Below are 57,671 nucleotides of genomic sequence, written 5' to 3'. Positions count from 1 at the left end.
CAGTTCACTAAAGTTGATACCAAACTGCGTGTCTTCGTATGTGATGACCGTTCCATCATGAATGAAACTTTCCTTTTCCATCCGATCGGACACACCCGCCTCGCGCATCAGGTCTACAAAGCCTGTTTCAAGAATACCTGCGCGAATGCGACCTAGGACATAGTCCTTGGTCTTCCGTTCAAGCACCACGGATTCGATCCCTTTGCGGTGCAGCAACTGGCTGAGCAAAAGGCCAGACGGACCCCCTCCGATGATGGCGACCTGAGTGCGCATGAGCTCCTCCTCTTTCCCTGCTGAAACACATATTGATTGCCAAAGATTGCAATGTAAAATGAAGATACGTTCGGTTTGGTTGTCGAAAGAGGAAAGTAAGTGATCGACAGGCGCATCAAGTTTCGCCACATTCAGTGTTTTGTTCAGATTTGTCGGGAACAAAGCCTCAAAGTTGCGGCCGAGAAACTGTTTCTGACCCAGCCAGCCATTTCAAAGACGCTGAAAGAGCTGGAAGAGATTATGGGTGCCACCCTGCTGGTGCGGAACCGATCAGGTGTGTCCCTAACAAGGCAGGGAGAGGTCTTTCTTCATTTCGCCGAAATGTCACTTGCAGCGATTCAGCAGGGTTTTACGGGCGTTGAACAGGTTGGGGCGCAGGGGAAAACACGATTGTCAGTCGGTGCGTTGCCTTCGGTCGCCGCGCGCCTGATGCCGGATGTAGCGACAGAATTTGCAGAACTGGCGCCGCAGACAAGTCTGCGAATTATGGACGGCCCACATGGATATCTGGTTGAAAGATTGCGGCTGGGAGATTTGGATCTTGTGATTGGCCGCTTGGGTCAGGCTGACACGATGCAGGGAATTTCGTTTACGCAGCTCTATGAAGAGAGGGTAGAATTTGTCGTCCGCGCCGGGCACCCGTTGTTGTCCAATCCCGATGTAAAACGTATTGGCGAGTGGCAAGTTATCTATCCCCCAGAAGGTTCTGCTATACGATCTCTGGTAGATCGGTTCCTTATTGCCCATGGTGTCGGCGAGATTGAGCAGCGTCTGGAGACCGTTTCGGGGGCCTTTGGGCGTGTTTACACACGCAGGACGGATGCGGTTTGGGTTATCTCGGCAGGGGTCGTAGCTAACGAAATCGCGGATGGCCACATGGTTGCTTTGCCTTTCGAAACATCCATTACGCGCGGCCCTGTGGGGTTGATGCATCGGCCGGATGACATTCTGTCTCCGCAGGCTCAGGTGTTCAGCCTTGCAGTAAACAACGTGCTGGATCGGTTAGGGTTGAAATCGAGTTAGCAGGGAACCTGGGCGCCCTCTGCAATGGTCGGAGGCGCATCATTCAATGCATCCCGCGCAAAACCAGCAGCGGCCTTGTATTTGGCCATGAATGTAGCACGTTCGTCCGCTGGGATAACATCGTCGATGTTATCGAAGTCTCCCCCACAGCGGTCATTGACTATGTTCAACAGCCCAAAAGGCCCGGCCCCACGATTGCGTAGGATCAATTGGGAAACGGGTTCGCACAGTGTTTTGTTATAGTCTGCAAGCGCGTCCAGGTTCAGGCCATGATCCAAGAATTTTGCGCCAAGCGTTCGCGCATCAATGATGGCTTGGCTGGCCCCGTTCGAGCCGGTCGGATACATCGCGTGTGCTGCATCACCCATCAAGGCAACCGGACCGTCCACCCAGCTTGGGATAGGATCGCGATCGATCATCGGGTTTTCGTATGTGGCATCTGCATTGCGTATCAGTTCGGGCACGTCGAGCCAGTCATATCTCCAACTTTCAAAGTGATGGGCGAAATCCTCGGTGCCTACCTGTCTGAACCATCCGGTGGTCTCGTGGGCGGTAGGATCATCATATGTGACTTCGGCAATCCAGTTGATCAGGGCCATCCCGGTTTTGGGATCAGGATGCGAGATCGGGTACATCACCATCCGGTGCTTATGCGTGCCAAGCCCAACAAAGGATGAGCCCGTTCGTATGGGTTGCGCCAAGGTCGTCCCGCGCCACATGATGGCCCCGCCCCAATGGATCGGAGGTTGTTCGGGGTGCATCTGCGCCCGAATTGCTGAATGGATACCGTCTGCACCGATCAAAACGGTTCCGGTTTCCCGGATTTCTCCGGCATCTGTCTTCAGTATGGCCGTGACGCTTCCATCCGGGTTGATCTCGTATCCTGTGGCCCGTGCTCCCAGACGAACATACGCGGCCCCAGCGCGTTCAACAAAACAGCGATACAGGGCCATGTGGAACTCGCCACGATGAACGGCGTATTGGGGCCAATGGTACCCCGCATAGGTTCCACGGGGTTCGGCGTAGATCTCTTGTCCTTTAAGGCCCAATAGCGCCCATTCTTGTGCGGGGACTCCAAACCGATCAAGATCTTCTGGTGTAATCCCAAGGTCAAAAAGCTCACGCACCGCGTTGGGTTGTAGATTGATTCCGACGCCCAACGGTTTCAATGTGCGTACGCTTTCAAACACCACACATTCCACCCCGATCTGATGCAGGGTCAGCGCAAGAGAGAGTCCTCCAATTCCGCCGCCAGAGATGAGTACGCGTCGATCAGTCATGCTGCGTTAGCCTTTTCTGAGGAGTCGTCTGGTGAAAGCGTTTAGTTCCGCTGTTTATCGGTGCCAAACGTCAACCGCAGATCCGCGCGATCCGTTCCGGTTCAGGATGGTGCTCTGCAGCGGTACACAAACGGGCACGCAGACAGGCCAGTAAGGTTTCGGTGGTCGCCTGCATGAATGAATGGGCAAGTCCGGATGGATCACTTCTAGACAGCTCTGCGCGGCCCTGTCGCCAGCTTTCATAAGTTAAAGTGATTTTGGAAGATTGCCATCTAGCGCTCTCTTTCTCAACAAATGCTTCAAAGGCATCACCTGCCGGTCCTTGGGCGAGTCGTGTCGCCAGCATGCGCGCATGTATTCCGTTGGCCCCCTCATAGATTGTCGTGACCCGTGCATCGCGATAGGTCTGTTCGATCCGATACTCGCGCAGATAGCCATAACCCCCTAAAACCTGCATTCCCAGTTCTGCAGCGCGCATACCTGCCTCGGTGCAATAGACCTTGGTAACGGGCGTCAAAAACTCGACCAGATCAGGATTGCTGCCATCTTCCAGCGTGACGAAGGCAAGATGCGCCATTGCCCGACCGCTGATTGTCAGCCAGTCAATTTCGTCCAGCATGCGGCGCACGTCTGCATGTTGTTCCAATGTGACCTGAGCTCCGTCTGAACCCCGCCCCTGAATGCGTTCGGCTGCATAGCTGCTGGCTATGTCATAGGCGCGCGCGGCATGGGCAACCCCTTGCAAGGCAACATCTGCGCGGGCGTGGTTCATCATCGTGAACATTGCCGTCAGGCCCTGACCTTCTTGCCCGATCAACTCAGCCTGCGCCTCGTCGAACGCCAACTGACAGGTGGGAGAGGCGTGAAGCCCCATTTTCTCTTCAATCCGGGTCACGCTGACCGCATTTCGGCTGCCATCGGGCAGGGTGCAGGGGCAAAGAAACAGCGACAAGCCTTTGACACCATCATTAGAGGTGCGTGCAAGAACCAGATGTAGAATCCGCTTGCTGATGTTCTGATCCCCGCCCGAAATAAAGATCTTCTCGCCCGTGATGGACCAGCCTTCGTTACTCTGTTCCGCTTTGCATCTTACGCGTGAAAGATCAGATCCCGCACCAGGTTCGGTCAGACACATCGTCGCCAGCGTTTCCCCGGAGGCAAGCGGCGGCAGGTGGCGGTTTTTCTGATCTTCGGTGCCAAAGCGCAGCAGCGTTCGCGCCGCGCCGGGGACAAGACCCGTCACCATCTGCATGCTGTGATTGGCGCCGGAAAAGATCTCGGACGTGATCGCGAGCATCAGCGCGTCCATGCCCTGACCGCCATAGGATTCGGGCACAGTCAACGACGGCCAACCCTGTTCTGCATAAGCGGCGTAGGCGGCACCAAATCCATCGGGCATCGAGACGCGACCGTTGCGCAGCGCGCATCCCTGCATGTCACCGGGTTCGTCCAAGGGCGCAATTTCGCCTTCGGCGAAAGCTGCGAAATGCCCCCCGATCTCGGAGGCAAATTCGCTATCCCAGTTAGCCAAGGCGCCTGCCTCGGCAATGTGGTTGAGCGAAAACATAATGTCTTCTAGAGGGGCCTGGAACGGTTTCATTCTGTGTCTCCAATAGGGAAGAACGTCAGGTATCATTCGTTCTAGAATGGGACCGGTGCCGCTGTTCCCATCTTTTTGATTTCGGTAGTGTAGGGCGGGCTAGCAAACCCGGTGATAGGCGATTTCCACGGCACCAGACCGGCGGATACCAGCGCAGATGAACAGGGTATTGTTCACCCAGCGGTATCGTTCGTCGCCGGTTTCCAGACGAGCAGCGGTACGCATGTAATACAGCGCAGGGTCCACATCTTCACCTTTGGCAAGGCAGTCCATGACTTCGGCTGGTCCGTGCCGCGTGCCGATGTTGACGATTTCGATTACAGCGCCGTCTCTGGTGCGCAGGGCATATCGCGTGTCCAAATGAGTTGCGCCGTCTTCGAATATCGTTTGCCAGTCAGCGCCGAGGTTTAGAACGTCACCTGTAATGTCAGGTCCTAGCGCCGCACCCCCAACAATTGGAATGATGCGGCGTTGACCAGCCCGTCCTTGCCCAAGCGAGAGGGGAGAGGACAGCTCGACCCGAAGGGTAAAGCTATGTTCGAGAGTAGGGACGGGGATCTGCATTAGTCCATCAGCCCCAGCAGGCGTGCGGCATTGTTCTTGATTATGTCCTCGCGCAGGTGGTTCTTGATATCGATTGCTTCGAAATCAGCCAACCAGCGTTCCGGTGTGATCATTGGCCAGTCAGAGCCGAACAGCACCTTTTTCCTAAGGATCGAATTGCAATACCGCACTAGGATAGGGGGGAAGTATTTTGGCGACCAGCCCGACAGGTCGATATAAACGTTGGGCTTGTGCTGCGCGACTGAAAGCGCCTCTTCCTGCCAAGGGAAGGACGGGTGCGCCATAATGATCTTCATGTCCGGGAAGTCGACGGCAACATCGTCAAGAAACATGGGGTGCGAGAATTTCAGGCGCATCCCATTGCCTCCAGGCATGCCGCTGCCTACACCGGTCTGCCCAGTGTGGAACAGGCCAATGCACCCATGCTCTGCCAACAAATCATAAAACGGATATGCCATACGGTCATTGGGATAAAAGCCCTGCATCGTCGGGTGAAATTTGAACCCCTTGACGCCGTGGTCTTCGATCAAACGGCGGGCTTCGCGCACTGCCATTTTGCCTTTCCAGGGATCAATTGATGCAAAGGGGATCAGGATATCGCTGTTGCGGCTTACCTGCTCAAGCACTTCGTCATTCGAAAAGCGGCGATAGCCGGTTTCGCGTTCGGCATCGACCGGAAAAATCACCGCTGCAACGTTCTGCGCGCGAAAATGAGCTGCCGTTTCATCAATGGTCGGTTGCACGATCTTGGCGTTGAAGTATTTCGCCATGGCCGCTTGCAGGTCATCATAGCCATCGTCGCTGTGGCACCCGCAAGGTTCTTCGGCATGCGTATGAATATCGATTGCGCGGACTTTGGAGATATCAACCATATCCGTGTTCCTTTCTTAAATCGAAACAGTTACTGGATCGGCATTGTTGTACAGCCGTTCCAACAGGTCTTTGCGTCTTGTAAGCACCTTTCGGAAATTAAGGTTTCCCTTGGCCGTCATCTCACCTTCCGGCATCGAAGCGGGCTCACTAAGAACGATCGCGCGCGAGATCAGCGTCGAACTGCCCGAGATTTCCCGTGCCCGCTCAGCAAGACGGCGATGGATTTCTCCTTGCAGCAATTTGCAGACATAGGCGCCATCCTGGTCGTTCACATCAAACCCTTCGCGTTTCAGCTCAGCCATGTCTGGGAAAATCATCACGCCGATTTGATCCCGGTCGGCTCCAGTTATCACCAGATCAGTCGCCAGCGGCGCAAGGCAGGTCAGCATATCCATACGCAACTGGGCTGCACGGACCCATGTACCGGTCAACAGCTTGAAGTCTTCTGAAATGCGGCCGTCAAACTTCATGCCCTTGTTGACGTCATTCATGTCGATGAACTGCATTGCGTCGCCAGTGATAAAGAAACCTTCTTCGTCAAAAGCGTCTTTGGTCTTGTCAGGTGCTTTAAAATACCCCGGCATCAGGTTCGGGCCTTTGACCCGCATTTCACAACGCATGTCTTCATCGGGGATAAGTTTGAGCGTCACACCGTTCATAGGCACGCCAACAATGCCCGACCGATCGATCGGTTCGCTTTGCATCATAGTGGCGGGGGCCGTTTCGGTTAGCCCCCAGGACGATGTCATCAGGGGAATTTCACCCTTGACCTCCATGGCCATGTTCTCGAAGCCCGTCCAGATTTCCTGTGGAAGAGACGCGCCAGCGTAGAATACAAGATCGAGGTCCTGGAAAAAGCGTTTGCGCAGATCGGTATCGTTCTGCAGCGCGCCAAGCAACATGGAATACCCGGCAGGGACGTTAAAGCTGAGTGTACCTGTTACCATCGACAGGTTTTCAAGCGTGCGGTCGAACAGGCCTTTGACCGGTTTGCCATCGTCGATATAAAAGCTGCCCCCATTGGCGAGCATCATGTTGAAGTTGTGTGATCCGCCAAACACATGGTTCCATGGCAGCCAATCGACAACGCGCGGCGGCCGGGTGCGCAAAAAGGGTAGGGCGTCTGCCAACATAGTCTGGTTGACGCACATCATGCGTTGGGTGGTCATGACGCCTTTGGGTGCCGAGGTTGATCCACTGGTCATCAGAATCTTGGCTACACTTTCAGGGCCAACTTTGGCGTAGGCGGCTGCCAGATCAACGCTTGCATCACCCTTCAGCAGCTCCTCGAACGGAGTCACATTGGGTTTTTGTCCCGTGCGCGAGGCGATAATCTCGATACCGTCGAGCGCATCCAGAGCCAATGCTTCGCCATATTGATCCGCATCGATGACATACGCCATCTTTGGGCCCACCAGTTCGATCGCGTGTCGCAGTCGACCATGTGCTCCGTGGATCAGTGAATATTGTTCGGCCACCGGCGCTGTAGGTATGCCCACATATTGCGCTGCCAATGACAGCAGCCCGTGGTCAACACCGTTGCCCGACATGATGATAATCGGGGTGTCAGGACCCATGCCGCGCGCCAGCAATGCGCTGGCGATTGCGCGAACTTTTTGCAAGGTGCTCGCATAGCTTTCCTCGCGCCAGCCTGCGCCGCTGCGTTCTGCGATGAAGGTGCGGTCCGGAACCTTCTTTGCCCAGTCCTGCAGCCAGACGCCGGTCTTCTCAACAACCGGGCCCAATGCATAGTTGGAACGCAGCAGGATGGTGCCGTCGGGCCGGTCTTCGCGAGCAACCGAGTGGGCCAGAAACTCTGAGGTGCGTTTCAATTTCCTGTCTCCTATCTGGATTTCTCGATCGCTTTCATCGCGGTCAAAACAGTGTCGAGTGTGTCTTGATCGATACCGCGCAGCAGCTGCTTTTCATGTGCAGAAACTGCGGCAACTGCCTTGTTGTAAAGCTGCCGACCGGCCAGCGTCGCCTTGAGAGCGTAGGCGCGGCGGTCGGTCGGCACGCGGTCGCGCACGATCAACTCGCGGCGTTCCAGCTCGTCGATGATGACCACAAGGTTTGGGCGTTCGATGTCCATCGCATCAGCCAGCTGAGACTGGCGCAGGCCAGGGTTGTCGACGATCATAACCAGCGCGGTGTAGGTCAACATACGCAGATCAAAGGGCTTTAGCGTTCGGGTTAGATCGTTTTGGACAACGTTGAAGGCGCGTTTCATGTGGTAGCCGATAAAGCCACGCAACGTGCTATCGTCGACGTCTATGACTTCGGCGGCTTCAGTTGTGGAAGATACAGTTTTTTTCATCGTCCTACCTGAAGTTTGGGGCGCGCTTTTCAAGGAAAGCGTTTAAGCCCTCCTGTGCGTCGGGAGTGGTTTGTGAGAGGGCAGCGGCAAGAGATTCTGTGTACAGCCCATCGGCCTGAGACATGTCGTTGATCCGGGAGATCGATTGAACCATCAGATAGTTTGACAAGGGGGCGTTGCGGGAAACCTTACCGGCCAGTGTTCGCGCCAACTCCATCGCCGTTCCATCTGCGACTGAGTAATGCGCAAGGCCCAATGAAAGCCCTTCGTCCGCACCGTATTTGCGACCGGTGAGCATCATCTCGGTCATGCGATCCGGCCCTAACAGGCGACCAACGCGCGCCGTGGCGCCACCGCCAACAAAGATACCACGCCGACCCTCGGGAAGCTGAAAAATGGTGGATGCTTCTGCAATTCTAACATGCGTAGACGCGGCCATCTCCAAGCCGCCACCGATTACAGCGCCGAACATTGCCGAGACTGTGATCAGCCCCCCAAACTGGATCTTCTCCATGACGGTATGCCAGTGGCGCGAATGATGCAGGTTGTCTTCGGCGGAGCGGTGGACATGCTCGGACAAATCCAGACCCGAACAATAGTGGCCCTCCACGCCAGTCAGGATAACAACGCGAACATCTGCTGGTGGATCGAAGTAGAAGGCTTGTAGCGCCTCCAAAAGCTCTTCGCACATTGCATTGCGTTTGCCCGGACGATTCATGGTCAAAGTCGCGATCGGGCCTTCGACCTGGATATCGAGAATGGGTTCAGACATAGGGGGCTCCTTAACGAGGCGGCAGACGCACTGCACCATCCAGACGTATTGTGGTTCCGTTCAAGAAAGGATTTTCAACGATTTGTTCGGCCAGCAACGCGAATTCATCGGGTTCACCAAGACGGGCTGGAAAGGGAATGTTCGCAGTGATTTTTGCTGCAATATCTTCGGGCAGACCCTCCATCATCGGCGTGTGGAATAATCCTGGTGCTATCGCCATGACGCGAATGCCGTTTTGGGCAAACTCGCGTGCAGCGGGCAGACACATCGAGGCAATCGCGCCTTTCGACGCTGCATAGGCTGCTTGGCCCAATTGACCATCTTGCCATGCAACCGAGGCCGTATTGATGATCACGCCACGTTCGCCGTCGGATAGCGGTTCCAAATCGAGCATGCGTTTGGCCGCATAGCTCATGACGTTATAGGTGCCGAACAGGTTCACGCGCAGGGTTTTCTCAAAGACATCGAATGAGAGTTTCCCTTCACGCCCAACTATGCGTGCGGCCATGCCAACACCGGCACAACTGACTGCGATGCGAGGCGCGGAACCTAGGGTCCCGGTGACTGTGTCAAATGAAGCGGCAACTGCAGCTTCATCGGCAACATCCGTTTGCACGGCAACACCATCAATCTCCTGCGCGACCTGGCTAGCCGCTTCGATGTTGAAATCCAGGATGGCAACCTTTGCGCCCTGGGCAGCAAAGCGACGCGCGGTGGCTGCTCCCAGACCGCTACCACCCCCGGTGACCAGAGCAACATTTCCGCTTAAGTACATGAGGGAACCTCCATTTTTGTATGATCTATCATTGTTTTGTCTCATATCTATTTTTTTGGATAGACGGCGCACCGTTTACTAAGTTGTTTCGTTTATGGAATTAGAAAGAGCGTGACGGCGGGGAAAAGCACCAAAATGATGACCCGGACAATGTCAGAAGTGACGAACCACATTACAGCCTTGTAGGTTTCTACCATTGGGGTGCTGCGATCCATTGCGTTGATGATAAAGAGGTTCATCCCGACTGGAGGCGTGATTAGTCCGACCTCCACAACAATTAGAACCAATATCCCAAACCAAATGGCGACATGTTCGGGACTCATTCCAAAATCTAGAACGCTGATGACCGGAAAGAAGATCGGGATCGTCAGCAGAATCATTGAAAGGCTATCCATTAGGCAGCCAAAGACCAGGTAGAACGCCAGGATCAGGGTTAGTACCATCCACGGGCTCAGACCCAGGCCAACAACCCAATTGGAAAGCTCCTGAGGCACCTGAGTCAACGCAAGGAAGCTGTTGTAAAGGCCCGCGCCCAACACAATGAAAAAGATCATTGCGGTGCTGGTTGCCGTAGCAATGATGCTTTCCACAAAGACTTTCCAGTTTAAATTTCCCGAGACCAGAGCGATCAACCCTGTACCCGCGGCCCCTACTGCAGCGCCTTCTGTGGGTGTAAACCAACCCAGATAGATTCCTCCCACCACAAGGCCGAACACCAAAAGTACAGGCCATACATCCAAAAGCGCGCGCATGCGCTCTGCATATGGGATGGCCTCACGCGTTCCAGCAGAGTCAGGGTAAAGCCGGACGTAAATTGAGATTGTGATTATATAACCGATCGCGGCCAGAATGCCTGGTACAAAGGCTGCAAGGAACAGCTTTGCGATGTTTTGTTCGGTCAGTATTGCGTAGATTACAAGGATCACTGATGGCGGGATGAGAATCCCCAGGGTACCACCGGCCGCCAGCGTCGCAGTCGAGAAACCACCAGAATAACCATACCGACGAAGCTCTGGTAAGGCGACCCGGCTCATGGTCGCTGCTGTCGCCAGCGATGATCCGCAAATTGCACCAAATCCGGCGCATGCACCGACTGCGGCCATCGCAACGCCACCCTTGCGATGCCCAAGCCAGCTTTCGGCCGCTTTGAATAGGGCCGACGACATGCCGGAAAGGGTGGCAAATTGGCCCATCAACAAAAACATCGGGATGATGGTCAGCGAGTAACTGGAGAACGTCGAATAGGTTTCGGTCTTTAGCTTGGCCATGAACATATTGGTTCCGCCCATGGCAAAAAAAAGTCCGCCGATACCGCATAGAAACATCGCAAGGCCAATCGGCGCGCGCAGAAAAATCATAGTCAGAAGGATTGGAAAGGACAGGTAGCCCAACTCAAGCATGCTCAATGGACTGCCTCCCCGGCATAAGGAAGTATGTGACGTCCGGTAACCAATTCAACGACTCGCGCGATGGCGCAGTAGATGGCAACCACTGAGGCGACGACAGCAGCGAGGAAGCTCAGCCCATAGGCCCACCACACCGGGAATTGCAAAAGGAAGGTGGTTTCACCGTAGGCCATCTTGCTTTCCATTCCGACGTACAAACGCCATGTTATAAGAACGATCACGGCTGTGAGGACCAATTCCCAGAAGGTAATGAGGGCCTTGTTTGCTTTGATTGGAAGTGCGTTTGTGAATACATCGACCGTCGCGTGGCTGCTGTAGAGCTGGCATATCGGCAAAAAAGCAAAGATCGAAAAGGCGACACCGGCCTCCACTAGCTCAAAGTCCCCGTTTAGTGGACCAACGCCTGTAGCAATTAATGCACTGGCAGCAGAGTCAGAGATGGATTTCAAAAACTCTGAATGACCAAACGTATTCAGCCCGCGTCCGATGACGCTGACGCATGTCAACACGACCAACAGGGTTAGGACCAGTCCACCTGTGATGGCCATGAAGCGCGCAAAGCGTTCCACCAATCTCTGCATGATGATCTCCGGATAAGTGTCCCCAGAGCTTTAGATCGCTCTGGGGAGGAAGTCGCTTAGTTCGAGTGTTGCTCGATCAGTTCAAGCGCTCGGGAACGGAGGCCAGTACCGTCCATTCCTTTTTCGTCCATTTCGGCAATCCAGGCATCAGTGGTGGGCTGCGCGGCAGCTTTCCACTCCGCAACCTGTTCTGGCGACAACGTTATTATATTATTGCCGCGATCCACGGCCTGCTGTCGTGGGCCTTCGTCGTCCATTTGCATCTGTTTGCCAGCAAATGCCGAGAACTCAAGGCCTGAGTTTGCATCAATGATTGCTTTCAGGTCGTCAGGCAGAGCATCCCAGCGGTCCTTGTTCATCGCGAAGATGAAGGTCGTGGTGTAAAGCGAGTCATCACCAAAGGTGGTGTGGTTGTCGACCAGCTCATTCACTTTTAGGGCGCCGGTGACCTCCCAAGGGATGACTGTGGCGTCGATTACCCCTTTGGACAGTGCTTCAGGAACCGCGGGGACGGGCATGCCTACCGGCGTCGCTCCCAACGAGCCAAACATACCATTGGTCACGCGCGTCGGTGCGCGAAGTTTGACACCGTTTAAGTCTCCTACACTTTCAATTGGCTTCTTTGAGTGGATCAAACCTGGTCCATGTACCCAGAGACCAAGAACCTTCAATTGCTTGAAGTCTTCATCCATCATCGTCTCTTCCGCTAATTCCCAATACGCACGGGACATGGCTTCGGCATTTGTCATGGTAAAAGGCAGCTCAAATACCTCGGTGCGCGGGAATCGACCCGGCGTGTATCCCGCAACAGTCCACACGATGTCCGCCACTCCGTCGATGGCCTGATCAATCAGTTCAGGGGGTTTCCCGCCGAGCTGCATGGCTGGGAAGCGCTGGATTTCGATGCGCCCGTCGGATTCGGCTTCGATCTTATCCGCCCAGACATCGAGAATGTTTTTGGGAACATTTGCCTTTGCGGGCAGGAATTGATGCATGCGCAAAGTAACGTCTGCCGCGAATGCACTCGTGGTCACGGCGCTAAAGGCAATTGCTGCTACCGCAGTCTTGAGAATGGTTCTGCGAGTCTTATTCATGGTCTCCTCCCTTGATGACCTCAAAGCCGTTGTGTCATCGACAACAATTGGCCTCTACAATGATTATATCGCATAACAATATGCATCTAGCTTTTTTCGTTCTTTCGGTTCTTGTAGTTGGCATAGGCCGGGGTGTAGTGGGTCTGACTCTTGCGCGTTTCAATAACAGTTCATTGCTTTTTGTATGACTTTTAGGCGCCGGGTTAGCCGGTACTAAAACTGCTTAGATCTCCACCCAATCCCGCGCAGACAGCAAGCTATGCCCGCAACTAGAACTCCTCCAGAAAGTAGTTTGCCTATACAAACCCAAAAGGTAAATTGATGATTTATAGGTTATAGTTTCCAATTTTAGAAACTATAACGTTGCCTTCTATGGGTTGGTCGGGATGTGAAATTGGTTCACTAAGTGCAGAATCAGCTTCAATTTGGCGTTCTAGGCCTTGTCTTCTCGCAGGGCGGTTTCAATCAACTTTAAAAATACATCACGGCTTACGTCATCCAGCCCGTCCAAAATGTCATTTTGAAGATTGAATACGACTGGAAGAGCCTTTTGAAAAAGCTCGTTGCCTGCTTCTGTCAGTCGCACTTCGCGTGCACGTCGATCTTTGGTGCTTACTGTGCGTACTACCAATCCTTTCTTCTCAAGCCGATCGATTACGCCTCCGATGGTGGCGCGATCATAAGCAATGAGAGTCGCGATCTGAGCCTGATCCAATCCGGGTACTGAGCGAATGGCGTCCATTGCCGAAAACTGGACAGGCGTTAGATCCAATCCTTCTTGTTGAAGTTTGGACGCAAAAACCTGTGTGGACTTCTGGTGCAAACGCCGGATCAGGTGTCCGGCCATGCGAGTCGCTTTCATAGAGGCCTCAAAGGTTGGGTCTTCTGGTTTCGGTAGTCTCCAGCAGATACAATTAGGATGCAATAAGATATGTGTACATATTATTCTTGCGCCTTTTGATTAATAAGTATACATACTAATTTGAACTTTCGTTCGATGTGCACAATAAGGGGGATGACGATGCAATTTTACCTGGACGGCTTTCGTGGTGGTGACCCAGACATAAAAAATGCGTCGCCCAGGCGGCGAGACATGTCAGAGCACGCTCCGCTACCCGAAAAAGTTGATGTTCTTATCGCTGGAACCGGACCTGCAGGATTGTGCCTAGCGGCGCAGCTGTCGCAGTTTCCCGAAATCGAAACCATGATCGTGGAGCGTGATCCGCGAAATATCAACAAAGGTAAAGCCGACGGCATCAATATCCGCACCATGGAAATGTTTCAGGCCTTTGGAATTGCCGAGACAATCAAGCGCGAAAGTTACTGGGTCAACCAAACCAGCTTCTGGATGCCTGATCCTAAGAAGCCAGAAAACATCAAGCGCATTGGGCGTGTCCAGGACGTGGCGGATGACTCATCGGAAATGCCTCATATTTTGATAAATCAAGCGCGCCTGCATCAGTTGTTTTTGAATGTGATGGCAAATTCACCTGCCCGATTGGCACCAGACTACAGCTGGTCTGTAAAAGACGTGCAAATCGATACGAGCATCGATGACTACCCGGTTACCGTCACGCTTGAAGATACGGGTGTAGATTGGGGACAAACCCGCAAGGTGCGCGCAAAATACGTTGTCGGCTGCGATGGAGCGCGATCCAACGTGCGCCGTGCCATAGGTGGGAAACTGAACGGTGACACGGCGCATCAAGCCTGGGGTGTTATGGATATACTGGCGAATACGGACTTTCCGGATGTGCGTCAGAAATGTTTGATCACTTCAGCGCGTGAGGGAAACATACTCATCCTACCGCGCGAAGGTGGTTATCTTTTCCGCATGTATGTCGAGTTGGAAAAGTTGCGAGAAGATGAGCGGGTGGCCGAACGAGGATTTGATGAAGCAGACATGATCGCGGCGGCCAATCGGATAATGAACCCTTACACAGTCGATGTGAAAGAAGTCGTCTGGTGGTCCATATATGAGATTGGCCATCGTATAACCGACCGGTTTGATGATGTCCCCGAGAGCGAAGCTGTAACGCGAACCCCACGTGTCTTTACCGCTGGGGACGCGTGCCACACTCATAGCCCCAAAGCAGGTCAGGGGATGAATGTGTCAATGCAAGATGCTTTCAACCTTGGCTGGAAGCTGGCGCATGTTTTGCAGGGGCGTTGTTCTCCCAGCTTGCTGCATTCCTATTCCGCCGAACGTTGGGTCGAAGCAAAGCGATTGGTTGAAACCGACCACGCATGGGCCCGCATCATGTCAGCACCACCAGGTCAAAGTGAGCTCGACGACGGTGATGAGCCTCGTTTTGTTCGGGCCTTCAAAGAGAACCTTGAGTTCACGGGTGGTCTGGCTGTGAAATATGACCAATCCAAGCTTATCGGAGCACCAACCCATCAAGCTCTTGCAGCGGGTCAGGTGATTGGAAAAAGGTTCCATTCTGCTCCAGTGGTGCGGGTGTCGGATGCCAAACAAATGCAACTGGGTCACGTTGCATTGGCGGATGGCCGGTGGCGGATCTTTGCGTTCGCTGGCCGCGATCACGAGCCCATCTACCAACTTGCCGAATGGATGGAGCAGAACGAGAATTCGCCTGTCATGAAAAACATCCGACCGGAAGAATGCGCCGATGCCCTAATCGACCTACGCGTGGTATTTCAGGAAACCTTTGACCAACTTACCTACGAGGAAATGCCATCGCAGCTTAAGCCTAAAAAAGGCAAACTTGGGTTGCAGGATCACGAGAAAGTTTTTTGTGTCGATCACAAAGGGCAGGGTGACATCTACGAAATGCGTGCGATCAATCGCGTTGATGGGTGCACTATAATCGTGCGTCCCGACCAATATGTCGCCAATGTCCTACCTCTAGCAGATTGGGACTCTCTAGCTCGTTTCTTTGAAGAGATTTACGGTTAGACACCACTCAATAGGGGACTGTCGATACGGCGACAAGCAGTTGTCTCCACGCTCGCCCTGACGCCCAGAGGGCTAAGTGTTTTCACCTCGGATTGCATCACAGACCGCGTCTGTCACTTGTGGGGTCGTTGCGTTCCCTCCTACATCTGGTGTCAAAATGCCATCTGCACAGACTTTTTCGACGGCGCGCATCAGGCGGCATGCTGCGCAGGGCTCACCCAGATGGTCGAGCATTTGCGATGCGGTCCAGAATGTGGCTACTGGGTTCGCGATTCCTTTACCGGTGATGTCAAACGCAGACCCATGGATCGGTTCGAACATGGAGGGATAGCGACGCTCTGGGTCAATGTTAGCTTTGAGCTCTAACCGAGCGGCCACGAAACTCTTGAACAAGAAATTCGATAAAGGCGCGCGTTTTTGGCGCCAAGTTTCTTCTGTCTGCAAACATTACGACAATCTCTGTGCTTGGAGGAGCGTAGTCCTCAAGGATATGCACCAATTCACCGGACTTGAACTTCTCCTCCGTCAAATACAAGGGGAGCCTTGCAATCCCAATTCCGGCCAACGTCGCGAATAAAATGACGTCTGTACTGTTCCCCTAAAAACGACCTTGCACCTCAAAGTACTTCGTGTCGCTCGGATTCTGATTCCTCCAATAATTGCGCCCATCACCTTCGGAAACCCTAAGACAGTTATGGCTCGAAAGATCAGAGAAGCTTTCAGGTGCTCCGTAGCGAGCCAAATATGATGGGGCCGCGCATAAGACCCGATGGCTGCTCATTATCCGGCGGGAAATGGTGTCCGGATCTTTAGCTTGTTCGGCAAAACAAACGACTGCGTCATAACCCTCGGCCTGCAAATCAATATTCCGGTCCGTAATATCTAACGCTACTTGCACATCAGGAAACTGGTTCAAGAACTTTGGCAACGCTGGGATCAGTTGTGATTTTCCAAACGCCACGGTAGATGCAACTTTCAAATTTCCTCTAGGATTGCCGTCCAATTGTGAAATCAGGTCATGGGCCTCTTTGCACTTGTCAGCCATCGCTTTGCAGCGGTCATAAAACTCTTGTCCTTCTTGCGTTGGAATAACACCGGTTCTCACGCGGTTGAGTAAACGATGCTTTACGTGGTTCTCGAGAACGCTGATCTGTTTGCTCACCGCCGATGGCGTCTGCCCTAACGACCGCGCGGCAGCCGAAATGCTTCCATGGTCAACCACGGTCGCAAATATCAACATTTGTGAAGCGATATCCATCTACACTTACCAACTATGCCGCTTTGGCAAGGGGGCTGTTCCAAAAACCGTGATTGTGAGCGCTATCAAAGTCAACTATTTCTGCATTGCAGCAGGTACGCTGCGATGCAGCAATAGCTGAGGTGTAACAATGGTCTTGTCAGAAGAAGTTGTCTTGAGGCAGGAAGGACGGTTGCGTAGCTTTTGCACATGACCAAACCTGCCTCATTTAAATACTTTAAAACCAGTCCCGAGATCATCCGCTTGGCGGTTATGCTGTACATCCGTTTCCCGCTCTCGCTTCGGAACGTCGAAGATCTGCTGCACGAGCGAGGCATCGACGTGAGCCACGAAACTGTCCGATACTGGTGGAACAGGTTTGGCCCCATGTTTGCTTCTGAAATCAGGCGGAAGCGTGTTCAGCAATTGAGGGCATACTCCAAATGGAAGTGGCATGTGGACGAGGTTTTCGTAAAGGTGAGTGGCAAGCGGCATTATCTTTGGCGGGCTGTTGATCACGAAGGTGAGGTGTTAGAAGCCGTTGTCACCAAACGCCGAAACAAAGCTGCGGCACTGAAATTCCTCAAGAAATTGATGAAGCGACACGGTTGCGCCGAAGAGATCGTCACAGATCGCTTCGCTTCCTACACGCCAGCGCTCAGAGAAATGGGCGCACTCGATAAACAACAGACGGGCAGGTGGCTCAACAACCGCGTGGAGAATTCGCACCTGCCGTTTCGACGACGCGAACGCGCGATGCAGCGTTTCAGGCGCATGCGAAGTCTACAGAAATTCGCCTTAGTCCATACCTCTGTCTACAACCACTTCAACCAAGAAAGATCGCTAGCCAGTCGAGACACCTTCAAGCTGACCCGCGCCGCCGCTCTTAGCGAGTGGCGTCAACTTTGTTCCGGATAGGTTCGCGGTTTTCGCAGCAAACTGAGACTGGTTCGAATTCGTCTGACAGCACCCATCCGGTGTGGGTAAAGCCATCATGGCCTTTATGGACAAGGCTGAGTTAGAGAGTCTTTTGACGCCGCTAACACTGGTAAGTCAGACGCCAAATTCAATTACTGACATAAAGGAGTTACAGGAAGAACTCCGTAAATCCAGGCGTCGGGGCTGGACGTTGGACGATGAGGAACGCTTCCCAGGCATGCGTTGTATTGCAGCACCTGTATTCGACTCTTTGGGAAAGGTTGTGGCTGGCGTTTCGATCTCGGGACCAATTACAAGATTTCCAGACAGTAAGCTCGAAACTCTGGCGGTATCGGTCGTCAAGGCAGCGACGGATATCTCAGAAAGACTGCAAAGCTAGTCTTTGGGAGGTTAATTTCCCGCCAATGAGAATCCCTTTTTTGGGTATCTGCATAGAGCCCAAATTGCCCGATTCCGCGCGGCGCATGAATTTCCGTTGCCGAGTATCTACTCCATGGTCATTCGACAAGGCCAAGCTCTTTGTCGGAGGCAGTAACTGCATACTTTTCCTTGGGGGGCATGGGCCTTGACTGCCAGGGCGGTTCGAAAGTGAAGCTTGAAACGCTGCGACCGTCAGGTAGGGCACCGTTTCCGGCCCCGAGCGCGTAGTCGTAGTAAAGCTTGACGATCTCCTCTTCGGTCACCTGCGCAGTTGAGGGATGCGCCATACTTGCATCACGCCACATCCGCACCCGGTCGTACTCTTTGCCGTCGGGAAGATTAAACCCTTCGTAGTAGTCAAGGAACCAAAACCGCTTGAACATCGGGGTAAAAACAGCCTCTGCCAAACCGAAGTCCTCGAACAAGAATGGGCCAGTCGGATTGTAATGACCTAGGAAATCATCAAGGTCTCGATAAAGCGCGAGAAGTTTACTCAAATGCTCATCTCGGCGCGCTTGATCCTGATTCATGACAAAGAGATAGCCTGCCATTGTGAAGGGTCCTTCGCGGGCAATCAGCATCGACTCAATGGCGTGCTCGGCAGGATCACTGCGGCGCAATGGTGGCCCTGGTAGAGCCTCGTCAAGATAGCGCAGTATCACGAGGCTTTCTTTCAAAATACGGCCGTCGCTGGTTTCAAGCACAGGCAAGGCTGTCGTCCCTCGGGTCTTGGCTAGCAATTCGGGATCGCGCGGTTTGGTGATGTCCACGATACGAAATTCTACCGCATCCGTCAGTCCGCGCAGCGCCAGCAGGATTTCCAGTCGCTGCGAGAAGGGACAGACGGGGATATGATAGACAATGTGTTTCTCAGTCATGGCTTCAATCCAACGGCGGGCCGGTAAAGGCCATGTTGTGCCGCTTGGCGCTCTCTTCGATGGCAGGCATGTCTTCTGGGATACGGCACTGACCGGCTGCCATGTCGGAAAAGAAACCTTCGAATCCGCCCGGTGTCAGGATCACGAGATGGCGGCAAGGTTCGTCGTCTGTCACCTTGAAGGTATGCTCCTTGCCTCGTGGGATGAATACGCTTTCGCCGGCCCCTGCGGTAAACTCTTTGCCTTCCAACCAGAACTTGCATGCGCCGGTGAGGATCACGAAGGTTTCGTCTTCGTTGTGATGCACATGGCGCGGAGGCCCGCTACCCGCAGGGGACCAGCTGTCGACGATGGACATATCGCCGCCTGTCTGTTCTGGGCCGAGGATGGTTTTGTATTTTACGCCGAGCCATTCGATAGCTCCGTCGATTTGGGCCATGTCCTTCATCGTTTCTCTCCATTAGCATCGGATTGAAACGAAAGCGCTTCCGTTGACAGAAGCCTATCCGAAAGCCAACCTATCAGGCAAACCGCAATATCAAATATAGGATATCGGCCAGGTGAATTTCGCTACATTGGACCTCAATCTTTTGCGCGTGTTGGACGCCCTCTTTAGCGAAGGCTCAACTGTCAAGGCGGCCGACAAGCTCGGCATGTCGCAATCCGCAGTCTCCGGAGCATTGTCGCGTCTTCGTCATGCCTTGGACGACCCCGTTTTTGTCCGTCAGGGAAACCATTTGGTTGCTACCGATTATGCGTCCAGGATTGAAACCGGTTTGCGCGAAGAACTCGAACGTCTTGCGGCTCTGCTAGCTCCGCCAGCTACCTTTGATCCGCGAACCGCTGAAGGCACTTTCCGGATCGCCGCCAGCGATTTTTTCGCGGAACTACTGATGCCACCCTTAGGAGATCTCCTGCAAAAGTCAGCGCCCAATCTACGAGCTCAGCTGGTTGATCTGGTTCCGAATGACTATGTGGCCAGTCTTGAACGACGCAACGCTGACATAGCACTGATCCCAGATTTGCTCCTGCCGGACTGGGTCAATCGGGAGCCACTCTTCCATTCGCCGTTCCACGTGATAGCTCGCAAGGGAAATCCAAAGCTTGAGGAGCTTCAGGAAGGAACGCAGATGCACATGGATACGTTCTGCGCACTCCACCACGTCTTGTTTTCTCCAGAAGGGAATCTGGCTGCAATGGGTGATGCTGCACTTAGTCGCGTCGGAAAACAGCGACAGGTTGCGATGACCGTGCCCGTCTTCAGTGGCGTGTGCCGCGCGGTAAGTGAAAGCGACCTCATTGCGCTTGTACCCGCGCAACTTGCAAAGAAAGTGGCCAAGACATTCGGACTTAACGTGTTCGAACCTCCGATGCATATTGAACCGGCGTTGATCATCGGCATCTGGCACAAGCGTTCCGACAACGCCCCGATGGCGGCTTGGATGCGTAGCCAAGTCTTCGAATTGGTGAAGGCGTTGGACTTAGACAGTTAGTCAAACTGTTCTTTGCAGAACCCTTGGAGCAGATTCAAATTGATGTTTCGAAAAACAGAATCGGATAACACAAACCAGCCAATGCAGAAATTTGCTCAGCCGCAACAAACGACAGCTTAGTCCGCTTGGCAGACGTTCAGCAGATTTCAGCGAACGTCCGCTGCCGTTCAATGCAGACCTTCGGGCGAAATTTCTCGGAATGACCACCATCAATGACCGCTTTCCGTTCCTAAGCCGTCATCTGACTGAAAGACTCATATGACTGCCTTGAGCCCAGAGTGACTGATGCTGCAGCTCGAACGAACGTCTGCTTTGCGAAAACTTGAAAGAGTAATTTCGGTCGGCTGACACAGTATGCAGCACGCTAAACGCTATGTCGCAGACGTTACTTCTGAAATCGCTCCGATCAGCTTCGTGATGTCTTCCACCCCGAGCCGAGCGACGTTCACGCGTCCGCCTTTCACAACATGGATGCCGTGATCACGCGTAAGAGCGGTTTCTTGCGCCTCGGTCAGTGGGAGAAGGGAGAACATGCCGGCTTGCCGGGCAATACAGGCTAATTTGTCAGTGCCAAACTCGGCGCGTTCGGTATACGCAATCTGTTTGCGCACCTGGGCGACCCGCGTGCGCATTTGCTCAAGCTCGTCAAGCCAAAGCCCCTTGACGATATCGTCTTGCAAGATCGTGCGCACCACTGATGGGCCATGATCCGGCGCATGGGATGCGCCAGAGCGGACGATTGCGGACACGGCTCGGTGCATTCGGTCTCTGTCGCCCGAGCGCGTTTTCACAAACAACGCCCCCGCACGGTCGCGGTAAATGCCGAAAGATTTGGAAAGGGTGATGCAGACAATGCATTCGGGGAACCGCCCGGCGATCTTGCGCGCCATGGCGCAATCGGCGTCCCAGCTTTGGGCGAAGCCCAGATACGCAAGGTCGATCCAAGGGACGATGCCGCGCGCCTCAAGTAGATCGAGCAACGCGTCGAACTGCTCTGGGGTCATGTCCGCGCCGGTTGGGTTGTGGCAGACGCCCTGCATGAGGAAGACATCGCCCGCACGGGCGGCCTTCAGCCCCTCTAGCATTTGGTCAAAGGTGATCTGAGCCGCAAGCCGGTCGTAGTATGGCACCTGCGCGAAAATCGCTTTGGCCGCACTAAGAATTGGAACGTAGTTGCCATAAGTCGGTGTCTGCAGCCAAACGACGGGCGGTTTCGGCACCTGCGCCAAGAGATCCGCCATAACTCGCAAGGCGACGGCTCCGCCAGAGGTCTGTGCTGAAACCCAACCGTCATCATAGGCATCACCCATGATCTCACGCCCCAGCACACGGCAGTATTCAGCGTCACCGGTCAGCGCGAGGTAGGATTTGCTGGTCTGCGTTTCGACCAGCTTTCTTTCGGCCAACTTGACGGCTTTCAGGACAGGCGTTTGGCCGTGTTCATCCTGATAGATGCCCACGGTCAGGTTGAGTTTGTCCTTGCGGGGATCTGCCGCGAAGTAGTCGGCCCCGATCATGATGGGGTCAACGGGATAGTCCTCAACCTGTTTAAACACCCTGAGTCAGCCCTTCTCCAAGATACCCGTGGTGACCAGCGTCTCGAAGTACTCAACCTTCAAGTCAAAGGACTTCAGGAGCTTCTGAGTGCTCGGTTTGACCACGGCATCGTCAAACGCACCCTTCTCAAAATGCCCCGCTGAAGCGAGGTCGGACCAGAGGCTGGTCACCACCAGTTCATAATTGGTCCCATCCACCTTGACAGCCAAAGACGCGCCAAGATGACCGGGCAATTCAGCCATCTCCCGGAATGTCGTCCGTTCCAGATGGTCCGCGTATTGGTCAAGAACGGCCTGAGACCCGGCCACGGCGCGCCACCATCGAATGATCATTGCTCTGCCTTCCCCAGTTCGACGGCCCGGTCGCGGCAGGCGATCATTGCCTTTGCGATCACGTCCCCAAAGCCGTTCTCCTGCATCGAGACAATGGCCGCATGGGTTGTCCCGTTGGGCGATGTGACACGGGCTCGGAGAACCTCTGGCGCATCTCCCTTGGTGGCCATGGTGGCAGCGCCAAGCGCCGTTTGCAGGGTCAGCGCCTTGGCATCCTCCGGGCGCAGACCCAAAGCGGTGCCGGCCCGGATCATTTCTTCGAGCATCAGAAAATAATAGGCGGGACCACTGCCTGATACAGCCGTGACAACATCCAGAAGGTCTTCACGTTCGACGGTGACGCAAATGCCGAAGGCCTCGATGATGGCTTTAGACGCTGCGCATTGTGCTTCGGTCGTGTGTTCGTTCACGTAAAGCCCCGTCGCCCCCAGACCAAGCAGGGCTGGTGTGTTGGGCATGGTGCGGGCGATGGCGACCGGTCCAAAGAAGCTTTCAAGCGATGCAATCGTAACCCCGGCGGCAATGCTGAGGATCAGCTTGCCAGACAGGTCTGCATCCATCTGTTTGGCCACAGCAGCAATGACCTGAGGTTTGACAGCTAGCACGATGATGTCAGCGGCAGCGGCGCTGGTCACATCGTCTGTTGTGTGGACGCCGTGCTCACTCGCCAGTCGATCCCTCTGGTCGGCATTCGACTCGACAACCGTGATCCACGAGGGTGCCCACCCACTGGCGATCATTCCGCCAATGATGGCCGACGCCATATTGCCGCCGCCGATGAAAGCTATGTTGTCCATGGCTCAGAAGCTCGTGATGACGGTTGCGCCGACCGACTGGAACTTGTCCATGTTCATCAGCGCCTCGGGGGCCGCGTCGATGCTGATCTTGTCACCGACAAGACGGGCAGGGTTCAGCTTGCCGCTTTCGACCATATCGAGCATTGCGCCATAGCGATGGGCTTGCGTCCCGTGGGAGCCGAGCAATTCGATCTCTTGACCGACGATCTTGGGCATTGGCACGGCTGGGGTAGCGTGATCACCCAGCATCAGGCCCACCTGGATGTGCTTGCCCCGTGGCCGCAGGCAGAGGATCGAGTTGGTCATTGTGGCAGGATGGCCAAGCGCGTCCAGCGAGACATGGGCGCCGCCCTTGGTGATCTCCTTAATCGCCCCGACCACGTCGCTCTTGCCGTCAATGGCTGCGACAGCGCCAAGCTCCTTGGCCAGAGCCAGTTTCGCCGGGTCGAGATCGACCCCGATCACATTCGCCCCCGCCGCGCTGGCGATCATCACAGCGGACAGACCAACGCCGCCGCAGCCATGCACGGCGACCCATTGGCCCGCGCTGACTTTGCCTTGGTCGATTACGGCCCGAAACGAGGTGGCGAACCGGCAGCCAAGGCTGGCGGCCGTGGCAAAATCCATCGTCTCAGGTAAGGCAACCACGTTCAGATCGGCCTGATGGATCGGCACATATTCCGCGAAACTGCCCCAATGGGTGAAGCCTGGTTGTTCCTGATGCAGGCACACCTGTTGATGCCCGGCATGACATTCGCTGCACGACCCGCAGCCGCAGATGAAGGGCACGGTAACCCGGTCGCCCACCTTCCAGTTCTTCACGTCCTTGCCGACCGCCTCGACCACACCAGCCAGTTCGTGGCCGGGGATGTGAGGAACCTCGATATCGCTATCGTGACCCATCCAACCGTGCCAGTCGCTGCGACAGACACCAGTGGCTTCCACCTTGAGGACGACCCCATGAGCTTCGGGCGCAGGATCCGCCACGTTCACGACCTTGGGGGCTTCTTGAAATTTTTCGAACAGGACAGCTTTCATAGCAGGGTCTTTCGGCTTTATCGACTGGTTGAGCGGAAGCTATCATGTGATGAAGAAATTACCTTGCTATTCTGCCCTTGATTATGATTATTTTGAGCAGAACCCCCTCAACCTGAGCACCTAATGAGGAAACTCTTCCCTTGTCCAGCATCGACCCAGTCAACGCACAGATTCTCGAACTGCTTCAAAGCGATGGGCGCATGACCAACGCCAAACTGGCTGAGCACCTGAACATGAGCGAAACCCCCTGCTGGCGCAGGCTCAAGAAACTGGAAGAGACGGGCATCATCGAGGGCTACCAAGCTCACCTCAATCGCCGAAAACTGGGCCTCGGCGTCATGGCCTTCGTTCAGTTGAGCTGTTCAGAGCACGATCAGGCCGCGACCGCCGAGTTCCAACGTATTATCGAGGTCACGCCCAATATCCTCGCCTGCCATAACACCACCGGCGAGGACGATTTCCTGCTGATCGTGGTCGCGCGCGATCTGGACGACTACAGCGCTTTTGTTGACAGCACTTTGCGGCGTCTGCCCAGTGTGACCAGCATTCGCTCGAACCTGTCACTCAAAGAGATGAAGGCGTCGAGCAAGCTGCCTGTGCGTAGTTCGGAGCGATGAACAGAACGCCGTCCCAACAGCGGACATTCGTGCGAACGCATCGAAAGGAAGCTTCGTCCGCAAAGCGGATGCTCATGCCGAGTGCAGCGAATGACCGCCACGAGCCCAAAGCAGACCTTCAATTCCAAGCAAGGTGACTTCCGAGATGCGGACAAACCGGACTTATGCAGTTGCGGCTATTGCTGACGCAGCATCAATGCGCAGTTGCAGCATCTTTTGTGTAGCGGCTAGCGTGCGTCAGCAGAGCGCTCATTGGTCTTGTCAGAAGAACTTTGCTTGAGCGGGGCAGGGCGGTTGCATAGCATTTAGGAATGACCAAACCTGCCTCTTTCAAGTACTTCAAAACCAGTCCAGAGATCATCTGCCTTGCGGTGATGCTGTATATCCGTTTCCCGCTCTCGCTTCGGAATGTCGAAGATCTGTTGCACGAGCGAGGCATCGACGTGAGCCACGAAACAGTCCGATATTGGTGGAACAGGTTTGGTCCAATGTTTGCAGCTGAGATCCGACGAAAGCGTTGTCAGCAACTGCGTGCGTTCTCCAGATGGAAGTGGCACGTGGACGAGGTTTTCGTAAAGGTGAATGGCAAGCGACATTATCTGTGGCGGGCTGTTGATCACGAAGGTGAAGTGCTGGAAGCAGTTGTCACCAAGCGCCGAAACAAGGCTGCAGCACTGAAATTTCTCAAGAAATTGATGAAGCAGCACGGTAAAGCGGAAAACTTCGTGACGGATCGCTTCGCCTCCTACATAGCCGCGCTCAGAGAGCTCGGCGCTACCGAAAAACAGCAGACGGGCAGGTGGCTCAATAACCGGGTTGAGAACTCGCACCTGCCGTTTCGACGACGCGAACGCGCCATGCAACGTTTCAGGCGCATGCGAAGTTTGCAGAAGTTCGCCGCCGTCCACTCTTCCGTTTACAACCACTTCAACCAGGAAAGATCGCTAGCCAGCCGAGACATCTTCAAGCTGACCCGCGCCGCCGCTCTTAGCGAGTGGCGTCAACTTTGTTCCGGATAGGTTCGCGGTTTCTGCAGCAAACTGAGACTGGTTCGAATTCGTCTGACAGCACCGCCACTCATACCTGTCTCACTTCAGTTGTGTTTTCTGACCCGGAATTGTGCCGCAATTCCCGCGCGTTGGCGCGTGCGCTTTCAATCGGAGACAGAGCAGACCGTACATTCAAGGCGCAATTCCAGCCCTAGTCTCAGTGGCGCATTTTGTAGAGTTCGCTTTGGGCGGGATTTCCCTAATAGCCGGCAATTTACCGGGAAATTCTGCAAAACAGGTCCGGAACTCAATTTTTCTAAGGTCTTATCAGAAGAACTTTGCTTGAGCGGGTTCGGGGTGTTGCGTAGCTTTTGCCCATGACCAATCCTGCCTCTTTCAAGTATTTCAAAACCAGCCCCGAGATCATCTGCCTTGCGGTGATGCTGAACATCCGTTTCCCGCTCTCGCTTCGGAATGTCGAAGATCTGCTGCATGAGCGAGGCATCGACGTGAGCCACGAAACAGTCCGATACTGGAGGAACAGGTTTGGTCCTATGTTTGCAGCTGAGAACCGACGGAAGCGTGTTCAGCAACTGCGTGCCTTCTCCAAATGGAAGTGGCACATTGACGAGGTTTTTGTGAAGGTGAGTGGCAAGCGGCATTATCTTTGGCGGGCTGTTGATCACGAAGGTGAGGTGCTGGAAGCGGTTGTTACCAAACGTCGAAACAAAGCTGCAGCACTGAAATTCCTCAAGAAATTGATGAAGCGGTACGGATGCGCCGAAGAGATCGTCACAGATCGCTTCGCTTCCTACAAGGCAGCGTTCAGAGAAATGGGCGCGCTCGATAAACAACAGACGGGCAGGTGGCTCAACAACCGCGTCGAGAATTCACACCTTCCTTTCAGACGATGCGAACGAGCGATGCAGCGTTTCAGGCGCATGCGAAGTCTACAGAAATTCGCCTCCATCCATTCCTCTGTCTACGACCACTTCAACCACGAAAGATCGCTAGCCAGTCGAGACACCTTCAAGCTGACCCGCGCCGCCGCTCTTGGCGAGTGGCGTCAGCTTTGTTCCGGATAGGTTTGCGGTTTCCGCGGCAAACTGAGACTGGTTCGAATTCGTCTGACAGCTCCGCTGGTCGTGCTCTCTCCGCTTCATTCAACTTCGTATCTTCAGGAAATTTAAGGGTTAGTTTGATCAAGCAAAGAGAAGCTTAAGTTCACTACCTGCGACACCATAGCAAAATCCGGGTATTTGGGTATGGTATTGAATACACCCGCCTATGAATAACGCGACAGATGTTCTCGCAACTCGTGTCATACGGATGTTGTGAATAGCCAGAACAAGACGCGTTGACCAACCCACTTAAGAGGTGCCCCATGTCGTTCTCTAACCGTTCGCTATTTTCGCGTCGCCAGTTTCTGTACACGACAGCTGCGAGTGCTGCTGCAGTTACGCTTCATCCTTTCTCTGCTGCCGCGGCCAACAACCAAGCGCATCTTCGGATCATGGAAACTACAGACATTCATGTTCACGTCTTCCCCTATGATTACTATGCCGACAAGCCCCGCGACACGGTAGGACTGTCCCGTACGGCCTCGATCATCAATGAAATCCGCGCGGAAGCGACCAACTCGATTTTGGTTGATAACGGAGACTTTCTTCAAGGCAATCCGATGGGTGATTACATCGCCTATGAACGCGGTATGAAAGAAGGTGACAGCCACCCAATAATCACCGCATTCAACACAGTTGGTTATGATGCGGCCACACTGGGCAATCACGAGTTTAATTATGGGTTGAACTTTCTTGAGACCTCTTTGGCAGGTGCGGATTTCCCAGTGGTTCTGGCTAACGTAGCAAAGGAGAAAGGCGCAAGCCCGCGCGAGGACAAGACGTTCGTTCAACCCTACGCCATTCTCGACCGAGAGATTGAAGTGGGTGACGGCACAAAGCATCCGATCAAGATTGGTGTGATCGGGTTCACCCCGCCGCAGATTATGAACTGGGATCGCAAGCATCTCGAGGGCAATGTCGAAGCGCGGGATATTGTTGAGACGGCCAAAGCCTATGTGCCTGAGATGCAGGAACAGGGCTGCGACCTGATCATTGCGTTGTCGCATTCGGGAATTGGCGACGCCAACCATGAAGACGGTATGGAAAACGCTTCGGTCGTGCTGGCTGGCGTTGAAGGGATCGACGCGCTTGCCACGGGTCACAACCATTTGGTCTTTCCGTCGCCAACATTTGCGGACCGTCCCGGCATCGATGTTGAAAAAGGCACACTGATGGGCAAGCCCGCCGTCATGGGCGGCTTCTGGGGCTCGCATCTTGGTGTACTGGATCTGCTGCTGGAACGGGATGGAAATAAATGGCGTGTGGTGACAACCACATCCGAGGCGCGACCTATTTCCCAAAGGAACGAAGACCGATCCATCACCGCCTTGGTCGAAGATGATCAGCGAGTCCTCGACTCGGTTGCGACAGTTCACGACGAAACGCTGGCCTATGTGCGTCGCGCTGTTGGTAAGACCTCGGCCCCGCTGCACAGCTATTTCGCGCTGGTCGCGGATGACCCGTCTGTCCAAATCGTATCAATTGCACAGAAGTGGTATGTCGAAGAGATGTTGAAAGGCACCGAACATGAAGGCCTGCCGATCCTGTCTGCGGCAGCACCTTTCAAAGCTGGTGGCCGCGGCGGTCCGGAATACTACACCGATGTTCCCGTTGGTGACGTTGCCATCAAAAACGTTGCCGATCTGTATCTCTATCCGAATACGGTCCGCGCGGTCCGCGTGAATGGTGCGCAAGTCAGAGGCTGGCTTGAACGGTCGGCCGGAATGTTCAATCAGGTTGAAACGGGTTCAAAAGATGCAATCCTGCTGAACCCGGAATTCCCATCTTACAACTTCGACGTCATGGATGGCGTGACCTATGAAATTGACCTGTCCCAACCCTCGCGCTTCGGACCCAAAGGCGAAGAGATTAACCCGGATGCAGCGCGGGTTGTGAATCTTTCGTACAACGGCGAACCGGTTACCGAAGACATGGAGTTCATTATCGCCACCAACAATTATCGTGCGTCAGGCGGTGGATCCTTCCCCGGAGCGTTGGGTGACACAATTGTATTCGAAGCCCCAGATACGAACCGCGATGTCATCGTGCGCTACATTGTCGAGCAAGGAACGATTGATCCAAAGGCAGATGCCAACTGGTCTTTTGCTCCGCTTGCGGACACGACTGTATTGTTCGAGACCGGCCCAAAAGCACGAGACTATATGGGCGACGTCAAGGGAGTCACAATCGAGGACGCCGGAGAAGGTGCTGACGGCTTTGCAGCCTTCCGGATCAAGCTCTGACTCAATTTGGGCGCGAATATCACCCGCCATCAAATAAGGAAGGTGGCGGGCTTGCTTCAGTTGACTCGAGGCCCGTAGTGGCGATGCGAATTTCGGCGCTGTAGCTACAGTGCGGCTCGTCAGAGGAGACATTTACTTCAGACGCGAAACTCGGACACGGGTGGAGTTCTGGAATAGAAGGCAAAGCCGTCGTCGTCCCCAAGTAAGGCTAAATTGGATATGTGGTATAGAATGAACAGAACCCATGCTTAATTAGAACGCCAACTAAAGCAAACCGCAGTTCTGCTCGAAGATCCCGCGCCAATCTTTATTGTTCTTGAAGGCAATTCTTCGGGTTTTTGCGTTTCAACTTCGAATGCTCGGTGACCAAGTCAGCCAACTCTGGTCGGCATGAACCGCAGTTCGTTCCAGCTTGAAGGGCATTTCCGATATCGTCCACATTGATCAACCGTTTTTCTTGAATGGCGTCGATGATGGTTTTTAGCCCGACGCCGAAACACGAACAGACGATCGGTCCGCAATCTTCAGACGCAGAAGATGACCGGCCAGATAGAATCTGATGGAATGAGACCTCAGGCAAAGTTGCCAAATATTCTCGCATTAGCGTGATAGGTTGGCAGGAAATGAAAAGCGCTGCCAAAAGGCGCTGTCCATCTGACAGCGCGATCCTGTGCGAGCCGCGTTTGGAATCTTCGATTGAAGTCGCCACGGCATCGGGTAGTCCAAACCAATCTCGGGCTTTCTGTTCCCAATCGTCAATGTCTTGCTTCCCTGCTAACTCGATCCTGTAACCCTTGGCCGTTTTGCTCATTGCCCAGTATTCTGCCGTAGGTGAGGCCGCATCGACCGACACGGCGAAACCGTACCACGAAGCATTCATACGTCGCACCGAAACAGCCGCCGCCTTGCTCTCAGGCTGTCCAGAGACTGGATCAACTACACTTGGAACAAGCGCATCCACACGGGCTGTTGGTGCCGTTTCACCTGTCCAGTGAATGGGAGCAAACACTTGACCTGGAGCGACCGTGTCGGTGATGCGAAGTCGAAAGATGCCGTTTCCGACTGCGCTGTTGAGCTCGACCAAATCTGCGGCACCAATACCCAACCGATCAACGTCTTTCGGATTAACCTCGACATATGGTTCAGCCAAATGGGCCGAAAGACGCGGAGACAACCCAGACCGGGTCATAGTGTGCCACTGATCCCGGTTTCGTCCTGTATTCAACAGAAACGGGTATTGTTCAGAAGTCGCAGCTTTGGGTGAACGATGGGTGACGGGAACAAAACGTGCTTTGCCATCAGGATGAAAAAACTGCGCATCACCAAAAAAACGACCATTCGATTTGCTGGATGTCGTCGGCCACCTTGTCGGGCTCAGCGCTTCGTAGCCCGCGTCATCAATGTCCGAAAATTCTGTAATGTCCAAGTCTTTGCCAAATGCTGCGGCAAGCGAGGTCATCTTAGCGTATTCTCGAAAAATCTGCGCCGGTGTCTTATAGCTAAATGCCTCGGTCCACCCCATGCGGCGGCCCACCTCGGCCAAAATATCCCAATCCGCGCGTGCTTTTCCCGGCGCTGACAGAACGGCGCGTTGTCGGCTGATCGTGCGGTCTGAATTGGTTACTGTGCCGCTTTTTTCGCCCCATCCTGCCGCTGGAAGCAATACGTCTGCGAGACGCGCCGTGTCTGTCCGGGCAGTCAGGTCGCTGACAACTGTGAATGGACAGCTTTCGATCGCTGTCTTCACCCGGTCGGCATCCGGCATGGTGGCCGCCGGATTGGTGTGGATGATCCAAAGTGCTTTTATCCGACCGCGTTCGACAGCGCGAAACAAGTCGACCGCTTTAAGCCCTTGCTCCTCCGGCATCTTTGGTGCTTTCCAGAAGTCCCGGACGGCTGATCTGTGGGCCTCGTTTTCAATATCCATGTGACACGCAAGCGTGTTGGCCAGACCGCCTACCTCTCGACCACCCATGGCGTTTGGCTGACCGGTGACCGAGAACGGACCCATCCCTGCGCGCCCGATCCGCCCGGTGGCCAGATGGCAGTTCAGGATCGCGTTGACCTTGTCTGTTCCGCTGGAGGATTGGTTTACGCCCTGACTGAAAATCGTAACGACCCGCTCGGTTCCAATCCACAGATCGCAAAACGCTTCGATTTCATCTGGGGTAAGCCCGGTCTCATCCGGATCATCAAGCTGGGCGAGTTCGAGGGCTTCAATGTACCCATGGCTGCGATCCAGAAAATCCACTGCCACATGCCCCGTCTGGTGAATTCTGGTTAGCAGTCGATTAAACAACGCCACGTCGCTGCCAGGTTGCAACGCCAGATGAAGATCTGCTTGATCGCAGCTTGCTGTTCGACGTGGATCGACAACCACAATCCTTGTACCGCGCGCCTGACGTGCGTCTATCACGCGCTGATAGAGAACGGGGTGGCACCAAGCAAGGTTTGAGCCAACCAAGACAACCAAATCAGCCTCGTCCAGATCCTCATAAGTCCCGGGCACCGTATCTGTGCCAAAGGCGCGTTTGTGTCCGGCCACTGTTGATGCCATACACAGTCGAGAATTGGTGTCGATGTTGGCCGACCCCATGAAACCCTTCATCAGCTTGTTGGCGACGTAGTAATCCTCTGTCAGCAACTGCCCCGAGACATAAAATGCCACGCTGTTCGGTCCATGGTTCTTGATTGCAGCGGAAAACCGATCTGCGACCAGCTGCAGCGCCTTGTCCCAGTTTGTGTCCTGGCCGAAGGCGCGAGGAGCCAGCAACCGATGTTCCAGCCCGACTGTTTCGCCCAAAGCCAAGCCTTTCGAGCACAAACGCCCGAAATTCGCCGGATGATCCGGATCACCGCGAACAGTCAAGCCTCCGGCCCCATCGGGTCGCAGAAGCACACCGCAACCGACCCCGCAATAGGCGCAAGTCGAGCGAACTTCGGGTAGACCACTTCCGTCCATCAGGCGGCGCTCCGCCGGGTAACTGCGCTGTCGTCCAACAGGATACGGTCCTCTTCAAGGCGCACGGGATAGATGGTGATGCGGCCAGCATCAGCGCCCTGCGCTTCGCCCGTGTTCAGGTCAAATACCCAATTGTGCAAAGGACAGGTCACCGACTGCCCGTGCACGATACCCTCAGACAACGGACCGCCCTTGTGCGGGCAGCTGTTGGTCGCGGCAAAGACCTCTGCCTCGGCAGTACGGAAGACAGCGATGCAGCCAATATGCGTCTTGACCAGACGTGCCCCGCGCAAGGGAACCTCGTCGATATGTCCGATGTCGATCCAGCTCATTCCGCGGCCTCCAGTGTGAAATCTGCAATTGGCGCGTAGGTCCGCGCTTTTTCTTTGACGTGTTCCGCCCACGGGTCTTTGCGGTAGATGCTCTGCGACAGTTCGAACCGGGCGACCAGGGCGGCACGGTTTTCAAGGTCTTCAACAACCTGAGCTTGGACCCAGTCCATTCCGACCTTACCCAACCATTTATACAGGCGATCCAGATATTTACCGCCTTCGCGGTAGGCCTGCGTGACGGCCATCACGACCTCGATCGCTTCGTCTTCGGTGGAAACCTGGCAGAGCAATTCGGTCTCTTTGACGTCCATGCCTGCGGCCCCGCCGATGCTGATCTGATAGCCTGAGTCGACGCAGACCACGCCGATGTCCTTGCACGTCGCCTCGGCACAGTTTCGAGGACAGCCGGATACGGCCAGCTTCAGCTTGTGCGGCGTCCACGACCCCCACAGGATTTTCTCAAGCTTGATGCCAAGCCCAGTGCTGTCCTGCGTGCCAAACCGGCAATGATCGGTGCCGACGCAGGTTTTGACCGTGCGCAGACCTTTGGAATAGGCGTGGCCAGAGACCAGCCCGGCCTTGTTCAGGTCTGACCATATGGCGGGCAGGTCCTCGCCCTTTACGCCCAGCAGATCGATCCGCTGACCGCCAGTAACCTTGACGGTGGGCACATCGTACTTGTCCGCCGCATTTGCAATGGCGCGCAGTTCGTCAGGCGTGGTGATCCCGCCCCACATACGCGGTACAACGCTAAATGTGCCGTCCTTCTGGATGTTGGCGTGTTTGCGCTCGTTGACAAAGCGGCTTTGCGGGTCGTCCTGATACTCCAGCGGCCAATCCGCCAGCAGGTAATAGTTGATCGCCGGACGGCAGACATGGCAGCCATTGGGCGTCGTCCAGCCAAGTTCCTGCCAGACGGCAGCCTGACTTTTCAGTTCCTGGCCCTTGATCAGACGACGTACATCCTCATGCGTCAGATCGGTGCAGCCGCAGATTGGTTGCGCCGTTGGCATCTGGAAGTCGTCACCCAATGTGACCTGCAACACCTGTTCCACCAGCCCTGTGCAGGTCCCGCAAGACGCACTGGCCTTGGTGCCTGCACGAACCGCGCCCAGATCGTCGGCGCCTGCGTTGATCGCCTCGACAATCTCGCCTTTGCATACGCCGTTGCAGCCGCAAATCTCCGCCTCAGGCGGCAATGCTGCAACGGCTGAGAGAGGGTCCGCGGTATCGCCCCCCTGATAGGCTGGACCAAAGATCAGTGTCTCTCGCATCTCTTCGATGCTGGTGCCATCCTTGATCAGGCCAAAGAACCAGCTGCCATCGGCCGTGTCGCCATACATAACGGCGCCGACCAGACGATCCTCTTCGATCACAAGGCGTTTGTAGACCCCGCGCGAGGGGTCTCGGAACACGATATCCTCACGTCCTGGCCCTTCGGCGAAGTCGCCCGCGCTGAATAGGTCACAGCCGGTGACTTTCAGCTTGGTCGAGAGGGTTTTTTGCGCGAATGCAGCGTCTTCCTCCAGCAATGCCTGCGCTGCGACTTTCGCTTGATCGTAGAGCGGAGCGACAAGTCCAAAGACCTCTCCGTCATGTTCGACACACTCACCAATCGCAAAGACATCCGGGTCCGAGGTCAGCATCTGGTCATCCACATGAATGCCACGCCCGGTGGCCAGACCAGCCTCTTGCGCCAGCGCCGTATTGGGGCGGATGCCCACCGCCATGACCAGCAGATCACAGGGCAGTTCGGTCCCGTCATCCAGCAACAAAGCGCGGACCTTGCCGTCTTCCCCGAGGATTTCTTTGGAATTCGCTTGCAGGCAGATCTTGATGCCTTTGTCTTCCAGCGACTTCTTCAGCAAATACCCTGCGGCTTCATCCAGCTGCCGCTCCATCAGATGGCCCATGATATGCACCACCGTGACGTCCACACCATGCGCAGCCATGCCCGCTGCTGCCTCTAGGCCCAACAAACCACCGCCGATGACAACGACCTTGTTATCCGGGCCCATGCCCATCATCTGTTGGGTGTCTTCCAGATCACGATAGGCAATCACGCCCTCCAGATCATGCCCCGGCAGAGGGATGATGAACGGGTTAGATCCGGTGGCGATCACCAACTTGTCATAGGGAACGTGGCCGTTCGCACCCTCGACCACCTTCATCTCGCGGTCGATCTTTTCCACCTTTTCGCCAAAGCGACAGGCCACGCCCCGCTCGGCATACCAAGCGTCATCATGTGTGACGATCTCTTCGTACGTCTTTTCACCCGACAGAACCGGGCTGAGCATGATGCGGTTGTAGTTCCCGCGCGGCTCGGCGTTGAACAGGGTGATGTCGAACGCATCCGGCGCGGCGTCGGTCAGGTGCTCCAGCACCCGACCCGAGGCCATACCTGCGCCAATGACTACAAGTCTTTGCTTCATGATTTCACTCCGCTGCAATCGCCTTGGGGGCGGGTGTTTTGGGTTTGGCGCCATGTTCGTATTCTTCCAGAAAATCGAGGACTTCCTGCCTGTAGGCGTAGTAATCTGGGTGCTCTAACAGGGCTTTGCGTGTGCGTGGGCGTGGCAGGTCGACCTTGGTGATCTTGCCGATGGTCGCTTGCGGGCCGTTGGTCATCATCACCACGCGGTCGGCCAGCAGGATCGCTTCGTCCACATCATGGGTCACACAGATCGCGGTGACCTTGGTGCGGGACCAGACCTCCATCAGCACTTCCTGCAATTCCCAGCGTGTGAGGCTGTCGAGCATTCCAAAAGGTTCATCCAGCAACAGGAGTTTGGGAGACAGGGCAAAAGCGCGGGCAATACCGACGCGTTGCTTCATGCCGTTCGACAGATCACTTGCGGATTTGTCCATGGCATCGGCCAGACCAACGCGTTCCAGATAGTATTCGACCACATCCTGCCGCTCGGCCATGCTGGCTTTTGGGTAGACCTTATCCACACCGATCGCGACATTCTCTTTGGCGCTGAGCCAGGGGAACAGGTTAGGCGATTGGAACACCACGGCGCGTTCTGGATCAGCCCCTTCGACGTGACGACCGTCCAGTTTGATCGCGCCTTTCGAGATGCCGTTCAACCCGGCCGCCATGGTCAAAACGGTGGACTTGCCGCAGCCCGAATGGCCGATCAACGAGATGAACTCGCCCTTGTCGATTTTCAGGTCAAAGTCCTCGACCACGGTCAGAGGGCCCTTGGGCGTAGGGTAGACCTTGTGCAATTGTGAAAAGTCGAGGAACCGGTCCTGGATCATCCCCTTCTGCGCCTCTGCTACCGCCGTGGGCACGCCATGAATTGGCGTCACGTCGGGCAGGATGCGCGAGCCTTCAACTTTGGCCTCGATCCCCACATCCATCAGGTATTTGGTGACGTCGGCACGCAGGCGCTTGAACGTCTCATCGTTGTTCATGGCGCCACGGTCACGCGGGCGCGGGATCGACACGCGGAACTCTTGCCCCAGCGTACCATCTGGGTTCAGGGCAATGATCCGGTCGGCCAGAATGATCGCTTCGTCCACATCGTTGGTGATCAGAACGCAGGTCTTCTTGTCAGCTTCCCAGATGTGTTCGATCTCATCCGCCAGATTGGCGCGGGTGAGCGCGTCGAGCGCCGACAAAGGTTCATCCAGCAGCAGCACTTCGGGGTTCATCGACAAGGCGCGCGCCACGTTGACCCGCTGGCGCATCCCGCCGGACAGTTCTGCCGGGCGGCGCGTAGCAGCATGGCTAAGGCCCACCATCTGCACATAATGCGCTACCTTCTCGGCCTTTTCGGTCTTACTAAGTCCGGGGAAGACCGTGTCAACCGCCAGCCCCACGTTGCCGCTGACCGTTAGCCACGGCATCAGCGAGTAGTTCTGAAAGATCACGCCCCGTTCCGGGCCTGGCCCTTTGACCGGAGCGCCTTTGAACGTGACCTCCCCGCTGGTCGGGCTATCAAGCCCCGCCATCAGGTTGATCAGGGTGGTCTTGCCGGTGCCCGAGAAGCCGAGGATCACAAGAAACTCGCCCTCTTGCACGTCCAGATCGATGCCTTTCAGCACATCCGTGCGCGCAGTGCCCTCACCAAACGATTTCGAGGCGTTTTTGAAGCTTAGGATGCTCATCTCGATCACCGGTTATTCGTGAAGGTAAACAGGGATTGCAGCGCGTACATCACCCGATCCAGCAGGAAACCGATGATGCCGATGGTGAAGACCGCAACCATAATCTTGGCGAGCGAGCTGGACGAGCCGTTCTGGAATTCATCCCAGACGAATTTGCCCAGTCCGGGGTTCTGAGCCAGCATCTCGGCTGCGATCAAAACCATCCAGCCGACACCCAGGCTAAGGCGCAAACCGGTGAAGATCAGCGGCAGCGCCGAGGGCAGCACCAGTTTGGTGATCTTGGTATAGGTGTTCATTTTCAGAACTTTGGAGACGTTCACCAGGTCCTTGTCGATGGAGGCCACACCCAGCGACGTATTGATCAGAGTCGGCCAAAGCGAACAAAGCGTCACGGTGATGGCCGAGATCAGGAAGGATTTCGCGAACCAGCCGTCATTGGTGACGTAAACCGCCGAGACGATCATGGTCACAATCGGCAGCCATGCCAGCGGCGAGACCGGCTTGAAGATCTGGATCAGTGGGTTCAGAGCCGCATTCGCAGTTGGGGACAGACCAGCGGCGATCCCCAAAGGCACGGCTACTACGGTCGCGATCAGGAACCCGAAGAACACGGTTTTGATCGAGGTCCATATCTGCTGATAGTAGGACGGCGCACCGGTATAGGCGACTTGCTTGACCTCATCCGCCCGGCCCGCATCGATCAGCTTCTGGTTTCGTTTCTCTACCATAGCCTCGAACTTGGCGCGTTTGGCAGCCTTCGCTTGTGCGTCCTCGTTGAGGTTGATCATTTCTTCCCAGACCTGAGCCGGTCCGGGGACTGCACCCAAAGAGGTCTGCACTTTCGGTGCCAGTGTCGCCCACAGAAGCAGGAAGGCACAGATCGACAACAAAGGCACGATCAGCAAACGCCAGATCTCGGTCACCTGGGCGCGAGGATTGTCTCCGGCGGCAGCCTTCAGAACAGGGGTGGCCCAGCTGAGGCCAAGCACCTGAAACCACTTGTCTGCGGCGTTGATGCGGGTGAACAGGCGGGCGCGGCGCGCCTCTCGGGCGGCGTCTGCGTTGAATTCTGGATCGACCGTTGTCATCTGATCTTGTCCTTGCGATGGCGGGGCAATATTTGGGCCACGCCCGGCAGATGCCGGGCGCGGATTTTCGGGATTAGCCTTGCACGTCCGAGCCGACGATCTTCTGATCGCCCTTCAGACCGATGGACAGGCTTTCGAGATAGGCGTTGGGGGTACGACCGTCATAGGCGATGCCGTCGATGATATCCTCGGCTGGGGTCGGCGCTTTGTAACCATCGCTCTCCCAAGGAAAGTCGGCCTCATTCGCAAGGCCTTCGTCGACAAGCAGGCGTGCGGCTTCCAGATAGATTTCGGGCTTGTAGACAGACTTTGCGACTTCGTCATACCAGCTGTCTGGTTTCGCTTCGGCGATCTGACCCCAACGGCGCATCTGAGTCAGGTACCAAACAGCGTCCGAGTAAAACGGGTAGGTCGCGTTGTAGCGGAAGAACACGTTGAAATCGGGAACCTCGCGCTTGTCGCCTTTCTCATACTCAAACGTTCCGGTCATCGAGTTGGCGATGACCTCATAGTCTGCGCCCACATATTCCGGGCGGCTGAGCATTTCGACCGCTTCGGGGCGGTTGGCGTTTTCGTTCTCGTCCAGCCACATCGCGGCCCGGATCAGGGCCTTGGTCACGGCCAGAGTGGTATTGGGGTACTGTTCAGCGAACTCGGCATTGAGGCCAAAGACCTTTTCGGGGTTGTTCTTCCACAGCTCATAGTCAGTGATCACCGGTACGCCGATACCCTTGAACACAGCCTGCTGGTTCCACGGCTCACCCACGCAGTAGCCATAGATCGTACCGGCTTCCAACGTGGCAGGCATCTGCGGCGGAGGCGTCACCGACAGGAATACATCCGCGCCGATCTGACCGGTCACATTTTCGGGGCTATAGAATCCTGGATGCAGTCCACCTGCCGCCAGCCAATAACGCAGTTCGTAGTTGTGTGTCGAAACCGGGAAGACCATGCCCATGTTAAAGGGTTTTCCCTCGGATTTGTACTTCTCGACTACCGGAGCCAGAGCCTCGGCGCTGATCGGGTGCTGCGGGCGACCATCCTCCATCTTGGGGATGTTCGGCTTCATCTCTTCCCAAACTTCGTTGGATACGGTGATGCCGTTGCCGTTCAGGTCCATCGAAAATGGCGTGATGATATGGGCTTCGGTCCCGTACCCGATAGTTGCGGCCAAAGGCTGCCCTGCCAGCATATGCGCGCCATCCAACTGCCCGTCGATCACACCGTCCAGCAGGACTTTCCAGTTAGCCTGTGCCTCAAGCGTCACGAACAGACCCTCGTCCAGAAAATATCCGTTCTCATAGGCGACGGCCAGCGGTGCCATGTCGGTCAGCTTGATAAAGCCAAAGGTCAGCTCGTCTTTTTCCAGTTCCAGTTCGGCCAGTGCCGGAGAAACAAGCGCCGTTGTCGCAGCGAGGCCTAGTAAAAGCTTTTTCATTTCGATCCCTTTCGGTTCAGCCCAACCCGCTGGGCAAACAAAAAAGCCGCCGACACACACCGCCGGGAGGAGTTGGCGGTTGGTCGAGCGGCTTTGCTCTTGTGAGGTGCCCAAACAGTTGGGCGAATTCCGACGGTGGGCTTCGTTGCCTACCGATGACCCGATTAAGACATCCTTGATCTAGGCGGTCATCCAGTTTTTGGCGTCAAAACGCGATTTTTCTGCATTGCAGCGTGAATTGATGCTGCAATGCAAAAAAAATAGGCGCTCTTACCCTGTTGGCTCGAAAATACGACGGTCGAAGAAGACATTCGGCGGCAGAATCAGGCTTCCGTTTGTCGACGCTACAGCAGTCGACACTGGAAGCGCCCCCTCCAGCTTTTCCGACGCTCCGGGGGTTTCGGCACCTAACCCGAACAGTTCGCGCCGGTAGAGATCGCTGCGAAACACTCGGGCTGCCTGACGTTCGGCCGTGCTAACATCGATCCCGTTCCGTAGTGCCAGCTGATGCGCGATCCACTTGGCCTGACTGCGCCAAGGGAAGGTGGCAGCACCGTCGTAGAACTCGACAAACCCTTTTACATGGCGTTGCTCGCCACGTGCCGAGATAGTGAACTCGCCCATCAGCGCTCGATCAATCAGCTCGGGTGAAACGTTAAGGTAGGTTTTGCGTGACAGCATCTCGGATGCGGTTGTTCGGCTGTCCACATTAGACAACCAACGACTCGCTCGCCAAGTAGCCCGCATGAGTGCGCCCAGCAAATGTGGTTCGGTTTCTGCCCAGTCATTTCTGACCGCCAACACTTTTTCAGGTGCGCAGGTCCAGATCGCCTTACCGGGCAAAAGCAAGGCTCCAACATTGTCATCCACAGCGAATGAGCCCCAAGGCTCGCCCACGCAGAAGGCGTCAATCTCGCCACCCGCAAGCGCCTGCGCCATGAGAGGGGGCGGAACGGTGCGGATTTCGACCTGCTTCGAGGCGAGTCCGGTTCCCGCAACCCAATAGCGCAGCAACTCAACATGCATTGAAAACGGAAAGGGCACGCCAAACACCAATACGTCTCCAGCGGCCTTTGCCAACGCGGCCCCAGCCCCAGCGGCATCGGAGAAATCGAAACCGTAGCCTTCTTCGGTCAGCCGTCCAGCAAGTTGAGTTCCAACGCCTATGACGTTGCCATTCAGGGATAGAACTGACACGGCAGACAATGGTGTTGCAATGCCACCAAGACCCAATGCCATGGCAACGGGGACGGGAGACAACAAATGCGCCGCGTCCACATGCCCAAATGCCAGCATGTCGCGCAAAGAGGACCATGATGGGGCCGGACGCAGGTCTAGCGAGATACCTTCGGCATGGTCAAAACCCATCTCGCGCGCAACGATCAGCGGAGCCGCGTCGACCAGAGGCATGTAGGCGACGGGTAGGGCAACGGTTCTCATGACAACAACCCCGAAGCAGTGACCAGGGCTTCCGCCACATCCGCGACCCGGCGGTTCTGGTTCATCGCGGTTTTGCGCAGCAGGGCATAAGCTTCGTCCTCTGACACGCCCTTTGCTTTCATCAACAGCCCTTTGGCGCGGTCGATCACTTTTCTCTCTTCCAGCGCACGGCGGGTTTCGGCCAGTTCGGTCCGCATCTGGCGTAGTACCTGAAAGCGGGCGATGGCCGTATCGATCACAGGTTTGATGCGTTCAGCCTGCAACCCGTCGACCACATATGCTGACACCCCAGCCTCAACAGCGGCTTTCGCCAACCCACCCGCTGCGCCCGAGACGAACATAGCAACGGGACGTTCCAATGGACCCGACGCGACGGTCAGCTCTTCCAGCATATCGCGCGAGGGATTGTCGATATCAATCAGAACAATGTCTGGGCCATGCGTAGCGATTTTGCGTGCCAGCCCGGAGACATTGCCGATCACAAAAACCTCCACGTCCCCAGACTCTTTTAAGGCGTCTACAATTGCAAAGGCACGTTCTTGATTCTGCTCTACTACAACGACAGTCAGGTGTTGTTTCATAGAAACTCAAGTGAGCCCAAGCCTCATTGATCGCAATTGCAACGTCATCAAACGCAGTCATCGGACTGCCGGTCCGCCCAATTTCTCAGCTTATATTTTGCGTGTAGCGCAATATCTGCACAGTTTTTTTGCATGCCATCAAAGAAAGCTGCCGTAGTGGCTTTCCTAGCGAATTGAGGCTTCGTTGCGTTTTGCGACAATTGCGAAATACAATATGGGCGGATGGCAGACATTCGCTGCGCTTAGTGCCAATGGCCGAAACGCGGGGCAAAGCGGAAATCGCAATGCATATCGACTGGTCTTTGCTGCCGCTTACTTGGCAAAGCCGCTGCCGCGTTGCGGCCACCAAAGCAGCCGTTCGCTGCGGATGCCAGAACCTAGTTCAATAAAACTTGTTGCCTGCGGGACAGCTGTTACGTCACCTGTCGGTTCAAATGGCACTGAGCGGAGGGCAGAAATTTGTTCACACTGCTTTCTTCGGGAAAGCAAACCCTTGGACTACCGTTGCAAGTAACCTTGTCACTTCATCGACAGATTGGTGAAAACCTCGTTCGGTACGCAGTCAGAAAAACTCAAGCTTTAAGATCATTGAAAATTGACTAAAGTCATCACTGTAAGCGGTTAGGCAACTCCTCGCTCCACTTTCGCAATTCGTCGAGAAACCCAAGTGCCGTGCGTCCAAGGTCAGTGATAGAATACTGCACGGAAACCGGCGCGGTATCCATCACGTGTCGGCTCACCAGCCCCTGATCCTCTAGCTGGCGCAACCGCTCAGCGATCATCTTCTTGCTTGCTCCACCGATCATACGCGACAGATCGTTGAAACGTACGGGACCATCTTTGAGGTGCCACAAGATCGATCCGGTCCATTTTCCACCAATGATCCGCATCCCTCTTTCGATTGCGCATGGCTCCAGACAGGTCTCTGAGACCTGTCGACGGCCCTTGGCGTCCTCTTCAATCCGCGCTCGCATCGTCATCCTTTCGCTCAGATAGCTAGGTTACTAAAAGTATACTAGTTGATTTCTCACACCTGCACTCTCAAATGCTCTCTGAACCCGGCGAAAGTCAAGGGTTCAGAGAATGCACATATAGGATACGGACATGAGTAAAATCCTCATCGTGAACGGCACCCAGCCCTACGAATTCGCCCCCGGACAGTTGAACGCCAGCCTCGTCGAACGCGCACGCAAAACGTTGTCCGCAATGGGCCACGAAGTACGCATGACCACCGTTGCTGATGGCTATGACGCAAATTCAGAGGTCGAGGCGCATGTTTGGGCAGATACGGTCATCATGCAGTTCCCGGTAAACTGGATGGGCGTCCCATGGATCTTCAAAAAATATATGGATGAGGTCTACACAGCCGGAATGGATGGCCGCCTATGCGCTGGCGACGGTCGCACCGCCGACGCACCAAAGGCCAATTACGGCATGGGTGGATCACTGCACGGCAAGACATACATGCTGTCGGTGACATTTAATGCGCCGAAAGAAGCATTCGACAACCCCGCCGAGCCGTTCTTTGCCGGAGCAAGCGTTGACGATCTGCTGCGCCCGATGCATCTGAACGCCAAGTTCTTCGGTCTGCAGGCCCTACCGACATTCGCTGCCTTCGATGTTATGAAGAACCCGGAAATCGAGGCCGATTTCGCTCGATTTGACGCGCATCTGAAAACCACTTTTGTCGAGGTTGAACATGTCCCAGCCTGATATTCACCTGTATACCGCAGGCACGATGAACGGCTACAAGCCGGTCATTTTTCTGGAAGAGGCAGGTATCCCCTACGACCTGACCCATATCAACTTTTCCAAACAGGAACAGAAGGCGCCGGATTACCTGGCGCTGAACCCAAACGGAAAGATCCCAACGATTGAGGACCGTTCGGAAGGCCGTGCCATCTTCGAATCCGGTGCGATCCTGTGGCATCTGGCCGAGAAATATGGAAAATTCCTGCCGTCGGACCCGGTCAAGCGGTCCGAGGTTGTGCAGTGGATGCTGTTTCAGGTCGGCCATGTGGGGCCGATGATGGGACAGGCGATGTATTTCCAGCATATCGCTGCGCCAAATGGCCATGAAGAGCCGTTCTCGATCCGTCGCTACGTGGACGAAAGCCGCCGGTTGATGGAGGTGATGAACACACGGCTGGACGGGCGTGAATGGATTGCAGCGGACGAATACACCATCGCTGACATGATGCTGTACCCGTGGGCGCGTGCCTATGTCTGGGCCCGGGTGGATGTGTCGGATCTTCCACATCTGAACGCCTGGTTTGACCGTATTGATGCCCGACCCGCTGTGCAGCGAGCGCTGACCATCCCCAAGGCTAACCCACAGTTCTGGGACGTTGACGCAGATGCCAGCGCCTTTGCCAAGGAAAACGCGGCGCGTTTTTCCGGCGACGTGAAAGGAACCTAAGCCATGCCAGATGCGCCCTCTTTCCGTGTCGATGTCGTGTCAGACGTTGTTTGTCCGTGGTGTGTGATTGGCTACTACCAGCTGGCCAAAGCCGCACGCGACACCGGCGTCGAACTTGATCTCCACTGGCACCCGTTCGAACTGAACCCTGAGATGGCAGAAGGCGGCGAGAACCTGCGCGACCATCTGGCATCGAAATACGGGACCACGTTGGAAGGGTCGATCCAGGCGCGAGCCCGCCTGACCGAGATAGGTGCAGCACTGGGGTTCACGTTCAATTACGCCGATGACATGCGAATGTATAACACCTTCCGGGCGCATCAATTGATTGACTGGGCCGCCGAGCAAGGCAAAGGCCACGAAATGAAGCAGGCTCTTTTTTCGGCGTTCTTTACACACCGCGAGGACATCTCGGACATAAAGGTTCTGGCCGATGCAGCCGCTTGCATCGGGCTGAACCACGCGGACGCGCAGGCAATGTTGCAAAGCCGTGATCGGACCGACCGTATACGCCAGAAAGAGCAATTCTGGATCAGCCGAGGTGTTCAGGGTGTGCCCGCAATGGTATTCGACCACCATCACCTTGTGACCGGCGCACAGGGCGAGGAAAACTACGCCCGCATCCTGCTGCATTTACGAGACAACAGGGCCGCTTAACGCCCGTGACTTCCGGACCCTTCCGGCGCAACAACTCCACGATCGAACGGGTGTTGCCCGGCGTGCCATCGCTGAATAACCATTGTTGGGGTTGCATGACGTTAGTCTCCGCGACAACCTTCATCTTATAGCAATAATTCAACCGGGGTGGCCGCATGCCGGCCACTACAGCCGCTCAACCTGTAAGAGTTCCTAATTTATGGCACTGCATGATCACCCCATCTGGCGGAAGCCGCAACATCACCAAGACCTCGACCACGCGCACGACCATGTCCACTGGGCCGAGCTGTTCTACGACCTGATCCACGTCGTGACGATCTTTCTGCTGGGCAACTACTTGTCGCATCACCTCGATCTGCATGGGTTTCTTGTGTTCGCTGGGGTCTTCATCACGCTCTGGTACGCATGGGGCGAACTCAGCATGTTCAACTCAATCTACGTCAGCACCGATTTCTGGCACCGGCTGATTATGGCCGTGATGATCTGTACCGTGATGTTTATGGCAGCAGCGATCCCGGCTATTGACGGAAAGGGTTGGGTTTTCTTCGCGTTTGGATTTGCAGCGAACAGGGCCATGATCGCGGCGCTGTACTATCGCGCCCGGCGGGCCAATTCTTCAGGCGAGTCGATGTCGACCGCCCAGATCCGCAATTTTTCGGTCTTTGCGGTGATCTTTGCCATCGGGGCTTTTTTGCCCACTCCGCTTGCCTATTGGGTATTCGCGGCAGCTATGGTGGCCACGCAAGCAATGTACATGATCCCAGGTGTCACCGTCCTGCGTTTTGAGCGGTTTGTACCTCGCCTTGGCCACATGGCCGAACGGTTTGCTCTGCTGACACTGATCGTTTTGGGCGAAGGGTTCTTCAAACTGGTCGTCACCTTGTCCGAGAAAGGCATCTACAAAGTCTCACCTGATGTGCTGGTCAACTTCGTCATCGGTGGCGTTTCGATGTTCGTGATGTGTTGGGTCTATTTCGACTTTGTCGGCAACGCCAAACCAAAGGACAAAAAGGTGTCGACGTTGGTCATCTGGTGGCTTGCGCACCTGATTTTGATGCTTTGCGGCGTCATGGTCGGCGTGGCTCTGGCTGCCGAGGTCAAAGTCGGATTTTGGGAGCCATATCCAACCGAATATGCCGCCATAGGCTGTTTCGGTCTTGCCGGTTACATCGCCATGCTTTGGGTGCTTCAAAACGTCATAGAACATCGTTTGGCGTCGGATTTCGGGCGATGGGATGTGCGTGTATTCGGGATAGTGCTGGCAATCATCTGTTTCTTTGTCGTCCCACATGTCCCCTCTTTGGTAGGCAATCTGATCTGGGGGACAGCTTTGCTATCGCAAATCGCGATCCCCCTGACGCGCGCCTGGACGCAGTTTCGACATGAGTGAGGCAGTTACAAGTTCAGGCTATCTAAGAAGAAAAGTCTATTGGTGGCTCGAGCGCCCGGACCGGGCGGCCACCGGGCCCTGGTTGCTTGAAATAGCTCTAATTGCCCTAATCACGCTGAACGTGGCCGCCGTTATCCTGGAAACGGTTGACTCCATATATTTCCGTTGGGGCTTGGCGCTGAACCTCTTTGAGGGTCTTTCTTTGTTTGTTTTCGTGGTCGAATACGCGGCAAGGCTGTGGGTCGCCACTGAAAACCCAAATTACAAAACGCGCGCTGCATGGGCCGTCTCCCCGATCGCCATCATCGATTTACTGGCGATTTTACCTGCGCTGCTCTACTTGATCTTCCCGGTTGATCTGCGTCTACTGCGAACCCTCCGTATGTTGCGGCTACTCAAACTCACTCGGTACTCGCCTGCACTCGGCATGCTGCTTGCTGTGTTTGAGGAAGAGGCTGGCGCATTCTTTGCGGGTTTCTTCATCCTGATGGTGATGCTGATCTTTGCGGCCAGCGGTGCTTGGCTGGCAGAGCACGAGGCGCAACCGGAGGCATTCGGCTCGATCCCAGCGGCGATGTGGTGGGCGATGGCAACGCTGACGACCGTTGGTTACGGCGACGTGACGCCCGTGACAGTTGCCGGTAAGATCTTCGGCGCTGCGATCACGGTGATTGGAATCGGTATGGCTGCGTTGCCTGCAGGGATCATTGCCAGTGGCCTGAACGACCAATTGCACCGCCGACGGGCCAGCCTGGAACGTGAATTTCGAAAGGCATTGGAAGACGGCGATATCTGCGAGGCCGATGAGAAAGAAATTGACGCAGTTCGCAAGCAATTGGGGCTCTCGCGCCGCGCTGCCGATCATATCCGAAACCGCGTGCATACCGAAACGATGTCACAGGTTGATCACTGTCCTACCTGCGGTCAGCCAACGAAGCAAAGTGACAGGCCTTGAACAGTCTCTTCCGTTCTGCACCCGTCAGCGTGACGACCCGAACAAGCTGTCTACCGTGTCTGAGATTTGCTTGGAAAAACGAGCCGTCAGTTCGCCGGTATTCGTTTATCCGTACATTCCCCCAATCGCGTTCATCGAAATGGCAAAATACCGCACGGCTCCGATCAGTTGAAATACCCGGGCGCGGAGTTTGATTTTACTTAATTCCTGCCCGACCGGGGTGTGGCTGGAGATCTCATTCAAGCTGTCCAGATAGGCCTTCATAGGCCAAACTTTGGCATTTGCGTGAACGTCCAATAACGCTCGCACAGTCAGCTGCGCGTCATCAGGCAGCGACAAGTTGGACGCCAGAAATCGATCGAGATAGGTCTTTAGGTGCATTACTGGATCGGGCTCTTTCGCCGCTTCGATTTTAGCAAATTGCCTGTTCGCGAGACCGGATAGAACCTCGGAGGGTCTTGTCACAAGAACGTGGGTTGAGCCGGGCAGGGGTGTTGCGCAGCTTTTGCCAATGATCAGACCTACCTCTTTCAATTACTTTTTTACTAGTCCCAAGATCATCCGCCTTGCGGTGATGCTGTTCATCCCGTTCCCGCTCTCGCCTCGGAGTGTCGTAGATTTGTTGCACGAGCGAGGCATCGACGTGAGTCGCGAAACTGTCCGATATTGGTGGAACAGGTTTGGCCCGATGTTTGCCGCTTAGATAAGCCGGAAGCGTTTTTAGCAACTGCGCGCGTTCTCGAAATGGAAATGGCACGTGGACAAGGTTTTCGTGAAGATAAATGGCAAGCGGCATTATCTTTGGCGGACTGTTTATAACGAAGGCGAGGTACTGAAAGCCGTTGTCACCAAACGCCGAAACACAGCTTCAGTACTGAAATTCCACAAGAAATTGATGAAGCGGCACGGCAAAGCGGAAACTGTCGTCACGGATCGTTTCGCATCGTACCGGGCCGCTCTCAGATTGCTTGGCGTTACCGAAAAACAAAGGACGAACAGGTGGCTCAACAACCACGTCGGGAATTCGCACCTTCCGTTCCGACGGCGCGAACGCGCCATGCAACGTTTCAGGCGCATGCGAAGCCTGCAGAAGTTCGCCTCCTTCCACTCCTCTGTCGACAACAACTTCAACAAGGAAAGAACGCTAGCCAGCCGAGACACCTTCAAGCTGACACGCACCGCTGTTCTCACCGAGTGGCGTCAACTTTGTTCCAGATAGGTACGCGGTTTTGGCGTCAAACTGAGGCTGGTTAGAATTCGTCTTACAGCACCTTGAAACACACAGATGACCACCAAACCCAAAAGGACCCTTGAGGCTGCACGCATTGAACAACATCCGCCCCAAACTTCGTGTGGGCTTCACATAGTCACCCCATCTCTCATGTTTTATTACACAAGACCATTCAGAAAGATCATCCCGCGTTACAAATCAATCGATCAAGCATTTCAAACTTCTGCTTTATGAACTCAAGCACGCGGTTTGACGAAGCCGGCATGCTCCGGGAGCTTAGCGTCACACAACCCAAGTGTCGGTCGGGATCACCGATTTTTATCGGCAGCGCTGTCAGGGTTTTTTGTTTTTGCATCATGTAGACTACAGAAAAAGGCAAAACGGTTAGGGAATCTGAGCCCGTCAGAACGTTGACAACCGCACTTAGAGACCCACCGGTGAAACTGATTTTGAGGTCGCGCATACCGATGCCGTCCAGCGTGTTTCTCAAGTCACGAAACAGCGGGCTGTTCGCAGGTGGCGCGATCCAGGAAAACTCGGTGATATCTTCCAGCTTTACCTCTTTTTTGCGCGCCAATGGATGCCCAACGCGGCACGCAATGACGTTTCGACCAGGCAGAATTTGACGAAATTCGTACTCATCAGAAACGTCAGCCGGGCGCATTGGAAGAATGGCGAGGTCCAGAGTTTCGGCGGACAGCTGGGACAAAAGTTCAGTGGGGTACCCATAGGATTGGTCGATCCGAATATTGGGGTACTCGGCCTGAAACTCTGCAATCACGTTCGAGATGACGCCGTCCATGAAGATCGGTGTGCCAGCAACCCGAACCGCACCAGCAAGGCCTTGACGGTGCTCGTCGACCAGTCGGCTCGCATGACGACCCGCGTTCAGAATTCTTTGTCCCTCCTGAGCCAAAGCGAGACCAAGCTCAGTTGGTTGCAAGGGCCTTCGGGTGGGCAGGAACAAAGGCTCCCCCACTCGGTCTTCTAACAACGAGACGCTTCTGGACACACTGGGTTGAGATTTCCCAAGTAAAGCAGCGCCCTCGGTCAACCCTCCGGCCTCGACAATAGCCGCGAGAATCTCGAGATGTCTTGGATCAAGCTTCATACCCCAAAGTTATATTAACAGCCGATAATTCGATCAAGAGCGCTGTCTTTGCCTGCTAGCGTTCCCGCCAGACCCGCAATCCAACGCTTGTCAGGAACCCGCCCAATGGCTCTCAGCACTACCAGCATCAATGGCCAGAAAGTCCGGTTCGGCGCAGGTTTGCGCAACGACATCTGCGCGGAGCTGGCGGAGCTGGGATCGAACAAGGCGCTGATCCTTTCGACGCCTCAGCAAGTCGATATGGCAATGGAGCTTGCAACATCTGTTGGGGATCGAGCGGCAGGTGTCTTTACCCGGGCAACGATGCACACACCTGTCGACGTGACTGAAGAAGCGGTTGAACACGCGTTGTCAGTCAAAGCCGATAGCATTGTTTCTATCGGTGGAGGTTCGACGATTGGCTTAGGCAAAGCGATTGCTCTTCGAACAGGTTTGCCGCAAATCGCCATCCCGACCACATATGCCGGCAGCGAGGCTACTCCGATCCTGGGTCAGACTGAGGATGGCATCAAAACCACCCTGACAGATCAGAAGGTTCTGCCGCGGGTCATTCTGTACGATCCCGAACTTGTGGCGTCATTGCCACCCGCAATGACCGTGACCAGCGCCTTGAACGCAATGGCTCATGCAGCTGAAGCGCTTTATGCCAAGGATCGTACGGATCAGACCACGGAATTGGCTATCGATGGCCTTAAAGCGTTTGCGGAGGGCCTGCCGACCGTTGTGGCAAACCCCAACGACCTTAAAGCCAGAGAAGAAACGCAGCGTGGCGCATGGGCCTGCGGTACGGTGCTTGGTCTGGTCGGAATGGCGTTGCATCACAAGCTTTGCCATACGCTGGGCGGGTCCTTCAATCTGCCACACGCGGAAACCCATGCGATCATTTTGCCCCATGCCATCGCCTACAACGCAGTGGGTGTGCCGGACCTGCTGGCACCCGTGTCAGATATTCTCGGTGGCTCTGAGCCTGGCCAGGCGCTTTGGAGTTTTTCCCAATCCATGGGCGCACCGATGGCTCTAAAAGACTTTGGCCTGTCTGAGGCCGATCTGGACCGCGCCACAGAAATCGCACTCAAGAACCCGTATTGGAACCCGCAGCCGGTCACTGCTGATGGGCTGCGGGCGCTGCTTCAAAACGCGTGGGCGGGCAACGCCCCCAGCGTTTGAATTCACCGTGTCAAGGGAGGGACACATGATCACACGACGCAAATTGCTGCAATCCAGCGCTGCAACCGGCCTCGGGCTGGCCGCCGGCACGCTCGCCGCGCCCGCTATAGCTCAGGGCGCAAAGATCAAACTAGGCTACGTTAGCCCACAATCAGGGCCTTTGGCTGCGTTCTCTGAGGCAGACAGGTACATTTTGGAAAACTTCGCCGCGGCCGAGGCCGGTGCGAATTTTGAGGTCATCGTTAAGGACAGTCAGTCGAACCCGAACCGCGCCGCAGATGTCGCGGGCGAGCTGATCGTGGACGATGAGATCGACCTGATGTTGGTTGCCTCGACACCCGAAACCACCAACCCGGTTGCCTCAACCTGTGAGGCTGAGGAAGTGCCGTGTATTTCCACTGTTGCACCCTGGCAGCCATGGTTCATCGGCCAGCAGGGCAATCCCGGTGATCCAGCCAGTTGGGAGCCGTTCTATTACGCTTATCACTTCTTCTGGGGCCTTGAGGACGTGATCTCGGTCTTCACGGCAATGTGGAACCAGTTGGAGACCAACAAACAAGTCGGCGCTCTGTTCCCAAATGATGGTGACGGCAACGCCTGGGGCGACCCGAATGTTGGCTTTCCGCCGGTCTTGTCCGAGCTCGGATACACACTGACCGACCCCGGACGGTATCAGAACCTGACCGATGATTTCTCGGCACAGATCAATGCGTTCCGACAGGCAAATGTTGAAATTGTAACCGGCGTTCCGATCCCGCCCGACTTCACCACCTTTTGGAGTCAGGCTAAGCAACAAGGCTTCACCCCGAAAGCCGCGAGCATCGGCAAGGCCATCTTGTTCCCGCAAGCCGTCGAAGCATTGGGCGACGCAGGCAACAACCTGAGCTCTGAAGTTTGGTGGTCCCCCACCCATCCGTTCTCGTCATCGCTGACCGGCGCAAGCTCGGCTGAACTGGCACAAGGGTACATGGCCGCCACCAACCGTCAGTGGACCCAACCCATCGGTTTTGTGCACGCGCTGTTCGAAATGGCAGCTAACGTTATGGGCCGGGTTGATGATGCGGGTGATGGGGATGCAGTGGCCGAAGCCATCGCAGCTACGCAGCTGGACTCGATTGTCGGCCGTATCGCTTTTGATGGTGCGGGCCTGCCCCCCTTCGCCGCTCAGAACGTCGCAAAAACACCCTTGGTCGGGGGGCAATGGAGGCTACTCGACAATGGCAGCTATGACCTCGTGATCGTCGACAACTCCTCGGCACCCGAAATCCCGACCGCAGGTGTGATGGAAGAAATCTCCTGATCGCAACGAAACCAGTGCCCCGGATCTTTTCCGGGGCAGGAACTCCGGTATGACCATTCTTTCGCTCAAAAACGTCTCAAAAAGCTTCGGTGCGCTCACTGTCACTGACGATGTCAGTTTTGATGTCTCGCAGGGGCAGGCCCTTGGGATCATTGGTCCGAATGGCGCGGGCAAGTCCACGTTGTTCAACCTGATAACGGGCAATCTGACTTCTGACGCGGGATCGATCCATTTTGACGGGACGGATGTGACCCGCGTGCCCCCCATGCAACGCTGCCTGTCAGGTATAGGGCGCTCGTTCCAGATCCCTCAGCCGTTTGATCATCTGACAGTGTTCGAAAACCTGCTGGTGGCCGCGACGCACGGGCAGAGCAAATCCGAACACGAGGTTGAACAGGATTGCGCCCGCATTCTTGAGCAAACGGAGTTGTTGGATGTGGCCAATGACACGGCCGGTGGATTGCGGCTGTTGCAACGCAAACGGTTGGAGTTGGCCCGTGCGATGGCAACCAATCCTAAGCTGCTGCTGCTGGATGAAATCGCTGGGGGGCTGACCGACGCGGAATGCACCGCGCTGATCAACACGATCAAAGGGCTGCATAGCAGTGGCGTCACGATCATCTGGATCGAACATGTCCTGCATGCGCTCACCTCAGTCGTTGAACGGCTGCTGGTTCTGGATTTCGGCAAGGTCATCGGTCTGGGCGATCCGGACGAGATCATGAACAGCCGGGAAGTCAAAGAAATCTACTTAGGGATCGAAGTCTGATGAGCCTGCTGGAAACCCACGCGCTGACCGCCCATTACGGAGACTTCCAAGCCCTGTTCGGTGTGGACGTTCACCTGAACGAAGGTGAAACCGTCGCCATCATCGGTGCAAACGGGGCCGGGAAATCGACCCTCATGCGCTCGATCTCGGGGGTTCTGACCAACGGGTCTGATCAGGTGCGTTTTGACGGCCAATCCATCGGCGATCTGGCCGCAGATGAGATCATGGCACGCGGAGTTGCCATGGTGCCCGAGGGGCGTCGGCTGTTTCCCTCCCTAAGTGTCGAGGAAAACCTACTGATAGGCACCTATGGCCGAAAGGTATCGGGCCATTGGTCTTTACAAACAATTTACGACCTGTTCCCGATCCTGAATGAGCGCCGCAACCACCCAGGCACAGCCCTGTCCGGCGGGCAACAGCAGATGGTGGCCATTGGCCGCGCGCTGATGAGCAATCCCCGCGTTCTGCTGTGCGATGAGATCAGCCTCGGGCTCGCACCTGTTGTCATCAAGGACATCTACGACGCCGTCCCCCGCATTCAGGAGGCCGGGGCCAACCTGATCGTGGTGGAGCAGGACATCGGCCAAGCGATGAAAGTCGCAGACCGCGTCTACTGCATGATGGAGGGTCGCGTCACGCTGGAAGGCACCGCAGACACGCTCAGCCGCGAGGCCATTCACGACGCCTATTTCGGAGGAGCCGCCGCATGATCTGGATCGACACCATCATTCAGGGCGTTCTGTTAGGCGGGCTCTACGCGCTGTTTGCGGCAGGCCTGAGCCTCGTGTTCGGGATCATGCGATTGGTCAACTTGGCCCATGGCGATCTGATTGTCTTTGCCGCCTATCTGATCCTTCTGCTGGTTTCGTTGCTTGGTCTTTCTCCGTTTCTGGCCGCGATCATAGCCGCGCCGATTATGTTTGGCGTGGGCTGGGCCTTGCAGAGACATGTGCTGAACCGCGTGCTGGGGCCTGATATCCTGCCGCCCTTACTTGTGACGTTCGGTTTGTCGGTCGTCTTGCAGAACGCATTACTCGAAGGGTTCTCGGCGGATAGCCAACGTCTGCCTGCGGGTGAAATCGCAACGGCGTCCGTTCAGATGGGCGGGCTGAACTTCGGCGTTCTGCCGTTGCTGACCTTTGCCTCGGCAATCCTTGTGATCGTAGGGCTGAACCAACTTTTTTATCGTACGGAGTTGGGCCGGGCGTTTCGCGCGACCTCGGATGATGCGGTGACTGCGGGTTTGATGGGTATCCGCCCAGAACGTATTTTCGCGACCGCGACAGCCATCGCAATGCTCGTGGTGACCTTGGCAGCGCTTTATCTGGGAATGCGGGCAAATTTTGACCCCAATATCGGGCCAGCGCGCCTGATCTATGCCTTCGAGGCTGTAATCATTGGTGGCCTCGGCAGCCTTTGGGGCACGCTTGTCGGAGGCATCATTATCGGTGTCGCTCAGACTGTCGGCGCGGCGATCAATCCCGAATGGCAAATCCTGGCCGGTCATCTGGCCTTTCTCATCGTGCTTCTGATCAAGCCCAGAGGCCTGTTTCCAAGGGCGGTGGACTGATGACTGATACTGCAATGTACCGCGTCCAGACACAGACCCGCGCCTCTTATAGCGCCGGAGCTGTCTGTATCGCTCTGATCATCCTGTTCATCCTGCTGCCGACCTTCGCCAGCAGAGGCTTGATCCAAGACCTGTTCTTTATCTTCACTATGCTGGTTTTGGCGCAATTCTGGAACCTGCTCGCAGGATATGGCGGGCTGGTGTCTGTCGGGCAGCAAGCCTTCGTAGGCATGGGAGCCTATGCCATGTTTGGCGGTGTCATCCTTTGGGGGATGGACCCGGTTCCTGCGATCCTTTTGGGCGGTGTTGCAGCCCTGATTGTAGCCATACCCACAGCCTTTTTCGCCTTCCGCCTGCAAGGGGCCTATTTCGCCATCGGCACATGGGTCATCGCCGAGGTTATGCGTCTGCTGGTGGCGCAATGGAAAGTGCTCGGCGGAGGCACCGGAACCTCTCTGCCGCGCACCGCAACGCGCGAGATGTGGGCCACCGAATGGATACAGACCACGTTTGACGTTCGCGGTGCAGCAGCGCGGGACATCCTGACCTATTGGCTGGCCTTGGCGCTGGTGATCGCAACGATTGCGGGTATCTACTGGCTGCTCAGAACAAAGCGCGGGCTGGCGCTGGCTGCAGTACGCGACAATGTCGAAGCAGCGAAATCCGTCGGCGTGGATGCGGTGCGGATGAAATGGCTGGTCTACTTGGTCTCAGCCGCAGGAACCGGGCTGACCGGTGCTTTGATCTATGTGCAGAAACTGCGCATCTCTCCGGATGCAGCGTTCTCGGTCACCGACTGGACGGCCTATGTGATCTTCATCGTCGTGATCGGCGGAATTGGAACCATTGAAGGCCCGATCCTGGGCGTGCTGATCTTCTTCATCTTGCAGAGCCTGCTGGCCGACTACGGCTCGTGGTATCTCATGGTGCTTGGTCTAATCGGGATCGCCGTCATGCTCTTCGCCCCCCGCGGTCTGTGGGGGCTGATCTCAGAAAAGACTGGGCTTCAGATTTTCCCTGTGCGCCGTCGCCTTGTGCTGACGAACCCAAAGGACGGCCTCAACTCAATTCAATCTGACAAACAAAGGGAGGCGTAACATGGCCACCATCACAACGGATGTTCTGATTATCGGGACCGGACCTGCGGGTTCTGCAACGGCGGCTTTGCTGTCCAGCTACGACGTCGAGAATATGGTCATCAACCGCTATCGCTGGCTGGCCAATACGCCGCGGGCACATATCACCAATCAGCGCACGATGGAGGTGCTGCGCGATCTGGGTCACGAGGTCGAGGCCGAAGCCTATATGCATGCCGCGCATCAGGACTTGATGGGTGAAAATGTGTTCTGCGAAAGCCTCGCGGGTGAGGAAATCGGACGGATGAAAAGCTGGGGCAATCATCCACTGTCCAAGGCTGAACACCTGCTGTCCAGCCCGACGATGATGAACGACCTTCCGCAAACATTCATGGAGCCGATCTTATTTGGCACGGCCTGCCGCCGAGGCACGCAAGCGCGGATGAGCACCGAATACTTGCGACATGAGCAAGATGCAGATGGTGTGACAACGACGTGTTTGGATCGATTGTCGGGCGAAGAAATCACGATCCGGTCGAAATATCTGGTGGGCGCGGATGGGGGCAATTCTCTGGTCGCCGAACATGCCGGTCTGCCTTTCGAAGGTCAGATGGGCGTCGGCGGGTCCATGAACATCCTGTTCCGGGCAGATCTCAGTAAATATGTCGCGCATCGGCCTTCGGTCCTATACTGGGTGATGCAACCGGGTGCGAATGTCGGTGGCATCGGCATGGGTTTGGTCCGCATGGTCCGCCCTTGGAACGAATGGCTCATTGTTTGGGGCTATGACATCAACCAACCAGCACCCGAAGTTGACGAGGCCATGGCAACGCAGGTAGCGCGCCAGCTTGTTGGCGACCCCGAGCTTGAGATCGAACTGATCAGCGCCAACACCTGGACCGTCAACAACATGTACGCGACCCATATGCAGAAAGATCGCGTCTTCATCATGGGCGACGCGGCGCATCGACACCCTCCTTCGAACGGACTGGGGTCGAACACGTCGATTCAGGATAGCTTCAACCTCGCCTGGAAACTGGCGGCTGTCCTGAAAGGCCATGCCGGAGAGAACCTGCTGGAAAGCTACAGCGAAGAACGTTCGCCAGTGGCAAAGCAGATCGTCACACGGGCCAATCAATCCATCGGTGAATTCGGTCCGATCTTTGAATCGCTCGGAATGGCCGAAGGCGTCGACCCAGAGGTCATGCAAAGCAACCTTGAGGCACGCTCGGGATCAACGCCCGAAGCTGCGGCACAAAGACAAGCCATTCGCGAGGCGATTGCTTTCAAGAAATATGAGTTCGATGCGCATGGCGTAGAAATGAACCAACGCTACGACTCCTGTGCGATTGAAACGGATGGTCAACCCAATCCCGGTTTTGATCAGGATGCTGAACTGCACTACCAGCCGACGACATGGCCCGGCGCGCGCCTTCCACATGTCTGGGTGTTTGATCATGATACTGGGAACAAGCATTCAACTTTGGATTTGTGCGGTCGCGGAGAATTCACTGTGCTGACGGGAATTGGTGGAGCGGCCTGGGTAACCGCAGCCGAGATGATCGCGAAAGAGCTGGGGATGCCCATTCGCTGTCACGTCATCGGCCCGCGCCAGACCTATGTTGACCACACCGGGGATTGGGCGCGGGCGTCCGAGATTTCAGATACGGGCTGTTTGTTGGTCCGCCCTGATCAACACGTCGCATGGCGCTCAGCCGAGATGGCTACGGATGCCGAAGCCGAACTGCGCCGCGCTTTGACCAAGGTGCTTTCGCGATAAACCAATCCGGAGCAAACTTATACAAGTCAGGAGGCCAAAATGGACTCGCATGAGATGGGATACTTTACGGAAGAAAACTCGGCCGAGGTCGTCACCGCACGGAACAAAAACGCAGAAAGCGAACGACTGAAGCAAGTGATGGAGGTCATCACCCGAAAGCTCCATGAAGCAGTCAAGGAAATTGAACCAACGCAGCAGGAATGGTTCGAGGCGATCATGTTCCTGACCAAGGTCGGGCACATGTGCGATGACTGGCGGCAGGAGTATATTCTCCTGTCCGACGTTCTGGGCGTGTCGATGCTGGTGGATGCCGTGAATTCTCGTCGCCCAACCGGAGCCTCCGAGAACACTGTTCTGGGTCCTTTCCATGTGGGCGGCGCGCCAGAATATGAGATGGGACACAACATTTGTCTGGACCAAAAGGGTGAGGACATGGTGGTGCGGGGCCGTGTCACCGATGTGGAAGGCAACCCGTTGGAAGGCGTCAAGATTGATGTCTGGCAAGCCAATGATGACGGGTTTTACGACGTACAACAGAAGGGTATTCAGCCCGATTTCAATCTGCGCGGCGTCTTCACAACCGGTGCTGATGGGACCTATTGGTTCCGTGCGGTGCGGCCAAAGAATTACCCAATCCCGGATGACGGGCCGGTTGGCGATCTGTTGAAGCGTCTGGGACGGCACCCGTTTCGGCCAGCGCATCTGCACTATATCGTGTCGAAAGACGGGTATGACGACCTGACAACCCATATCTTTGATCCCGATGACAAATACATCAACTCGGACGCAGTATTTGGGGTCAAAGAGAGTTTGATCGCAGAGTTCAACCGGGTTGATGATCCGGCGCGATCTGCGGAAGTCGGCTTTGAAGGTCCTTACTGGGATATCGAATTCGACTTTGTCCTCGCACCGAAAGAGGCCTGAAATGTCCGAACCTTGCATCATCTGTGTTGCAATAACCGGCTCCTTGCCAACAAAGGCCAATAACCCGGCCGTGCCCATAACAGTCGAAGAGCAAATCGAAAGCACACAGGCCGCTTTTGAGGCGGGGGCATCCATCTGCCATGCCCATGTTCGAAATGACAACGAAACGCCTTCGAGTGACCCTGATAAGTTCGCAAGGTTGAAAGAGGGGCTTGAGAAACACTGC

54 protein-coding genes and 2 pseudogenes (2 of these 56 only partly in view) are annotated in these 57,671 nt (G+C 55.4%); 24 read left to right on the top strand and 32 right to left on the bottom strand.

Annotated features, from left to right (window positions below):
• Positions 1-273 carry the 5' end (the start) of a 4-hydroxybenzoate 3-monooxygenase gene (gene pobA, locus GS636_RS12745; protein ID WP_171669723.1) on the bottom strand. The gene continues 897 nt to the left of window position 1, outside the view, so 273 of the gene's 1,170 nt are visible here — the first part of the coding sequence; the start codon lies at positions 271-273; its stop codon lies beyond the left edge, outside the window.
• A 99-nt stretch (positions 274-372) separates the two neighbouring features.
• Here pobA and pcaQ point away from each other — a divergent pair, with 99 nt between their 5' ends.
• Complete coding sequence (gene pcaQ / locus GS636_RS12740) at positions 373-1,296, top strand: pca operon transcription factor PcaQ (RefSeq protein ID WP_171669722.1); 924 nt, start codon at positions 373-375, stop codon at positions 1,294-1,296.
• On the opposite strand, the gene GS636_RS12735 is transcribed toward pcaQ, so the two are convergent.
• The 12 genes from GS636_RS12735 to GS636_RS12680 all read right to left on the bottom strand — a co-directional run bounded on the left by GS636_RS12735 (position 1,293) and on the right by GS636_RS12680 (position 13,420).
• Complete coding sequence (locus GS636_RS12735) at positions 1,293-2,576, bottom strand: flavin-dependent oxidoreductase (RefSeq protein ID WP_171669721.1); 1,284 nt, start codon at positions 2,574-2,576, stop codon at positions 1,293-1,295. The genes pcaQ and GS636_RS12735 overlap by 4 nt on opposite strands.
• 70 nt (positions 2,577-2,646) lie before the next feature.
• Entirely contained in the window at positions 2,647-4,176 is a 1,530-nt protein-coding gene (locus GS636_RS12730; RefSeq protein WP_171669720.1) for an acyl-CoA dehydrogenase family protein, read from the bottom strand.
• A gap of 99 nt (positions 4,177-4,275) precedes the next feature.
• Positions 4,276-4,740: a DUF3237 domain-containing protein gene (locus GS636_RS12725; protein WP_171669719.1), complete on the bottom strand. Its 465-nt coding sequence runs from the start codon at positions 4,738-4,740 to the stop codon at positions 4,276-4,278.
• Complete coding sequence (locus GS636_RS12720) at positions 4,740-5,612, bottom strand: amidohydrolase family protein (RefSeq protein ID WP_171669718.1); 873 nt, start codon at positions 5,610-5,612, stop codon at positions 4,740-4,742. Before GS636_RS12720 ends, GS636_RS12725 begins: the two co-directional genes overlap by 1 nt.
• A 15-nt stretch (positions 5,613-5,627) precedes the next feature.
• The gene (locus GS636_RS12715; protein ID WP_171669717.1) at positions 5,628-7,445 is read right to left on the bottom strand and encodes a feruloyl-CoA synthase; all 1,818 of its coding nucleotides are present in this window, start codon (positions 7,443-7,445) and stop codon (positions 5,628-5,630) included.
• A gap of 11 nt (positions 7,446-7,456) precedes the next feature.
• Positions 7,457-7,930 (bottom strand): MarR family winged helix-turn-helix transcriptional regulator, encoded by a 474-nt coding sequence (locus GS636_RS12710; RefSeq protein ID WP_171669716.1) that lies wholly within the window; start codon positions 7,928-7,930, stop codon positions 7,457-7,459.
• A gap of 4 nt (positions 7,931-7,934) precedes the next feature.
• Complete coding sequence (locus GS636_RS12705) at positions 7,935-8,702, bottom strand: crotonase/enoyl-CoA hydratase family protein (RefSeq protein ID WP_171669715.1); 768 nt, start codon at positions 8,700-8,702, stop codon at positions 7,935-7,937.
• A gap of 10 nt (positions 8,703-8,712) precedes the next feature.
• Positions 8,713-9,477: an SDR family NAD(P)-dependent oxidoreductase gene (locus GS636_RS12700; protein ID WP_171669714.1), complete on the bottom strand. Its 765-nt coding sequence runs from the start codon at positions 9,475-9,477 to the stop codon at positions 8,713-8,715.
• Positions 9,478-9,569: 92 nt separating this feature from the next.
• Positions 9,570-10,883: a TRAP transporter large permease gene (locus tag GS636_RS12695; RefSeq protein WP_171669713.1), complete on the bottom strand. Its 1,314-nt coding sequence runs from the start codon at positions 10,881-10,883 to the stop codon at positions 9,570-9,572.
• Entirely contained in the window at positions 10,880-11,464 is a 585-nt protein-coding gene (locus GS636_RS12690) for a TRAP transporter small permease (RefSeq protein WP_171669712.1), read from the bottom strand. The genes GS636_RS12695 and GS636_RS12690 overlap by 4 nt, the downstream gene beginning before the upstream one ends.
• Before the next feature lie 56 nt (positions 11,465-11,520).
• Positions 11,521-12,558 carry a TRAP transporter substrate-binding protein gene (locus GS636_RS12685; RefSeq protein WP_171669711.1) on the bottom strand — a complete coding sequence of 346 codons (1,038 nt, stop codon included), beginning with the start codon at positions 12,556-12,558 and terminating at the stop codon, positions 11,521-11,523.
• 433 nt (positions 12,559-12,991) lie between these two features.
• Entirely contained in the window at positions 12,992-13,420 is a 429-nt protein-coding gene (locus tag GS636_RS12680) for a MarR family winged helix-turn-helix transcriptional regulator (RefSeq protein WP_171669710.1), read from the bottom strand.
• Between the two features lie 159 nt (positions 13,421-13,579).
• On the opposite strand from GS636_RS12680, the gene GS636_RS12675 reads away from it, so the two are divergent.
• Positions 13,580-15,478 (top strand): FAD-dependent monooxygenase, encoded by a 1,899-nt coding sequence (locus GS636_RS12675; protein ID WP_171669709.1) that lies wholly within the window; start codon positions 13,580-13,582, stop codon positions 15,476-15,478.
• Positions 15,479-15,550: 72 nt separating this feature from the next.
• Here GS636_RS12675 and GS636_RS12670 read toward each other — a convergent pair whose 3' ends face one another.
• Both GS636_RS12670 and GS636_RS12665 read right to left on the bottom strand, forming a co-directional pair.
• Complete coding sequence (locus GS636_RS12670) at positions 15,551-15,799, bottom strand: isocitrate/isopropylmalate family dehydrogenase (protein WP_253762769.1); 249 nt, start codon at positions 15,797-15,799, stop codon at positions 15,551-15,553.
• A 28-nt stretch (positions 15,800-15,827) separates the two neighbouring features.
• Positions 15,828-16,718: pseudogene (locus tag GS636_RS12665) on the bottom strand (LysR family transcriptional regulator).
• Positions 16,719-16,925: 207 nt separating this feature from the next.
• On the opposite strand from GS636_RS12665, the gene GS636_RS12660 reads away from it, so the two are divergent.
• Both GS636_RS12660 and GS636_RS12655 read left to right on the top strand, forming a co-directional pair.
• Positions 16,926-17,633 carry an IS6 family transposase gene (locus GS636_RS12660; protein WP_171669708.1) on the top strand — a complete coding sequence of 236 codons (708 nt, stop codon included), beginning with the start codon at positions 16,926-16,928 and terminating at the stop codon, positions 17,631-17,633.
• 76 nt (positions 17,634-17,709) lie between these two features.
• Entirely contained in the window at positions 17,710-18,033 is a 324-nt protein-coding gene (locus GS636_RS12655) for an IclR family transcriptional regulator C-terminal domain-containing protein (RefSeq protein WP_171669707.1), read from the top strand.
• A 118-nt stretch (positions 18,034-18,151) separates the two neighbouring features.
• On the opposite strand, the gene GS636_RS12650 is transcribed toward GS636_RS12655, so the two are convergent.
• A complete protein-coding gene (locus tag GS636_RS12650) occupies positions 18,152-18,952 on the bottom strand; it encodes a glutathione S-transferase family protein (RefSeq protein ID WP_171669706.1) in 801 nt (266 codons plus the stop codon).
• A 4-nt stretch (positions 18,953-18,956) separates the two neighbouring features.
• Positions 18,957-19,400 carry a cupin domain-containing protein gene (locus GS636_RS12645; RefSeq protein ID WP_171669705.1) on the bottom strand — a complete coding sequence of 148 codons (444 nt, stop codon included), beginning with the start codon at positions 19,398-19,400 and terminating at the stop codon, positions 18,957-18,959.
• A gap of 112 nt (positions 19,401-19,512) precedes the next feature.
• On the opposite strand from GS636_RS12645, the gene GS636_RS12640 reads away from it, so the two are divergent.
• Complete coding sequence (locus GS636_RS12640; protein ID WP_171669704.1) at positions 19,513-20,445, top strand: LysR substrate-binding domain-containing protein; 933 nt, start codon at positions 19,513-19,515, stop codon at positions 20,443-20,445.
• 371 nt (positions 20,446-20,816) lie between these two features.
• On the opposite strand, the gene GS636_RS12635 is transcribed toward GS636_RS12640, so the two are convergent.
• Genes GS636_RS12635 through GS636_RS12620 form a run of 4 tightly spaced genes read right to left on the bottom strand, consistent with a single transcriptional unit; the run spans position 20,817 to position 24,169 of the window.
• Positions 20,817-22,001, bottom strand: a complete 1,185-nt coding sequence (locus GS636_RS12635) for an aromatic amino acid transaminase (protein ID WP_171669703.1) — start codon at positions 21,999-22,001, stop codon at positions 20,817-20,819.
• 6 nt (positions 22,002-22,007) lie between these two features.
• Entirely contained in the window at positions 22,008-22,334 is a 327-nt protein-coding gene (locus GS636_RS12630) for a hypothetical protein (RefSeq protein WP_171669702.1), read from the bottom strand.
• Positions 22,331-23,131: a pyrroline-5-carboxylate reductase gene (proC, locus tag GS636_RS12625; protein WP_171669701.1), complete on the bottom strand. Its 801-nt coding sequence runs from the start codon at positions 23,129-23,131 to the stop codon at positions 22,331-22,333. The genes GS636_RS12630 and proC overlap by 4 nt, the downstream gene beginning before the upstream one ends.
• A gap of 3 nt (positions 23,132-23,134) precedes the next feature.
• The gene (locus tag GS636_RS12620; protein ID WP_171669700.1) at positions 23,135-24,169 is read right to left on the bottom strand and encodes a zinc-dependent alcohol dehydrogenase family protein; all 1,035 of its coding nucleotides are present in this window, start codon (positions 24,167-24,169) and stop codon (positions 23,135-23,137) included.
• 140 nt (positions 24,170-24,309) lie between these two features.
• Between GS636_RS12620 and GS636_RS12615 the strand changes: the two genes are divergently transcribed.
• From GS636_RS12615 to GS636_RS12600, 4 genes are all read left to right on the top strand, one after another.
• Complete coding sequence (locus tag GS636_RS12615; protein WP_171669699.1) at positions 24,310-24,786, top strand: Lrp/AsnC family transcriptional regulator; 477 nt, start codon at positions 24,310-24,312, stop codon at positions 24,784-24,786.
• Between the two features lie 311 nt (positions 24,787-25,097).
• The gene (locus GS636_RS12610) at positions 25,098-25,805 is read left to right on the top strand and encodes an IS6 family transposase (RefSeq protein WP_171669698.1); all 708 of its coding nucleotides are present in this window, start codon (positions 25,098-25,100) and stop codon (positions 25,803-25,805) included.
• A gap of 347 nt (positions 25,806-26,152) precedes the next feature.
• The gene (locus GS636_RS12605; protein WP_171669697.1) at positions 26,153-26,860 is read left to right on the top strand and encodes an IS6 family transposase; all 708 of its coding nucleotides are present in this window, start codon (positions 26,153-26,155) and stop codon (positions 26,858-26,860) included.
• 299 nt (positions 26,861-27,159) lie between these two features.
• Positions 27,160-29,139, top strand: coding sequence for a bifunctional 2',3'-cyclic-nucleotide 2'-phosphodiesterase/3'-nucleotidase (locus tag GS636_RS12600; RefSeq protein ID WP_171669696.1), 1,980 nt, complete (start codon positions 27,160-27,162; stop codon positions 29,137-29,139).
• A 307-nt stretch (positions 29,140-29,446) separates the two neighbouring features.
• On the opposite strand, the gene GS636_RS12595 is transcribed toward GS636_RS12600, so the two are convergent.
• From GS636_RS12595 to GS636_RS12555, 9 genes are all read right to left on the bottom strand, one after another.
• Positions 29,447-32,101, bottom strand: coding sequence for a nitrate reductase (locus tag GS636_RS12595; RefSeq protein ID WP_171669695.1), 2,655 nt, complete (start codon positions 32,099-32,101; stop codon positions 29,447-29,449).
• Entirely contained in the window at positions 32,101-32,433 is a 333-nt protein-coding gene (nirD, locus tag GS636_RS12590) for a nitrite reductase small subunit NirD (protein ID WP_171091868.1), read from the bottom strand. The genes GS636_RS12595 and nirD overlap by 1 nt, the downstream gene beginning before the upstream one ends.
• On the bottom strand, positions 32,430-34,865 hold the full coding sequence (gene nirB, locus GS636_RS12585) for a nitrite reductase large subunit NirB (RefSeq protein WP_171669694.1): 2,436 nt from the start codon (positions 34,863-34,865) through the stop codon (positions 32,430-32,432). Before nirB ends, nirD begins: the two co-directional genes overlap by 4 nt.
• A gap of 4 nt (positions 34,866-34,869) precedes the next feature.
• Complete coding sequence (locus tag GS636_RS12580) at positions 34,870-36,549, bottom strand: ABC transporter ATP-binding protein (protein WP_171669693.1); 1,680 nt, start codon at positions 36,547-36,549, stop codon at positions 34,870-34,872.
• A gap of 5 nt (positions 36,550-36,554) precedes the next feature.
• On the bottom strand, positions 36,555-37,637 hold the full coding sequence (locus GS636_RS12575) for an ABC transporter permease (RefSeq protein WP_171669692.1): 1,083 nt from the start codon (positions 37,635-37,637) through the stop codon (positions 36,555-36,557).
• Between the two features lie 73 nt (positions 37,638-37,710).
• Positions 37,711-39,075, bottom strand: a complete 1,365-nt coding sequence (locus GS636_RS12570; RefSeq protein ID WP_171091877.1) for a CmpA/NrtA family ABC transporter substrate-binding protein — start codon at positions 39,073-39,075, stop codon at positions 37,711-37,713.
• A 270-nt stretch (positions 39,076-39,345) separates the two neighbouring features.
• Entirely contained in the window at positions 39,346-40,515 is a 1,170-nt protein-coding gene (locus GS636_RS12565; protein WP_171669691.1) for an ABC transporter substrate-binding protein, read from the bottom strand.
• Complete coding sequence (locus GS636_RS12560; protein WP_171182502.1) at positions 40,512-41,096, bottom strand: ANTAR domain-containing response regulator; 585 nt, start codon at positions 41,094-41,096, stop codon at positions 40,512-40,514. Before GS636_RS12560 ends, GS636_RS12565 begins: the two co-directional genes overlap by 4 nt.
• 608 nt (positions 41,097-41,704) lie before the next feature.
• Positions 41,705-42,076: a helix-turn-helix domain-containing protein gene (locus tag GS636_RS12555; protein WP_253746361.1), complete on the bottom strand. Its 372-nt coding sequence runs from the start codon at positions 42,074-42,076 to the stop codon at positions 41,705-41,707.
• A gap of 124 nt (positions 42,077-42,200) precedes the next feature.
• Here GS636_RS12555 and GS636_RS12550 point away from each other — a divergent pair, with 124 nt between their 5' ends.
• The 5 genes from GS636_RS12550 to GS636_RS12530 all read left to right on the top strand — a co-directional run bounded on the left by GS636_RS12550 (position 42,201) and on the right by GS636_RS12530 (position 46,517).
• Positions 42,201-42,809 (top strand): NAD(P)H-dependent oxidoreductase, encoded by a 609-nt coding sequence (locus GS636_RS12550; protein ID WP_171669690.1) that lies wholly within the window; start codon positions 42,201-42,203, stop codon positions 42,807-42,809.
• Positions 42,796-43,515, top strand: coding sequence for a glutathione S-transferase family protein (locus GS636_RS12545; protein WP_171669689.1), 720 nt, complete (start codon positions 42,796-42,798; stop codon positions 43,513-43,515). The genes GS636_RS12550 and GS636_RS12545 overlap by 14 nt, the downstream gene beginning before the upstream one ends.
• Positions 43,516-43,518: 3 nt before the next feature.
• Positions 43,519-44,172 (top strand): DsbA family oxidoreductase, encoded by a 654-nt coding sequence (locus tag GS636_RS12540; RefSeq protein WP_171669688.1) that lies wholly within the window; start codon positions 43,519-43,521, stop codon positions 44,170-44,172.
• Positions 44,173-44,371: 199 nt separating this feature from the next.
• A complete protein-coding gene (locus GS636_RS12535; protein WP_171669687.1) occupies positions 44,372-45,562 on the top strand; it encodes a low temperature requirement protein A in 1,191 nt (396 codons plus the stop codon).
• The gene (locus GS636_RS12530; RefSeq protein WP_171669686.1) at positions 45,555-46,517 is read left to right on the top strand and encodes an ion transporter; all 963 of its coding nucleotides are present in this window, start codon (positions 45,555-45,557) and stop codon (positions 46,515-46,517) included. The genes GS636_RS12535 and GS636_RS12530 overlap by 8 nt, the downstream gene beginning before the upstream one ends.
• A 105-nt stretch (positions 46,518-46,622) precedes the next feature.
• On the opposite strand, the gene GS636_RS12525 is transcribed toward GS636_RS12530, so the two are convergent.
• The gene (locus GS636_RS12525) at positions 46,623-46,898 is read right to left on the bottom strand and encodes a hypothetical protein (RefSeq protein WP_171669685.1); all 276 of its coding nucleotides are present in this window, start codon (positions 46,896-46,898) and stop codon (positions 46,623-46,625) included.
• A 130-nt stretch (positions 46,899-47,028) separates the two neighbouring features.
• On the opposite strand from GS636_RS12525, the pseudogene GS636_RS12520 reads away from it, so the two are divergent.
• Positions 47,029-47,736: pseudogene (locus GS636_RS12520) on the top strand (IS6 family transposase).
• 193 nt (positions 47,737-47,929) lie between these two features.
• Here GS636_RS12520 and GS636_RS12515 read toward each other — a convergent pair.
• Positions 47,930-48,859: a LysR family transcriptional regulator gene (locus tag GS636_RS12515; RefSeq protein ID WP_171669684.1), complete on the bottom strand. Its 930-nt coding sequence runs from the start codon at positions 48,857-48,859 to the stop codon at positions 47,930-47,932.
• Between the two features lie 105 nt (positions 48,860-48,964).
• On the opposite strand from GS636_RS12515, the gene GS636_RS12510 reads away from it, so the two are divergent.
• The 9 genes in view from GS636_RS12510 to GS636_RS12470 are tightly spaced (at most 49 nt apart) and all read left to right on the top strand, a layout consistent with a single transcriptional unit that may run on beyond the window.
• The gene (locus GS636_RS12510; protein ID WP_171669683.1) at positions 48,965-50,026 is read left to right on the top strand and encodes a maleylacetate reductase; all 1,062 of its coding nucleotides are present in this window, start codon (positions 48,965-48,967) and stop codon (positions 50,024-50,026) included.
• A 25-nt stretch (positions 50,027-50,051) separates the two neighbouring features.
• Positions 50,052-51,326 (top strand): ABC transporter substrate-binding protein, encoded by a 1,275-nt coding sequence (locus GS636_RS12505; protein ID WP_171669682.1) that lies wholly within the window; start codon positions 50,052-50,054, stop codon positions 51,324-51,326.
• Between the two features lie 49 nt (positions 51,327-51,375).
• Positions 51,376-52,095: an ABC transporter ATP-binding protein gene (locus GS636_RS12500; protein ID WP_171182522.1), complete on the top strand. Its 720-nt coding sequence runs from the start codon at positions 51,376-51,378 to the stop codon at positions 52,093-52,095.
• Complete coding sequence (locus GS636_RS12495) at positions 52,095-52,805, top strand: ABC transporter ATP-binding protein (protein WP_171669681.1); 711 nt, start codon at positions 52,095-52,097, stop codon at positions 52,803-52,805. Before GS636_RS12500 ends, GS636_RS12495 begins: the two co-directional genes overlap by 1 nt.
• Positions 52,802-53,665: a branched-chain amino acid ABC transporter permease gene (locus GS636_RS12490; protein ID WP_171669680.1), complete on the top strand. Its 864-nt coding sequence runs from the start codon at positions 52,802-52,804 to the stop codon at positions 53,663-53,665. Before GS636_RS12495 ends, GS636_RS12490 begins: the two co-directional genes overlap by 4 nt.
• A complete protein-coding gene (locus GS636_RS12485) occupies positions 53,665-54,762 on the top strand; it encodes a branched-chain amino acid ABC transporter permease (RefSeq protein WP_253762767.1) in 1,098 nt (365 codons plus the stop codon). The genes GS636_RS12490 and GS636_RS12485 overlap by 1 nt, the downstream gene beginning before the upstream one ends.
• Before the next feature lies 1 nt (position 54,763).
• Positions 54,764-56,521 carry an FAD-dependent monooxygenase gene (locus tag GS636_RS12480; protein ID WP_171669679.1) on the top strand — a complete coding sequence of 586 codons (1,758 nt, stop codon included), beginning with the start codon at positions 54,764-54,766 and terminating at the stop codon, positions 56,519-56,521.
• Positions 56,522-56,560: 39 nt separating this feature from the next.
• The gene (locus tag GS636_RS12475; RefSeq protein WP_171669678.1) at positions 56,561-57,445 is read left to right on the top strand and encodes an intradiol ring-cleavage dioxygenase; all 885 of its coding nucleotides are present in this window, start codon (positions 56,561-56,563) and stop codon (positions 57,443-57,445) included.
• Between the two features lies 1 nt (position 57,446).
• A protein-coding gene (locus GS636_RS12470; RefSeq protein WP_171669677.1) for a 3-keto-5-aminohexanoate cleavage protein crosses the window boundary here: on the top strand, positions 57,447-57,671 show its start. The gene runs 597 nt beyond the window's last position; 225 of the gene's 822 nt are visible here — the first part of the coding sequence; it begins with the start codon at positions 57,447-57,449; its stop codon lies off the right edge, out of view.

The sequence above is a fragment of the Ruegeria sp. HKCCD4884 genome (assembly GCF_013110855.1).
GTDB lineage: Bacteria > Pseudomonadota > Alphaproteobacteria > Rhodobacterales > Rhodobacteraceae > Ruegeria.
This window is presented reverse-complemented; position numbering and strand designations above follow the sequence as displayed.

Bases quoted from the DNA above. Each gene is read 5' to 3' on its own strand.
- GS636_RS12545 (WP_171669689.1), top strand. From the start codon at position 42,796: ATGTCCCAGCCTGATATTCACCTGTATACCGCAGGCACGATGAACGGC.
- GS636_RS12500 (WP_171182522.1), top strand. From the start codon at position 51,376: ATGACCATTCTTTCGCTCAAAAACGTCTCAAAAAGCTTCGGTGCGCTC.
- GS636_RS12720 (WP_171669718.1), bottom strand. From the start codon at position 5,612: ATGGTTGATATCTCCAAAGTCCGCGCAATCGATATTCATACGCATGCC.
- GS636_RS12705 (WP_171669715.1), bottom strand. From the start codon at position 8,702: ATGTCTGAACCCATTCTCGATATCCAGGTCGAAGGCCCGATCGCGACT.
- GS636_RS12660 (WP_171669708.1), top strand. From the start codon at position 16,926: ATGACCAAACCTGCCTCATTTAAATACTTTAAAACCAGTCCCGAGATC.
- GS636_RS12730 (WP_171669720.1), bottom strand. From the start codon at position 4,176: ATGAAACCGTTCCAGGCCCCTCTAGAAGACATTATGTTTTCGCTCAAC.
- GS636_RS12650 (WP_171669706.1), bottom strand. From the start codon at position 18,952: ATGACTGAGAAACACATTGTCTATCATATCCCCGTCTGTCCCTTCTCG.
- GS636_RS12735 (WP_171669721.1), bottom strand. From the start codon at position 2,576: ATGACTGATCGACGCGTACTCATCTCTGGCGGCGGAATTGGAGGACTC.
- GS636_RS12610 (WP_171669698.1), top strand. From the start codon at position 25,098: ATGACCAAACCTGCCTCTTTCAAGTACTTCAAAACCAGTCCAGAGATC.
- GS636_RS12680 (WP_171669710.1), bottom strand. From the start codon at position 13,420: ATGAAAGCGACTCGCATGGCCGGACACCTGATCCGGCGTTTGCACCAG.
- GS636_RS12670 (WP_253762769.1), bottom strand. From the start codon at position 15,799: ATGTTCGAACCGATCCATGGGTCTGCGTTTGACATCACCGGTAAAGGA.
- GS636_RS12600 (WP_171669696.1), top strand. From the start codon at position 27,160: ATGTCGTTCTCTAACCGTTCGCTATTTTCGCGTCGCCAGTTTCTGTAC.
- GS636_RS12690 (WP_171669712.1), bottom strand. From the start codon at position 11,464: ATGCAGAGATTGGTGGAACGCTTTGCGCGCTTCATGGCCATCACAGGT.
- GS636_RS12475 (WP_171669678.1), top strand. From the start codon at position 56,561: ATGGACTCGCATGAGATGGGATACTTTACGGAAGAAAACTCGGCCGAG.
- GS636_RS12490 (WP_171669680.1), top strand. From the start codon at position 52,802: ATGATCTGGATCGACACCATCATTCAGGGCGTTCTGTTAGGCGGGCTC.
- GS636_RS12550 (WP_171669690.1), top strand. From the start codon at position 42,201: ATGAGTAAAATCCTCATCGTGAACGGCACCCAGCCCTACGAATTCGCC.
- GS636_RS12480 (WP_171669679.1), top strand. From the start codon at position 54,764: ATGGCCACCATCACAACGGATGTTCTGATTATCGGGACCGGACCTGCG.
- GS636_RS12505 (WP_171669682.1), top strand. From the start codon at position 50,052: ATGATCACACGACGCAAATTGCTGCAATCCAGCGCTGCAACCGGCCTC.
- GS636_RS12510 (WP_171669683.1), top strand. From the start codon at position 48,965: ATGGCTCTCAGCACTACCAGCATCAATGGCCAGAAAGTCCGGTTCGGC.
- GS636_RS12685 (WP_171669711.1), bottom strand. From the start codon at position 12,558: ATGAATAAGACTCGCAGAACCATTCTCAAGACTGCGGTAGCAGCAATT.
- GS636_RS12530 (WP_171669686.1), top strand. From the start codon at position 45,555: ATGAGTGAGGCAGTTACAAGTTCAGGCTATCTAAGAAGAAAAGTCTAT.
- GS636_RS12565 (WP_171669691.1), bottom strand. From the start codon at position 40,515: ATGAGAACCGTTGCCCTACCCGTCGCCTACATGCCTCTGGTCGACGCG.
- GS636_RS12605 (WP_171669697.1), top strand. From the start codon at position 26,153: ATGACCAATCCTGCCTCTTTCAAGTATTTCAAAACCAGCCCCGAGATC.
- GS636_RS12535 (WP_171669687.1), top strand. From the start codon at position 44,372: ATGGCACTGCATGATCACCCCATCTGGCGGAAGCCGCAACATCACCAA.
- GS636_RS12675 (WP_171669709.1), top strand. From the start codon at position 13,580: ATGCAATTTTACCTGGACGGCTTTCGTGGTGGTGACCCAGACATAAAA.
- GS636_RS12495 (WP_171669681.1), top strand. From the start codon at position 52,095: ATGAGCCTGCTGGAAACCCACGCGCTGACCGCCCATTACGGAGACTTC.
- GS636_RS12725 (WP_171669719.1), bottom strand. From the start codon at position 4,740: ATGCAGATCCCCGTCCCTACTCTCGAACATAGCTTTACCCTTCGGGTC.
- GS636_RS12655 (WP_171669707.1), top strand. From the start codon at position 17,710: ATGGCCTTTATGGACAAGGCTGAGTTAGAGAGTCTTTTGACGCCGCTA.
- GS636_RS12485 (WP_253762767.1), top strand. From the start codon at position 53,665: ATGACTGATACTGCAATGTACCGCGTCCAGACACAGACCCGCGCCTCT.
- GS636_RS12595 (WP_171669695.1), bottom strand. From the start codon at position 32,101: ATGGACGGAAGTGGTCTACCCGAAGTTCGCTCGACTTGCGCCTATTGC.
- GS636_RS12580 (WP_171669693.1), bottom strand. From the start codon at position 36,549: ATGAGCATCCTAAGCTTCAAAAACGCCTCGAAATCGTTTGGTGAGGGC.
- GS636_RS12620 (WP_171669700.1), bottom strand. From the start codon at position 24,169: ATGAAAGCTGTCCTGTTCGAAAAATTTCAAGAAGCCCCCAAGGTCGTG.
- GS636_RS12570 (WP_171091877.1), bottom strand. From the start codon at position 39,075: ATGAAAAAGCTTTTACTAGGCCTCGCTGCGACAACGGCGCTTGTTTCT.
- GS636_RS12630 (WP_171669702.1), bottom strand. From the start codon at position 22,334: ATGATCATTCGATGGTGGCGCGCCGTGGCCGGGTCTCAGGCCGTTCTT.
- GS636_RS12515 (WP_171669684.1), bottom strand. From the start codon at position 48,859: ATGAAGCTTGATCCAAGACATCTCGAGATTCTCGCGGCTATTGTCGAG.
- GS636_RS12555 (WP_253746361.1), bottom strand. From the start codon at position 42,076: ATGACGATGCGAGCGCGGATTGAAGAGGACGCCAAGGGCCGTCGACAG.
- GS636_RS12575 (WP_171669692.1), bottom strand. From the start codon at position 37,637: ATGACAACGGTCGATCCAGAATTCAACGCAGACGCCGCCCGAGAGGCG.
- GS636_RS12525 (WP_171669685.1), bottom strand. From the start codon at position 46,898: ATGCACCTAAAGACCTATCTCGATCGATTTCTGGCGTCCAACTTGTCG.
- GS636_RS12560 (WP_171182502.1), bottom strand. From the start codon at position 41,096: ATGAAACAACACCTGACTGTCGTTGTAGTAGAGCAGAATCAAGAACGT.
- GS636_RS12645 (WP_171669705.1), bottom strand. From the start codon at position 19,400: ATGAAGGACATGGCCCAAATCGACGGAGCTATCGAATGGCTCGGCGTA.
- GS636_RS12710 (WP_171669716.1), bottom strand. From the start codon at position 7,930: ATGAAAAAAACTGTATCTTCCACAACTGAAGCCGCCGAAGTCATAGAC.
- nirD (WP_171091868.1), bottom strand. From the start codon at position 32,433: ATGAGCTGGATCGACATCGGACATATCGACGAGGTTCCCTTGCGCGGG.
- GS636_RS12540 (WP_171669688.1), top strand. From the start codon at position 43,519: ATGCCAGATGCGCCCTCTTTCCGTGTCGATGTCGTGTCAGACGTTGTT.
- GS636_RS12700 (WP_171669714.1), bottom strand. From the start codon at position 9,477: ATGTACTTAAGCGGAAATGTTGCTCTGGTCACCGGGGGTGGTAGCGGT.
- nirB (WP_171669694.1), bottom strand. From the start codon at position 34,865: ATGAAGCAAAGACTTGTAGTCATTGGCGCAGGTATGGCCTCGGGTCGG.
- proC (WP_171669701.1), bottom strand. From the start codon at position 23,131: ATGGACAACATAGCTTTCATCGGCGGCGGCAATATGGCGTCGGCCATC.